This is a genomic window from Enterococcus sp. 1001283B150225_161107_E12 (genome assembly GCF_015556925.1).
GTDB classification, from domain to species: domain Bacteria; phylum Bacillota; class Bacilli; order Lactobacillales; family Enterococcaceae; genus Enterococcus_B; species Enterococcus_B mundtii.
In genome coordinates, this window is record NZ_JADNNI010000001.1 from 29,066 (window position 1) to 86,736 (window position 57,671).

Below are 57,671 nucleotides of genomic sequence, written 5' to 3' on the forward strand. Positions count from 1 at the left end.
GAATTCATTGGCGATTCTTCTATGAATACGAACGAAGTGATTACAGATGTCGGGAATGTCGGTGATCGTTTTGAATTGACGCCACGAACAGAAGCGGGTTGGCAAGTAAAGGGTGAGTTGCCAGAAGTGATAGTGACAGAACAAGCACAAACGGTGACGATTCAATACGAGCGAAAACCTGGAGGTGCCATCACCGTCAATCATGAATTCATTGGCGATTCTTCTATGAATACGAACGAAGTGATTACAGATGTCGGGAATGTCGGTGATCGTTTTGAATTGATGCCACGAACAGAAGCGGGTTGGCAAGTAAAAGGTGAGTTGCCAGAAGTGATAGTGACAGAACAAGCACAAACGTTAACGATCCAATACGAGCGTAAAGTTGGCGGTCAAGTAGTCGTCAACCACATTTTTGAGGAAGCACCTGAAAAAAATCGAATGGACATTCTACTTGGACGTTGGGGAGAAGCTTTTAAGGCGGAGCCAATGCAAATAGCTGGTTGGGAAGTAAAAGAAACCATCGGCCAACCTACAGGTGTATTTACAGATGAGGAGCAAGAGATAAATTTCATCTATGTTAGGAATGAGGAGCAGCCGATACCAGAGGAAGACAAACCTAATGATAATAAGGATAAGCACCCTGAGACCAAACCGGTGGACCAAACAACTGACAAAAAAACTTCAACTAAAAAGAATGATGGGGTCGCAATCAGAAGAAAAGAAGAGAAGCGTTCGCTACCAAGATTGAATAGTCAAGCAGGTATTTCCTTAACTGTAGTAGGGACGTCAATGGTTGCATTTGTCTTTTGGAAACAACTAAAAAAGCGAACTAAATGTAAAAATAAATGATACCAAACGTTTGATTTAAAGGAGGAGTTCGATGATCACCAATGAACAGCCAGATCCAGAGGTAAAAATGCTACAAAAAACATCGTTGAAAACACCTAAATTTGGTTTTATGGGACTGAAATATTTAGGAAGATTTGTCGTCAAAGTGACGAAGATGATCAAAAATAGAATCACAAAAAAGAAAGAAAAAGAGCAATCACCTTTAGAAGCATCTGCTAATACGACGAAGGCAACTAAAAAACAACCTGTCAAGTTGGAAGCTGCGAAAGAAAAAGCGCCTGTTGTAAAAAATATCGCAACAAAAACCAATCGGAACCTTTTTCAGTTTTTATACAAATTAGGAGCGAACTTCATGAAGTTTGATCTATTAAAGAGTATAAAGACCCTCGGTATTGGTGCTACCTCTTCACAACGAAGAATTAAATCAGCCGAAGTCAAAACAGTGAAAGCGGCAAAACAACAATCCGTTGCTAAAATCAAAAAATTGAGCTTTTCCACAGTAAAAAAAGAGGCAATCAGTAAAAGTAATAAAATCAATCAATTATCAAAAAATAATCAGTTAACTAGAAGACCGTCATTGCAAAGATCATAAAGAATTCTCATGATCAATTGGAGGCATCCTGATTGGAGGAGAAAGAATGGAATATGAGCGTATGAGTGATGAACAACGAAGAAACGGTCGCGAAACTAAGCGAATCCAAACAACGAAAAGGATAGAAGAAAACAAGAGAGAGCAAGAACGCGTTTATTTGGAGAGTGTTCGATCGTCAGAGGGATTCAAACGTTCGTTACAAAAGAAAAATAAAAATAAGAAATAAGTCATTTTGTTCATAAATAATATCGCGAAGACAGATAAAGGATTTCTTTAAGAAAGTGGGAATGATAATGGATGAACAACTCATAAAATTAAACCAAAGAATTGCACGCATAAAAGATATCAATGATCCTGAATACGATCGCTTAGTAGCAGAGAGAAATAAGGTGCGACAACAAATCGCTGCGCGGAATGAAAGACAGCCGACTGCTTCATCCAGTACCTCGAGAGTAACTGAAGTAAAAACTGATTCTAAAAAGATTCACCAATTAACGGAAAAAATTTCAGAGAAACAAGCGCAAATAAACCGTATCAAAGATATGAGTGATCCCCGCTATGAAAAATTAGAAGCGGAGAAAACACAGTTGATCAGAGAAAGAGAAAGTGAACGTCTCAAATCAGCTAAGAGTCATGAACTTACAGATAAAACAGGCATAGCTGGGCAAGCAAATGGGGTCTCAACGATCGACAAAGAAGATTTAAAAAATGCTCAAAAAATGATCCACCACGATCTGGACCAACAATTTAAAAAACTATCTAATTTTTTTGAGGAGTATAAATTTAAGTATGATTCATCAAAGGATGAAAAAAACATCAAGGAATTAGGTGAGAATATCGACATGCATAAAAAAAGATATGACCTGAAGATGAAAAATAGTTTTAATGACGGGGGGTTCTATGGCAGGTTTAAGAAAAATGAAAAACAAAGTGAACTAGCACTCGGAATTTTTATCGAAAAATGGAAAGAAGACCAAGGCTACCATCGAGATACTCATTCCGCTATTGAAAAAATCCATGAATTAAAAGATACAATTGTAAAAAATCATAATTTAGAGAAATACAGTATGAAAGTCAACACGAAACAAAATGAATTAGCCGAATTACAAAGTAAAAAACAGCGAATCAATTTTTTTAGTAAGTATATTTTTAATCGCGAAAAATATCGTCAATTAAAAAATCAGATCCATGAATTAAAAAACGAATTGAATATTATAAGAGAAGCTCGATCACTAGCTATGAAAGGCGATTTCACAAAAGCAGAGGCTTTATTCAATGTGAGTGAACGCACAGGGACTTCTCATGAAGTGAAGCAGCGAAGACTTACTCAAAAAACGTTATCGCCTTCCTTGGCTACAAGTATTCCTGGTCCTAGTAAACTGCAAAACAAAATGGAAGCAAGCATAAGCAAATCAGCAGAAATCATGCAACAAAAGAATACGGACAAATTACGTAGTTCTTCACATAAGGAATTACGAGCATAAAAACGGGTCTCCTATTGATATCAATTTTATCAATAGGAGATATCACTGATCAGTGTGTAAAATAATGACAGATGTTTTTTATTCGGAACCATTCATTAAAAGAAAAAGATCGATATGTTTATTTATTCCAACAGTTAATCATTAAGGAGCACCAATGAAAAGTAGAATTAATCATAATAAAACTATCATTTTATTGACCGTATTCGTTGTTCTATTGTCTCATCTACCTTTTCATTTTGTTTATGGATCAGAAACCAGTGAACCCGCTAATGAAATCCAGAATGAGGCAAGGGTAGACTTAGCTAGAGATGTAACGATTACATTTGAAACAAGTCCGTCAGAAGGTGGAAATCCTTACCGTACAAGTAGTAATCAGATGCCACCACTTGGAACGGTGTATACCATACATGCGAATCCGAATCCAGGATTTCGTTTTGTTCAATGGGAATTAGTATCCAGTGATGGCGTTTCTATACAAAACCCAAATGCAGAGGTAACAAATCTCAATACAGGTGGCGGACCTACAGGACCGATAAGTGCGACAGCAAGGATTCGAGCGGTTTATGAGCGAGTGTACAACTTAACCTTTCAATCTTCTCCAAATGCTGGAGGAAATCCAAGAGCGGATCAAACAATACTGGCACAAGGTGAAACGACCACGATCCATGCCAACGTTTCGAATGGATATCGCTTTGTTCAATGGGAGCCTGTTTCTGGAAACGCGACTATTGCAAACCGAACGAGTCAAAGTACATCCATTACGATGGGGGCAGGAGATTCGTCCATTCGAGCAGTCTACGAACAAATCACCCATAGTGTGAGTGTGCAGGCAAATCCAACGATTGGTGGCAATCCTACGGTTTCAGCTTCATCCGCTGCCCAAGGAGCAACCATCAATTTGAATGCAAATCCAGCTACCGGTTATCGTTTTGTCAATTGGCAGTTTCGAACCCAAAATGGTGCAACCATAACGAATAGTAATCTGGCGAATACCAGTTTACGAATGGGTACGGGACCTGTGAGCGTTCAAGCTAATTTTGAACGCTTGGAACAAGGCAGTGTCGTCGTAAGGTATGTGGACGAAGAGGGTAATGAGTTAGCGCAAAGTGATATTTTAACGGGATTTAGCGGAGAAGCATATCGTACAGAAGCAAAAGAAATCGAAGGGTGGGAATTGCTTGTTACACCGGAAAATGCAACAGGGGTTTTCACGAATATTGAGCAGATAGTCACCTATATCTATCGGAAGAATCAGGAGTTATGGGGAACTGTCCCTTGGGAATACGACGAGGCAACGAAAACGATCCATTTGTATGGTGGAATCGCTGGATCGGTCCCAGAAGCGCCATGGAAAGTTCACTCAGAAGTTGAAACTATTCGTGTCATCAATGAAGTATTTTTACCAGAAAATAGCGCATCTTTATTTTACGAGTTAAATCAGTTGAAAAGTATTGAAGATGCAGGAAAGTTCAATACATCCGGAGTTACGAATATGAGCAGAATGTTTGCAAGTACAACAGCACTAAAAGAGCTCAATATTAGTCAATGGGATGTGTCTAATGTAACTAGCATGAGTCACACATTTGCATGGATGAGCAATTTAAGAAAGTTAGATGTCAGTCAATGGAATGTGTCTAATGTGACGAATATGAGCCACGCATTTGCTTGGACATATAGCTTGTCGGACCTTGATGTCAGTCAATGGAATGTTGAGAATGTGACCAGTATGACGAATTTATTTATGTCTTCCTCTTCACTAACTGAATTAGATTTGAGTAATTGGGACACAAGAAATAAAGATATTAGGGGCATGTTCCATCTTGCATCAAGACTTTCATCCCTTAAATTAGGAGAAGAATCAGTTATCGGAAATACCAGCTTACGAACTATCGTTCCGACAGCGGAATATACAGGGCGATGGGTGCTTGAAGAAAGTTTGGATAGTTCAGTTCGAACAATCGCGTTTGAGAATTCAAACGAATTTATGGCAAATTATGACGGAAATCATCCAGGAACTTATGTATGGGAACGTTCTCGTCCGGAAGAATTAGTGGCAGCATTAGAGCCATTAAGTGACCAATCAACAGCAATCACTGGCTGGATGACAGAAGTAACGGATAGTCGAACAATCACTTACCAAAATACAGCGGGACAAACAGTCAGTGTAACTAAAGAATCACCGAGGATCAAGTGGGGAGATTACCAAGATGCAGATCAACGGATTCGACAGTTTGAGATACCCTTAGCAGAAAATGAGCGTTTAGCAACAGACACACAGGTAAAGCTCGCTATTGCTAAACCATCCGTCGAAACAACTGGTGATTTGACGATTGACGAAAAGGTAATCAAAGGGATCGACTACACTGCAAATCACTTCACATTAAAACGTAAGAAGTTAGAGGGCTTAACCAGTGAAGCAGAACTCCATGAATTGATTCTGAAGGAAAGTCAGGCAACAGCACACGATGTTTTGACACAGGACGATCGCAGTCAGGAAATTAAAATCGTAGCTACGGATTTAACCAAGGATGAAGTGGACGATGGCACGTATTTTGCTACATTTCAAGTAGGGAACAAAGCCTATCAGTTTACAATAGGCATTGATGTTAGCTCGAAGATCCATCATCTAAAAGTTTCCATACCGACGAAAATGGTGTTCGAATCCCTCTACCAAGGCGAGGAAACTAATCGTGAATTTGTTAGTCCAGATTACGAGATCCGTAATCATTCAGATCTTTCTGTTGATACGTATGTGAATCAGTTCATTGTTGAAGATGATGCAGGGGTCACCTTGTTAAGAGAGGATGAAAATCCTTTAGATCACGCGCCATTGCAAGAAGGACAACCGAAAAACTTCTCTGATATCAAACAACCATTATTGGAATTACAGTTGATGTCTAATGAAACCAAAATTTCTTTATATGAACGAAGAAGTGAACAACGCCTGGCACAAGTTGCACCATATTCAAGTGTCCCTTTCCATTTGACCGGTCGATTTTATGGGCCATATCCTAAGTGGATCTCGGAAAGTGACAATGAACAAGGGGGCTATTATCAAGATTCATTCGTTCCCACCTATCGTATGATTTTACGATTTGTTCCCAGATAGCGGGCATAGATGTACGAGATAAAAGAATGATAATGACTAGGAGACGTTCAACCAATGAGTAAAACAAAACGAAGGAATCAACAAAAGAAACGACGGAAGAACGGTGTCTTATTATTGTTTGTTTCTTTAATGGTGATGGCTGTTGCTAGTTGGTATTGGTTTGGTCACAAAGAACCCACTCCAGTTATCAGCGCGGATTTGTTACCTGAAATCAGTGATGCGAGTGATCAACGGATTTCTGAGCGTGCGCAAGAACTAGCAGATGCAAATTATTTCACCTTGCAGATCAACCCAGAAGCAGTTTTCGAAAATGGCAGAAGTCGTGGATCGATCGAAATCGTCAATCCTGGCACGAATGTTTATCCGATTGCGGTCGATATTACGATCAATGATACGAAAGAAGTGATTTATTCTTCTGGCGCGATTTATCCCAATCAATTGATTGAAGCGGTGTATTTGAAGCGACCTTTAGAAAAAGGAGAATATCCAGCAACAGCGACAGTCAATATCTATGATCCAGAAACCAAAGAAAAACAAGGCGTAACCGAAGCAGAAATCAGCATATTGATAAAAAATTAATCCAATTTAAGTGAGGCTACCTAAATGAAAAAAGCAACAAAATTAGTGTTAAGTATTCTAACAATTACAGGAGTATGTATTAGTGGAATTACCGCTTTTGCTAGTCCAGTCCAAACCATCGATGGGCGAGAAGGTGCAACTTCTGGAGATATCACTATAAAGGGGATCATCGGTGAATTTGATAATACAAAGCCTGGTCCAAATCCAGAAAATCTCGATCAATGGATCAATGTGACCCTACCGACGACAGCTATTTTCCGGACAACAGAAGAATCTGAGCATAAAAAGATTACTTCTCCGGCTTATCACGTGACGAACCATTCTGCGCTAAGTGTGCGGGCTTCCGTCTCAAATGTGACAGAAGTCAAAGAAATGAGCGAAGTGGATCGACTAACGATCAACACGATCGAATTATTCAACAAAGGAGTTTCGACAGTTACAGCTACGCCTTTATTCACCTTATCTGGTAATGAGGGGAATCATACAGTCGGTAACTTCCAATTTAGTGGGGATGCGACACCGAGAAATGCTTCCGTAGAAAGTAATCCGAGCTTTAAACTAGTATTGAATTTTGCAGTAGAGGAATAAAGCGAATGGAAAATCTACTATCAGATAGTACGATGAGGAAGTCTAGAAGTAAAAAATGGCAAGTTTTATCGGTACTACAAATACTTTTTATTATCAGCTTATCCTGTTCAACCATAGTCAAGGCAGAAGAGGTGCACTCCACTCACAATATCAGAGTATCTGGTACGATTGGATCAACTGTTGAAGAAACAAAAGAAGCAAATAAGCACCAGACACTAGTCGCTGATCTTTCTGCGATCACAAAACAAAATCTACCCGAAACAGGAACAGTAGTAAATCAACGAATTGTTTTCTTAGGTTATCTGTTGATTGGTATTTCTGGGGGAGTAGTTTTGTTTTCTAGAAAACGAAACTATCCTATTGAATACTTAAAATGATCGATCTAGTAGGGAAATGAGCGTTGAAAAATGACAGAAAACGAGTAAACAAAAAAGCCATCCGCAGAGGATGGCTTTTTTCTATGGTCAATCACTACTGTTTCTAGACGAAGATCGAGTAGAAGGTGCAGTTCGTGTCCCGCTGTCACCACCAGCAGCATTTGTATCTTCGGAACTTGGCGGCGTAGCAGAGGATTCAGGTGGTGCTTCCTCGCTAGAAGATGCTGGTGGTTCTGTAGAAGGCTCACTACTTGGTTCAGTTGGTTCACTACTTGGTGGCGTTGACTGTTCAGAGCTACTAGGTTCAGTCGTTGAGCTTGTAGAAGTCTCAGGAACAGTTTCGCTCGTTGAAGAATCTGGAACAGGAGTTACAGGGACGACCGCAGATGAAGAAGGAATCGTCGTTGACGGCACCGTAGCGTTTGAATTGCCAGATGATGATGCATTTCTAAAGAATAATTCACCACCAGAACGGTACAGTCCGTTAGGCATCGTCCAATCCGTATTTGTCACATTTGCGGAGACAAATTTCATCAATTCGCGATAAACATCTGAAGCTACATCTGTTCCAGTGGAAGTGATCGGAGTCATTTTATCATTGTATCCCGTCCACACAGAAATTGCATAATTCGGTGTGTAACCAGCAAATAAAATATCTGGATAAACGCCCGTTGAGGTACCTAACTTAGCATATTCCTCGTCCGTATAATTAGATGTTCCTGTTTTACCTGCTTGGATCAACCCTGGGATTGCGGCATTCGTACCGGTTCCGCGAGTAATCGTATCTTTCAAGATGTCAGTAACCATATACGCTGTCTCTTCAGACATCGCTCTTGTTCCTTCTGGTTCAAATGTTTCTTCAGTGCCATCTTGGAAAACGATCCGATTAACGTATTGTGGTTTATAGTAAGTACCACCGTTTGCTAAGGCAGCGTATGCTGCGGCCATTTTTTCAGAAGAAGCACCGTATTTTGTACCATCTTGTTGTTCAGTATTACTTGAAATCGCATTTGACTGATGGATCGTGCTATATTCGATCCCTAAGCTACTCAAGAATTCTGCAACTTTATCTGCGCCAACTTCATTGAAGAGCTTGACTGCAGGGACGTTTCTTGAAAGGTATAACGCTTGGCGCAAGGTGACCATTCCCATGTAACGGTTGTCCCAGTTCGAAACAGGAATAGAAGTTCCTTCATAATTGTAAGGTGCATCGGCGATCAATTTGCCAGTAGAATAGTTCAATTCTTCAAATGCTGGCGCGTAGTCAGTGATCGGTTTCATGGTTGAACCAAAGTCACGAGAGGTATTAACAGCTAAGTTATTACCTAAAGCGACATCATCCGGAATGTTTCTTCCACCGATCTGCGCGGTGACTTGTCCAGTATTGACATCGATCAACGTAGTGGCTACTTGCATTTGATCATCTGGATATGCAACGTATTGATCTGTATTCACCACATCATATAAGTGTTTTTGGGCATTCAAGTCTAAGTTCGTATAAATATCCAAGCCATCGGTATAGACATTCTTGTCTGTTTTAGCATGGACTTCATTGATGACCTCTTTGACATAATTGTCGACGATCCGTGTATTAGTGTCTTCTTGGGTTAATTCTTGCAACCCATCCGTAATCGGTGTATTGATCGCTGTATCGTACTCTGTTTGAGAGATTTTTTCGTTTTGGAGCATCGTGTACAAGACAGTATCACGACGTTTTTTTGCTTGCTCTGGAAACTGGTAAGGATCATAAGCTGACGGTGCTTGAGGCATTCCTGCTAAAAGCGCGGTTTGCGGTAAATTCAATTCGCTTAATGTTTTTCCAAAGTAAGATTGAGCCGCTGTTTCCATGCCATAAAGACCGTTAGACATATAGACTTTGTTGACATAGTAGGTCAATATCTCTTGTTTTGATTTCGTTTGTTCCAGTCTGACAGCCATCCAGGCTTCTTGGGCTTTACGTCTGATTGTTTGGTCTTCGGTACTAGTTGAGAAGAAAGAGAGCTTGATCAGCTGCTGAGTCAACGTACTACCACCTTGTAAGCCGCCAGATGTAAAGTTGGATAATGCGGCACCGATGATCCGAACAGGGTCGACACCGATATGTTTGTAAAATCTTCGGTCTTCGACTGAAACGATGGCATCTTCAAGTGTCTTTGGCAGTTCATTGGCAGAAATTTTTTCTCTTTTTTCTGCTCCTAGATCCTCAAATAACTCGCCATCTTTCGTATAAAGTTTTGACGAAACTGTTGCATCCAGTTTTTCGTCTGTCAAAGCAGGAGCATCTTTGGCATAAAACCAAAAAAGTCCGACCCCTGCGAGAAAAGCGACACAGATCAAGGAAAGACCAATTAAAAGAATACGTGTGATCAATCCTTTTCGATCTTTTCCAGTGCCTTTTTTCGTTGATTGTTTTCCTCTTTTCTTTGGAGAAGAAGAGGAGGTGCTTCTTTTAGAAGATCTCGTTTGATTAGTTGGCATTCTTTGGTTCTCCTTCATTAGATTCTAAGTACTGGTCGATTGCTTGCAAGTATGGAACACGAGGGGCAAAGCCACTTGGAATCTCGATTCCTAATTCTTCAATCAATGAAAGCGGCAAGGATTTCCTTCCTTGTGTCTGTTGTTCGTGCCAATAGTGGACTAAATGTGTACTATCCAAATAAAAACAACGCTGTAAGGCAGAAAACCATAAAAGGACAAAACAGATTCCTCCTTGTTTTTGACAAGCTTCCATATGTGAGATTTGATGGGGATGAAAATTTTTAAATGGAAATGAAGTTTTGTTTTTTGTCTCTTTTGCTTCAAAATCCAAATAGAAACCTCGATAGACACCGTTATAATCAGTTGTGGAAGCCTGTGTAAAATAAGCTTCTTTAATGACAGCGGCACTACGTCGAGGGTAGTCAACTTTTACGATTTGAACCGGTGTTGGCTTTTTATGGATAACGGCCATTTGATGTGCCAGATAATACTCGTTGCTTTCATTGATGGCTTCTTCAAATCGCATCCCGCGATTGCCAAACTCCGTATTTGGGTTCCTTTTTACTTGTTTTTTTTCTTTGGACGAGGCATCCTTGATATAAGGACGGCCATTTGGATAGCGTAAAACCATGATCGAATCACTCTCCTAGGCCACATTATAGCAAAAAAGCACAGAGAAAGAAAAGGAAACTGGAATGGATACAATAAAAGTAATGTATATCTCTGGTTATCGCAGTTTTGAATTAGGTATATTCAAAGATAATGACCCTAAAATGACAGTTATTAAAAAAGTTTTAAAAAATGAATTGACCCAATTGGTGGAAGAAGGATTGGAATGGGTGATCATCAGCGGTAACTTAGGCGTCGAATTATGGGCAGGTGAAGTCGTCGCTGAAATGAAGACGGATTATCCAGAATTGAAGCTTGGGATCATTTATCCGTTTGCAGAGTTTGGCAATGGTTGGAATGAGAACAATCAGGAAAAGAAAAGGCTGGTAGAACAGCTTTCTGACTATCGTGAGTCGGTGAGTCACCAACCCTATCAATCACCAAGTCAACTAAGAAATCATACCCAATTTATTCTACAACATACAGACGGAACACTATTGATTTATGATCCAGAATATCCTGGAAAAACAGACTATTTTTTTAAGGATGCACAAAAATATCAAGGGAGTCATCCTTATGAGATTCGAACCGTCAGCATGGATGATTTGCAAAATTTTAGTGAATAAAATAATATAGTGTTTGATTTATCAAGTCTTTTCCGATACAATAAAAAAGTAGAAACGTTAATACGTAAATGAGAACTAGAGGTGTAAATATGGCGAATTTGATTTATAGTCCTAAAGACATTTTACAACAAGAATTCAAAACAAAAATGCGCGGATATGATCCGATCGAAGTGGACGAATTCTTAGACAATATTATCAAAGATTATGAGAATTACAGCAAACAACTCCTTGCTTTACAAGAAGAAAACGATAAATTAAGTGCAAAAGTCGCTCAATTGTCGAAAAACCAAGGAGCAGCTCCAAGTCGTGCACAACAAACAGAAACTCCGAAAAGTGCGGCAGTAACGAATTTTGATATTTTAAAACGTCTATCAAATCTTGAACGTGAAGTATTTGGTAAAAAATTAGATGCACAAGCAGGAAATGTACCACCAGTAACACCTAATCCAAACAACTATACATCAACAAATGAACATGACAACGAAGCAACACGTCAGTTTTAAGCAATGAATCGATTTGTGGTTTTCGGGTAATCGCGGTCTGGCTTTGACCAGACTGAGGAAAGTCCATGCTCGCACAGGCTGTGATGCCTGTAGTGTTCGTGCTTAGCGAAAAAATAAGCTAAGGTACTCTTTTAGAGTAACGGCAGGAAAACAAGCTAAGGTTTCGGCTATGCTTCAGTATCCTTGAAAGTGCCACAGTGACGAAGCGAATGAGGAAACTTGTTCGGTGGAACGCGGTAAACCCCTCGAGCGAGCAACCCAAACAACGGTAGGGGCGCTTTTTGTCGGGGAATCAGAACGAGACAAAAGGGCAGTTGATCTGCAGATAGATGGTTACCGCTTTGTTTTTTCTCCCTGGAAAAACAAAGTACAGAACATGGCTTATAGAAAACCACATCTTCAGGGAATAAATCGATAGGCGAATAACAGCCTAAAAAATCAGTACTAAGAATAGCTTTTTTTCTACGTCAGGCCTTTTCACATTGAAAAGATCGGATGTAGGGAATTTAGAAGAGGGTGTGACGGAAGCGCACAGCTCCAAGAATTAAGCAGCAACATACGAAAATAACTTATCGTATTTTTGGGTGTTATTGCTTATTTTCTAAGGGCTGCTTCTGCCACACCATTTGTTTGATTATAGAGGACGAAGGTCATCATGCCTCTTTTTTGATTGATAAGGAGAATACAATGGATAAAAATAGAGAATTCAATTTAATAGCGACAGCGGCAAGCGGGCTAGAAGCATTAGTAGGAAAAGAACTTAGAGATCTTGGCATCGAGTGCCAAGTCGAAAATGGTCGTGCGCGTTTCAAAGGAACGATGGAAACGATTGCTACAACAAATCTATGGTTACGTACAGCAGATCGTATCAAGATCGTCGTGGGTGAATTTGATGCCCGTACGTTTGATGAATTATTCGAGCAAGTCAAAGCGTTACCATGGGAAGATTACCTTCCATTAGACGCCTCTTTCCCTGTTGCAGGAAAATCGATCAAATCGACGCTTTATAGTACACCAGACTGTCAAGCCATCACTAAGAAAGCAATTGTTGAAAGACTACGTACGTATTATCATCGTCCGTCTACTGTGCCATTGACAGAAACCGGCGCACATTTCCAACTAGAAGTTGCTTTACTGAAAGATCATGTGTTAGTGACCCTTGATACGACTGGTCCAAGTTTATTCAAACGCGGTTATCGTTTAGAAAAAGGTGGTGCCCCATTAAAAGAAAATATGGCAGCAGCTTTAGTGATGTTGACGAACTGGCGAAAAGATCGTCCGTTTTATGATCCAGTTTGTGGTTCAGGAACACTGTGTATCGAAGCTGCACTGATCGGTCATAATATCGCCCCTGGTTTCAATCGTGAATTTGTGTGTGAGACGTGGGATTGGTTCGATCCGGCTATCATGGAAAAAGTTCGTGCAGCAGCAGAAGAACAGGCAGATTATGATATCGAATTAGATATCACTGGGTCTGATATCAATGGTCAATTGATCGGTATCGCCAGAGCCAATGCGGAAGAGATCGGTTTAGGCGATTCCATCACCTTCCAACAACGGGCAGTGAAGGACTTCAAAACGGAAAAAGAATACGGCGTGATCGTTGCTAATCCCCCTTATGGTGAACGCTTAGGCGAAGAAGAATCCGTTCGTCGTCTCTACAAAGAAATGGGTGAGGTTTTCCGACCATTGAAAACGTGGAGTAAGTACATCTTGACAAGTGATTTGGCATTTGAAGAATTTTACGGACAAAAAGCAACAAAAAAACGTAAATTATACAATGGTGCATTGCGCACAGATCTGTTCCAATATTGGGGAACTCGTCCACCAAGAAAAGAACGGACTGAAAACGAATAACTAGGATATAAGTATGGACACCTAAAAAACATGGTTGGGACTTTAAGACCTTTGACCCTATGATTTTTGGAGGAATTGAAAATGAATGAACAAGCAAAAAAGTATTGGAAAGAATTTTGGCAAGGTGAACTCCCTCCAACAAATGTTACTGCAGAGCAGTGGGGTTGGGAAGGAACACCGATGGCAGATGAGTTGGCAGACTTGATTTTAAAGGGGATCAAAACGGCGTCATGTTCATCATACGATGAATGCCTGTATTACGATGAAGACCCTTTGTCTAAAATTGGAAGTTATACCATTGTTTTAAATAGTAAAGACGAACCTGTAGGCATCATAAAATATACAGATATGACGATAATGCCGATGAATGAAGTAACAGAAGAAATTGCCCGTGCTGAGGGTGAGGGTGATTTGAGCTATGATTACTGGTATAAAGTTCATAAAAAATTTTTTAGGGAATTAATGCCCCAAATTGGAAAAGAATTTTATGAAGAGATGCCCCTTGCTGTTGAACGGTTTGAATTAATCAACGCAAAGGAAATGTAGTAAATGTAAGTGAGCGATAACTATTGGATAAATGATAACTAGGATAAGTTGGAGGATTTTTGGATGAATGAAAAGGAATTTTTGAAAGAAGTCAAAGAAATCGATTTAATGAGTCAAGCGTTAACAGTATTGGACTGGGATATCCAAACAGGTATGCCAGAAAAATCAAGTGAAGAACGCAGTGAAGTCAACAGTTATTTATATGGGCTATACTTCTCAAAAAAAGTCGGACCGAAAATCGCAGAAGCAATCGAATACTTCTCTGCGCACCCTGACGAGTTGTCTGAAGTCGGAAAAACGGTTTTTGAGAAAGTCAAAGAAGACTATGAATTAGAGCATAAAGTACCGGAAGAATTGATGATTGCATTAACTTCTGCGACTTCTAAAGCCCACACAAAATGGCAAGAATCGCGTGAATCAAACCAATTTGCTGATTTTGAATCCGCGTTATCTGAGAACATCAAGATCACAAAACAGTTGATCCCATATTGGCGTAAAGAGGAGAAAACAGACTATGATGTGCTGTTGAATCAATATGAGCCAGGAATGACTGTAGAGATCCTAGACCAAGTATTTGACCAAGTCAAAGAAGGCATTATGTCCATCCGTCAAGCCTTAGTCGAAAAAGGAACAGCCCCCGAAACGGATTTTCTTTCACGTAAAATGACGAAGGAACAACAAAAACGCTTTGTAGTCGGTGTGATCAAACAGTTAGGCTATGATTTTTCTAGAGGTCGCTTAGATGACACGATCCATCCATTTATGATCGGGATCAACCGTAATGATGTCCGCATCACGACACGTTGGAATGAAGAGGACTTCAAAATGGCAACATTTGGAGTGATCCATGAAGCCGGACACGGGATGTATGAACAAAATATTGATGAAAAATATACGTATACACCAGTAGGCGAAGGCACATCAATGGGCATCCATGAGTCGCAATCACTTTTCAATGAAATCATTGTCGGCAGCAACCGCAGTTTCTGGGAAAAGCAGTACCCATTCTTCCAAGAGTGTGCTGAAGGAACCTTTGATGATATTTCTTTTGATGATTTCTATCGTTCATTACAGTATACAAAAGCAAGCTTGATTCGGATCGAAGCAGACAGTTTGACGTATCCATTACACATCATTATACGTTATGAGATCGAAAAAATGATGTTCAATGAAGGATTAGAAGTTGAGAAATTACCAGAAGTATGGAACCAAAAATATGAAGAGTATTTAGGTATCCGTCCAACAAACGATTTAGAAGGGATCTTGCAAGATGTCCATTGGTCAGGTGCAAGTTTTGGTTACTTCCCATCTTATGCGTTAGGATTCATGTATGCTGCACAATTATTACATGCAATGAAAAAAGATATCGCTGTTGATGAGATTTTAGCTTCTGATGATTACTCACCGATCAAAGAGTGGATGACAGAAAAAATCCATCAGTACGGCGCATCAAGAAAACCAAATCAATTGATCCAAGATGCGACAGGAGAAGCATTGAATCCGCAGTACTTGATCGATTTTATGCGAAAACTTTACTTTAGCGTTTATGGTGTTGAAGAAGTCTAAAAAATTCTCTAATAGAAGGTGAAAGCGGCAGTGGATAAATTAAGTGAAATTGCTAACTACAGCATGGCACAATTGTCTTTGGATCGTTCAGGACATGGTGTGGACCATACGAATCGAGTAGTCGAACTTTCTCGACAAGTCCTTGAGACACTACCGCAAGCCGATTCTTTTATCACGCTGGCAGCGGCATATCTACACGATACGATCGATGATAAAGTGGTCGAAGATGAAGAGCAAGCGAAAGAAGGACTCAGAGTCTTTTTGGCAAACATCGGAGTGGCAGAATCAGAGATTCATCAAATCTTTCATATCATCGAAAATATGTCTTTTTCAAAAAGTTTGTCTGATAACGTCGAATTGTCCTTAGAAGGCAAGATCGTACAGGATGCAGATCGTTTAGAGGCGTTAGGTGCGATGGGTATCTTACGTACAGCATATTATGGAGGACATAAGGGGCATCCGATTTTTGACCCAGTTATCCAGCCAATCAATTATACGAACAAACAAGAGTATCGTAAAGGTTCGACAGTCATCAATCATTTTTATGAAAAATTGTTGTTACTGCCAGATCAAATGAATACGGAATTTGCGAAGCAAGAAGCAAAACGACGTGAAGCGTTCATGCGTGAATTTCTAGAGGAGTTCTACAAAGAATGGTTTGTGGGCGAGGATTCACTTGATGCACAAACCTGGCGTAACCGATAATTAAATCAAAAGACATGTCTTGACCATTCGTCCTCTTGCGTCATCTAAAATCAAATAGACGGCGGGAACAGAAGGAAGTTCTTCGTAAAATAAGGCGTCATCCACAAAAAGTTGAAAAACAATTTTCGTGGATAACGCCTTATTTTTTGAGGCTAAACACGTCTGTCTCGACCTCATCTTTCTATTTGTTTTTTTTTCGAATTTGCTTGATCCTTAACAAAGCTCGGAAGATATTCAACAAAAATAATAAAGTAGCAATTCCAATCGGCACCCAGATCAAATAGACAGAATAGCCAAGTTCTGCAGAAAGTTCTGCACTTGAAGTATGTGAAAGCTCAGAGACTGCTTGTTGCCATGTCTGTAAGTTGAAAACAAGCATAAAGCCTGCGATGATCAATAGAATAAAGCCTAAGTAATGGATCGATGTCCGCTTACGAATCAATGCAAAGACTAAATACAGAATAAGTAAAAATGCTGGAACACCAAATACAAAATAAATATTAAGCAAAATGAATCGCCTCCTCATAATAATCATACTTCAATTGATAGGAATTTAAAAATAATTTAGTCATTACTTGCATTCTTTTCACCAATATTGCTAAGATAACTGTATTCAAAGGAGGTCTTTTTGTTTTATGGCAAGTTATATCGAGCCGATTCGTTTTGCGTTGATTGTCTTTCCTTTTCTCGCATTGGCGATTTCTGCTATCTTTTTTATTTATGAATACCGAAAGTATGGAACGTTTCTCCTAACTAGAGCGGTCATTTTATATTCATTTGTCTTTTATCTATTATGTGCTTACTTTTTAGTGATTTTACCTTTACCTACTAAGGAAGCTGTTGCGCAAATGACAGGTCCAAAAATGGAATTACACCTATTTGCGTCTTGGGAGAACTTCAGAGCGAATACAGTCCTCGTCTTGTCCGATCCGAGTACCTATTTACCTGCGATGCGACAAAGTGTTTTTTTAGAGCCATTATTCAATGTCTTTTTACTCTTACCGTTTGGCATCTATTTAAGGTATTATTTCCGACTGTCCTTTGTCAAAACGGTCTTTGCAAGTTTCTGCCTCTCTCTATTTTTTGAGTTGACACAATTAACAGGTCTTTACTTTATCTATCCACGTCCGTATCGATTATTCGATGTCAATGATTTACTAACGAATACATTTGGCGGAATGCTTGGCTATCTTGTGACGCCAATCTTTACGTTTATGTTGCCAACAAGAGCGAGAATGGATGAAGTATCGTATGAAAAAGGCAAGACAGTCTCTTTGACACGCCGTCTGGTTGCCTATTTGATCGATTGGTTTTTCTTATCTATTTGTTCGTCGATCATCGGATTGGTAGCCGGATTATCGTTTGGAAGTAGCGAGTTCACTTCCTACAGTTGGTGGTTGTTCGTGCAAGTCTTTCTCTATTTCATGATCCTTCCTTTCTTAACGAATGGCAGAACACTTGGAAAAAAAATCGTCCGGATCAAGCTAGTTGAAGATGGCAGAGAACGAATCAGATTTCGTGCGTTGTTCATTCGCTATGCGTATCTCTATTTCTTGTTTTATGGGCTAGGCTGGTTGAGTCAATTAGTTGGTCCAGTCATCAATCAAGCAACTGGTGTCACACAGATGAGTGCAGTGTTCATTTTCTTATGTACCTTGGTCGCACAGTTCATTTTCGGTCTGAATCTATTCTTATCTTTTATCCGCAAAAAGAGAGTTTTATTCTATGAGAAAGCGAGTCATACTTACACGATCAGTACGATCAAAGATAGAAAAGCCTGACCTTTTCAAGCAAAATAAGCAAATTTATGGTATAATTCCAAAGTCGTGAAAAATACAAAGAGAAGAGGTGTCGAAATGAGTCATTTTAAACAATTCAATTTTCATCCGTTTATCAACGAAGCGTTAGCAGAAAAAGGGTTCCAACAACCAACAGAAGTGCAAGAACGATTGATTCCTTTGATTTTAAAAGGGAAAAATATCATCGGACAATCACAAACTGGTTCAGGAAAAACGCATACGTTTCTTTTGCCTCTATTTCAAAAAATCAATGCCAATAAAGAAGAAGTCCAAGTGGTGATCACAGCACCAAGTCGTGAACTGGCGACACAGATCTATGAAGCTGCTGTTCAAATCGCTAAGTTTTCCGATCCAGAGATTCGCGTATCGAATTTTGTCGGCGGAACAGACAAACAACGTCAATTAAATCGCTTGAATCACCAACAACCGCAAATCGTTGTCGGTACACCAGGGCGTATCCTTGACATGATGAATGAGCAAGCTTTAAAGATCCATACAGCCTTTGCTTTCATCGTGGATGAAGCAGATATGACCTTAGATATGGGATTCCTGAATGAAGTTGATCAAATCGCTAGCCGCTTGCCAGAAAAATTACAATTTTTAGTTTTCTCAGCAACGATTCCAGAAAAATTACGCCCATTCTTGCGTAAATATATGGAAAATCCAATCATCGAAGAAATCAAGCCAAAAGCAGTGATCTCAGAAGATATCGAGAATTGGTTAGTTTCAACAAAAGGAAAAGATAAGAATCAAACGATCTATCAATTACTGACGATCGGGCATCCTTATTTAGCAATCGTCTTTGCAAACACGAAACAACATGTAGATGAAATCGCTGATTACTTGAAAAACCAAGGACTGAAAATAGCGAAGATCCATGGAGATATCACTCCTCGTGAACGTAAGCGTGTGATGCGCCAAGTGCAAAACTTAGAGTATCAATATGTAGTTGCGACAGACTTAGCTGCTCGTGGTATTGATATCGAAGGTGTTTCTCATGTCATCAATGCGGAGGTTCCAGAAGATCTAGATTTCTTTATCCACCGTGTCGGTCGTACTGGTAGAAATGGCTTAAAAGGAACAGCGATCACTTTATATGCACCAAGTGATGAGCCATTGATCGAAGGCATCGAAAAAATCGGGGTTGTCTTTGAGCCAATGGAAATCAAAAATGGTGAAATCGTTAAAACCTATGACCGTAACCGTCGGACGAAACGAGAAAAATCAAAAGATAGTCTTGACCCAACACTGATTGGTTTAGTCAAAAAGAAAAAGAAAAAGATCAAACCTGGTTACAAGAAAAAAATCGACTGGGCAATTGCGGAGAAAAATAAAAAAGACCGTAAGATCGAAAAACGTCAACAAACGCGTACAGCCAGAAAAAATAAAAAGAATTCCAACAAATAAAAGCAGTCATGAGCGAATCACGCTGCCCTTGACTATCAGCCCCAAAAACCTAAATAGTAAATCTATTTTTGGTTTTGGGGCTGATTTTTTTATGAATAAACAGTTCATATTAGGAGAACTGTTTTCGCATCTGTTGACAAAGGATACCGTCTTCGATTAGTGGGTCTGAGAAACTCTGATAGCCTTGCTTTTCGTAGAAAGGAACGGCGGGGATCTCTGCAATCAAATAGATTTCTTTGAATGCTTCATTTATTGCTCGTTTTTCTGCCAATTGAAGCATTTCTCTGCCAATCCCACGTTTGCGCCAGTCTTTTGCGACACAAAAACGATCAAATTGGATTTGCTCATCGCTTTGTTTTTGGTAACGCAAGGTAGCAATTGGCTGTTCGTTATGGATCATGACAAGGTTCGGGTAATAGGCATCCTTACCGTCAAATTCTAAATGAGCAGGTATTTCTTGCTCTAACACGAATACGTCATAACGTAAAACGTAACTGCTGGCTTTTATCCATTCTTCGGTTCCAAAATACGTTTCCATTATTTTGCCTCCTTTTGGATTCTTTCTTGATTATAGCAAGGAAAACGTAGACCGCAAACAATGAAAAATCAAAAAGTAGGATTGACAGCATCGCTAAGAATACGTATACTGATAAAGTACAAAAAGGACATATAAAGTACAAAAAGGACATAGTTTGTTTTAGACTGACTCACAGAAAATTCTTTCTCGGCTGAAAAAAGAATAGTCACTGTTCAAACTGCTCCCTTTTTCAATTTGATAGAAATATCAACGCGACTCAGCGTTAACGAGTTTAAGAGGTAATGAGTAAACATCATTGCAATCAAGGTGGTACCGCGAGTTTTCGTCCTTGGCTGTAATGGTGTTTTTTGTCGTTTATTATGTAGAAAGAAGGTAAAACAATGAAAAAATTAAGCAGTGCAGAAGTACGTCAAATGTTTTTAGACTTTTTCCAAGAAAAAGGACATACGATCGAACCTAGTGCTTCACTAGTACCGGTCAATGATCCAACCTTATTATGGATCAACTCAGGAGTGGCGACACTAAAGAAATATTTTGATGGATCTGTTGTACCAGACAATCCAAGAATCACGAATGCGCAAAAATCGATTCGGACGAATGATATCGAAAATGTTGGGAAAACAGCTCGTCATCATACGATGTTTGAAATGTTAGGGAACTTCTCGATCGGCGATTATTTCAAAGAAGAGGCAATCCACTGGGCATGGGAATTTTTAACAAGTCCAAAATGGATGGCGTTTGATCCTGAGAAATTATATGTCACTGTTTATCCAAAAGATACAGAAGCAAAACGTATCTGGCACGAAGAAGTTGGGTTATCTCTTGACCATATCGTGGATGTAGAAGATAACTTTTGGGATATCGGTGCTGGACCATGTGGTCCAGATACAGAGATTTTTTATGATCGTGGCGAAGCCTATAATGACTTGGAAGAAGATGATCCTGAAAACTATCCTGGTGGCGAAAATGAACGTTATCTTGAAATCTGGAACTTAGTATTCTCAGAGTTCAACCACAAACCAGATAATACGTTTGAACCTCTTCCACATAAAAACATTGATACGGGCATGGGCTTAGAACGAATGGTTTCCATCGTTCAAGATGCACCAACCAACTTTGAAACAGATTTATTTATGCCGATCATCCATGCAGTTGAGCAATTGAGCAACAAAGTAAAATACGGTGAGGATGCCTTAACTGATATTTCATATAAAGTAATCGCAGACCATATCCGCGCATTATCTTTTGCAATCGGTGACGGGGCATTGCCTTCAAATGAAGGACGCGGCTATGTGTTGCGCCGTTTGTTGCGTCGAGCAGTCATGCACGGAAAAAAATTAGGGATCGAGCAAGCTTTCTTATACCGTTTAGTGCCTGTTGTTGGCGAAATCATGGAGAGCTACTACCCTGAAGTGTTGGAGCAAAAAGAATTTATCGAAAAAGTCGTTCGTACGGAAGAAGAACGTTTCAATGAAACGATCAACGAAGGTCTTGAGATCTTGAATCAAGTGATCAAAGAGGTAAAACAAGCAAACGGAACAACGCTTGCTGGAAAAGATATCTTTAAACTTTACGATACGTATGGATTCCCAGTCGAATTGACAGAAGAAGTGGCGGAAGATGAAGGATTGAATGTCGATCACGCAGGCTTTGAAACAGAAATGCAGGCGCAACGTGAGCGCGCGCGTGCGGCTCGTAATACAGAAACATCGATGGGTGTTCAATCTGCTTTATTGACAGATATCAAAGTAGACAGCAAATTCATCGGTTATGACCATATTGAATCTGACAGTGAATTACTAGTGATCGTCCAAGACGAAACAATCGTCAGTGAACTATCGGATGGGGAAGCTCAATTGATCTTTGATCAAACACCATTTTATGCTGAAATGGGTGGACAAGTAGCCGATCAAGGTTGGATCATTGATGCAGCTGGTGAAACAGTAGCTAATGTGACCGATGTTCGTAAAGCACCAAATGGACAATTCTTGCATAAAGTAGAAGTCCTTTCTGAAATCAAAGAAGGAAACACCTATCATTTATTGATCGATGAACCAAGACGTAACCGAATCGTCAAAAACCATACGGCTACTCACTTATTGCACAAAGCATTAAAAGAAGTATTAGGCGATCATGCCAACCAAGCAGGTTCATTGGTTGCACCAGGCCATTTACGTTTTGACTTCACACATTTTGGGCAGATCACAAGTGAAGAATTGGCGAAAATGGAACAAATCGTGAACGAAAAAATCTGGGAAGCGATTCCTGTCGAAACCATCGAAACAGATATCGACACAGCGAAAAACATGGGCGCAATGGCATTGTTTGGCGAAAAATATGGCAATGAAGTCCGCGTGGTCAATATCGGCGGTTGGTCGATCGAATTATGTGGTGGTACGCATGTCGGTAATACCGAAAACATCGGAATCTTTAAAATCGTTTCTGAATCAGGGATCGGTGCAGGGGTTCGTCGGATCGAAGCGGTGACAAGTAAAGAAGCTTATGAATTGTTGGAAAGCGAAGAACAACAACTAAAAGAAGTTGCGGCAATCGTGAAATCACCACAATTGAAAGAAGTCGTAGCTAAAGCAGAACAATTGCAACAACAAGTAAGAGAACTACAAAAAGAAAATGAACAATTGGCAAGTAAGTTAGCCAACCAACAAGCAGGGGATATTTTCAAAAATCCAGAGACGATCAATGGCAAAACGATCATCACTGCGCAAGTTAAAGTAAAAGATATGAATCAATTGCGTCAATTAGCTGATCAATGGAAACAAAAAGCAGTTTCAGATATTCTTGTCTTGGCAAACGAACAAGAAGGTAAAGTCAGCTTGTTAGCAGCAATGACACCTGAAGCAAATGAAGCAGGCTTAAAAGCCGGCGATTTGATCAAAGCAATCGCACCGAAAGTCGGCGGTGGTGGCGGTGGTCGTCCAGATATGGCGCAAGCAGGTGGAAAAAACCCAGCGGGTATCTCAGACGCATTGACAGAAGCAAAAACATGGTTAGAAAATAAATAGAAGCAAGCGTAGGTTTTTACTACAAATAAATGGCAAGCGAGTTTGGGCTGATTTCCCAAACTCGTTGCTTTATTTTCATTGGCTCAACGGTTATTGCTATGTACACATTTATTGACAAATCAACAAAACGCTATAGGATTAGAGTAAAGCAAACAGGGGGAGATTCAATGAATAGCAAAAACAAAACATTTCGGTTAGTACTTCGTGCCATTTTGTTAGCCATCATTATCGTTCAATCAATGATTCCATGGTTAGGCTTTATTCCATTAGGTTTTATTAGCTTGACGATCATCCATATCACAGTGATCGTAGCGGCCGTAGTATTAGGACCGAAAGATGGCATGTTGATCGGCTTGTTCTGGGGAATTGCGACGATCATCCGTGCCTACGCGATGCCAACTACACCCTTCGATACATTGGTTTTCACCAATCCAATCATCTCAGTTGTACCCAGAGTTTTAGTGGGACTCGTTGCTGGCTTTGTATTCCATTGGTTGTATAAGCGTTCATCGACGATCGTCGTACCGGCTGTTGTAGCTGGAATACTAGGCTCTTTAGTCAATACGGTCCTTGTTTTAGGATTGATGGGCTTATTTTATACGAATGCCACAGCTCAAGCTTATGGTGTCGATGCTTCGGTCTTGTTCAAGACACTTGCTGGAATTGCAGCAATCAATGGGATTCCAGAAGCTATCGGCGCAGGGATCATCACACCATTACTCGCCAAAGCATTATTTGCAGCAACACCTTTAAAACCTGAATGATATAAGATCAGCAATCACAGATAAAAGGAGTCACAAATTTGGCAAAGAAACAAGAAACACTGACAGCAAAAGAACGAACAAAAAAAGCATTGATGGCAGGAGTATGGGGTCTGTTAACTAATGTGATCCTATTCGTTGCGAAATTGATGATCGGACTACTCTCTGGAAGTGTGTCAATCATGGCGGATGCCATCAACAGTTTGTCGGATACCGCTTCTTCTGTTTTGACTTTGATTGGCTTCAAAATCGCGGCAAAACCAGCAGATCCGGAGCATCCTTATGGACACGAACGTTTTGAATATATTAGTGGATTATTCGTGTCTCTCATCATCACGTACGTCGGATTCCAGTTCTTACACTCCTCAATTGAAAAAATCATCGATCCGGAAAATATTGCGCTATCACCGATCATCTTTTTAGTTTTAGTCTTTTCGATTGCTTTAAAAGTTATTCAGGGGCGTATGTACAAGAGAACTGCAAAAATGATCGATTCGGAAACCTTACATGCAACTGCCAAAGACAGTTATAATGATGTATATACGACATTTGCTGTTTTACTCTCAGCTTCTGTCGAATGGTTAACAGGTTGGCGCGTGGATGGCTATATTGGCTTCTTGTTAGCACTTTACATCTTGTACAGCGGCGTAATGATGTTAAGAGAATTCGTGTATGAATTATTAGGTAGCCGTCCCACTGTCGAACAGATCCAGGCGATGGAGGAGCAGCTGAATGGCTATACGAAAATCCTCGGTTATCATGACTTGTTAGTTCATAATTACGGACCAAATCAGCGCTTTGCTTCTGTTCATGTGGAAGTGGATGATCGGCTAGATTTAAATGAAGCGCACAAGATCATGGACATCATCGAAAAAGACTTCAAAAAATCTTTGGGTGTAGAATTAGTCTGTCATCTAGATCCGGTACCAGTTGATAATGAGAATTATCAAGAGATTCTCAATGAGTTGAAAAAAATCATCAATGAGACAGCAGAAGGCTTGAAAATCCATGATTTTCGCATGATCCATAAAGGCCAGATCCTACAATTTGATGTCGTTGTTCCTGAAGGTACACGTTTGTCAGATGAGGAATTAGAGCGCATGATGCGTATCCAAATAGAAAAGAGAGTTGGTGAGTATCATTTGGATATCACCTTTGACCATAACTATTTGCTTTTTTAACACTTTGCTTAAAAAAAGATATGGGCTGTTCTGTCATTCATGTGGACATCTGGCGCCATAAGATTTTAATAAAAGAGTTTGACTTAAATAAAATAAGCAAAAAGCCTGAAAATATTTTTGTATTTTTGGGTTTTTTGCTTATTTTTGCAAGAAGGAATCTGGAATATCGTCACTTTATAGTTGGGAAAGGATAAAGGAGGATTAGACTAGATTTTCAGGTTATTTTTTTCTTGAACGAGGGGTTCCTTTTTGATTACATAAAATGAACATAGCTGGTGGCATCGTAGACGTGCAATAGAAAGTATCTTTTAACAGATGTGTATTTTTAAAATTTATATTTCTTTACCAAATAATTTTGAATTCTATGAATAAAAACCAGATTTTTTTTTCTGGATCAAGAAATAATAGTAGTTGTTGTATAAATACTATCAAGTAATATAAAAATAAATATTTTGTTCCATCAATGATTTTTGAATTTTCAGTATTGACAATAGGAATAATAATGGATGTAGGTTGTGTATTTTAAGAAATAATGAGTTTCAATGATTCTTATCATTCACAAGGTAAAAATTCTTGTTGCAACGTTCAGCTGTTGCTGAAGTCTTGGAAGTCTGTCAATCGAATGAATTGAGGAGTGAATAAGATGCCAATAGAAGATCATCGTAAACCAATAGGAACATTCAATAATAAAAGATATAAAAATTTCAACACAAAAGCCGAACAACGAATGGTCAACTATATTTCTAATCATTCTGGGAAACAACCAACAAGAGAGGGTCTTAAGACGGCGGTTGGAATGCTCTACGCATTCAGTCTGTTTCAAAATTTCAAATTAGAAGAAGAGATGCCGAACAAGCAAAGGGCTGTTCAAGAAGAGCGTGCTATGTTTGAGATGGATACTTTTGTCGTAACAGATGATTGGATCAATCATAAAGACGAAGTAGTCCACTCGTTAACCTCAAGTTCAACGTTCGATGGCGGAAAGACTTCCGATGTATTGAATAAAAACAGTACATATGATGGATTTGAACCCAAGATAAATACGTCAACTCCTTTGGCCGAAGCAGCACAGTTATGGAGTTTAGAGGTTCATAAATTCGTACATGGTCTAGTTGAACTAGAAAATTGCACGACGACAAAAAAAGAAATAATCGGTCGGAAATGGGGATTATGGGAACAACCTCGAAAAGTACAAACTCACTTTAAAACCATATGTAAAGTAGCAACTGCTAAATCTCAAAAGATAAATGAAAAGGACAAAGAGCATTCACCCCTCCTTCAACAATTCTATTTCAAAAAAATCCCCCCAACAAATGCCAGAGACTACTTTGAATTAAAAGATATCGCGGATAAACTTAAAAATGTGTTTGAAGGATTCGCTGATGAATCTCACAACGATAATATTACTAAAAAAAATGGGACAGACAACACAAACGATAACTATTTTCACGGTGTGACTGAAGATTATTGGTTCTATGTAGCTGATAGTTTTCGCTCATTTGTTCGCAACACTCTATCGAATCCTAGTGCTGAGGAATCAGAAGGGGAACCTTCTCGTCCATTTGATGAATGGATAAAAGGCAAATCTGAGGGGATACCAAGAGGACACGAAGAGATTGGTAAAGAGCGAAGAAATAATCATCTGATCGAACATTCTTTTTTTACGCATCCCTTACCTGTCAAGCTGCCATTATCAAATGAAGAAGCCGAACAATTAACAACGACTATCTGGCAATTAACGAGTAGATTTGCCGAAAGCGTTAGCACATTTTTTGATCAGAAAACAAACTTATTTGGTGTCGGTGCCACGTCACTTCCTTCTAATCGCATGACACCTGAACCTCTTTCGGAACAGATTCCCAAAATAGGCTTTACTTCTTATGAAGATATCCCTGAGAAAACGGTGGATAAAATCAATCGTATTATCGATACATACTTGAAGAGACAACCTTTTCCAGATGTTGACTTGGAGCCTATGATGCCTTTTTGGTACGATCACGATGTGTATCAACAGCGTGCTAAAACAGATGAGGTCAATGAAGCGGTCAAAGATTTTATGGGGGATCTTTCTATTCAAGACTTGTTTATTCTAATCGATAACTGGGAACAAGATAGATTTGCCTTTCACCTTGTCTTAGAGAAAAGAATCTCTCTTGCGCGTCTTATTCTAAAAAAATATGGGGTACCAGATCGTGCATTAACTTATAGAGAAGCCATAGAAATTGTACTTCAGTGGCGAACAAACAATATTTTTAAAGGATTTACATTTATTGAAGTGAGTAGTGTGATGGTTCATTTGACGGCTCCTAAAGTAAAGATGAGCAATCTCACGACAACGGCACCACCAGTCTCTGATTTAGATCAAGTAAACAATATCAAAGAAATCCTGAAAAATAATCTGATGCCTGAAGGAGTAGTATTTCAAAATTTACCGATCTTTTATTATGAATATGATCTTTTTTTAAATCGAAACAAAACGATTGAGGTAAAAGAACTTCTTCATGAGTTCTTCGAAAAAAATAAAATTGCGATCAAGGAAGAAGCTACAGCTAAAGAAATAATAGATGGTCTCAACGATTTTGTGGAGTCGGGTGGAACTTCTGATTTTTTGGAACAAGAATCAAGAGAACAATTCATCACTTATTATATTATGAAAGCCTATGGGGTAAAAAATATTCGGTTAGGTGATCCCTATTTGCTAACTAAAAAAACAGCTGTGCAACAACAATTGCAAACGAATTTACTATTAGAAGGGTGTACCTACAAAGAAAATACAGAACAAACAGTTCATTATCAATTGTCTGCACCAGAACTCCCCTATACTGAACAGCTTCAAGAACAAAAAAACATTAGTGGGATCATTTATAATGACTTCATAAATGATCAGGCAGCGACTATATTGAATGTTGAACCCATCAAGCCATATTGTTATGATTATCAGATTTTCAATCAACGTGAAAAAACACTAATGGTAAACAGAGAAGTCAGGATTTTTCTTATTGCAAAACAGTTATCCCTTGGGTATGTGTCAAACAGTGAATTAGTGAGGAAAATGCAAAGTTGGGTGCTTAGCGCAGGAAACTACGAGGAAACTGTCCAAAGACAAAAAGAGGTAGCAGAACTAATCCTAAAGCATTACGGGATTGAATGGCGATTATTGACTGTCCAGGATGCACGGGTTTGTATTCTTCAATGGGAAGACAATAATGCTCAGTTAAATTACCTTATCAATGAGAGTCAAGAGAGTGAGCTTAGTAATAAAAAAGAGAAGATCAATACATTTCTTAAAGAAAATCACCTACAAAAAAAAGCAGATGATTCCCAAAGTGTTCAGGCAACAAAGCATGTTGAAGATATACATAACCAAAAAGAGGAGACCAAGCGAAGAGTTGCTGATTTTCTCAAAGGACAAGGTAGGAGTTGGAACATGTCTGATTCCAGTGCGTTTGCACAAACAATTACTCATTGGGTGTTGTTAGAGGGGGCGACGATCGAGGTGATTGATCCAGTCAAAATCAAACAATTGGCACAAGTGATTTTGAACGAAAAAAATGATGGAGTCATCTCAGGCGCACATGCCGAGTTAACCTATACAAAATGGTTATTTGAAACATTTGACTTCGACGATCCGTCACTTGAATTGTCAACGCCAACTGATGAAGATGTAATACCTGTCCACATTGATTTAACTGAAAATGAACAAATCGCGGGGGAACCACTAAATCTCAGTGTAGGCAAGGAACAATGGCAGAATAAAAATATACGTGTCCAGTTGAATCAGTTTTTTATTCAACAAGGGGTTGTTCCTTATGATCAATCATCGGAACGAATACTTATATCTATGGGAAAGTGGTTGACACAAGATGGTGTTGGCATGGTATTTATGCCAGATAAATTTCAGGCCATCGCCAAAATCATTCTAAAAGAACTGAAGATGTATGGCGGATCATCAGAAGATAAAATTTCTGCAAAAATTGCTGAAGCTACTGTCATGAGATGGGCGATTGAAAATATATTAAGTGGCTCGGTCGAAGAATACATGATAAGAAAAATTCTCGACTCACCCGATCCATCAAGCTTTACGATTGGACAAGTCAGAAAATTTTTAGAGGTCGATTCGTTAAGAAAAGAGGGTGTTATCAATATCCATAGCCTTGTCGGAAGAGATAGCAGAGAAGAACAAATGTTAAGAAAAGATCAGGTGGTTTTTGAAAAACTATGGATAAAATTTATCGAAAAAATATTACCTAATTATTTTCTTGAGTCTAGCAAATTAGCCGATGATCTATCGATATCTGATTTTGGCTCATTGATGCAACTAGCAGGAGCAAAACTGTTGGCAGATGCTGGTTATTTGTCAGAATTCAGCAATAAAGATGCGATTACACTTGGTAAATTTTTTTGCGATTCTCTTAAAATACAATCCATAAAGCAAATTGAAGGGTTACAATACCTCCTAACCCCAGCTTTACTAGCTACTGCTCAATTAGATCCTGAAGGATTAAGAGAGGCTTTAGAGAATGGTAATCATAAAGTTTATGCCTTACAAAAGTTTATCACTTTCTGGCAAGAAATGACGGAGACAATCGTTGAGAATGAAAAAATACTCTATCATGAGGTGGGGGAATATGAGGACGCAGTTACCAACTGGCGCCGAAAAAAAGCACTGGCAGAAAGTGTGAATAAAGAATGCAACAAACGTTCAGGAAAAAACAGATTATTATTAGACCAAGCATATTTATTAGGCTTACCACCTTGTCCCGATATTTACCAACCACCAGATCTAGAGGAATGGTACACACAGCTAACGAAAGACGTAGCCGCCGCTTTTTTCAAAGTAAATCAGCGATTTATCGGCACCGCTTTAAATGGTTTAGATCAGTCAGAGAAGAATTTTCTATTTTCAAACGAAACACAGATTTATAGTGCAACGGCTGAACTTAGGCATCAGCAACATTACTATGCACCACCAGCTATTGGAGGAATTCCAATAGTCAATTTCGGTGAGCGTGAGAAATGGTTGGATACTAACTTGAATCTAGAAAAAACAGATCTTTTTGCAGCGATCCGTGGAGGGGAAGAACGTTTGTATGCTGTGAAGAGATTGGAACAATATGGGGGATATATTTTTTATCGAGTAGATAAAGATCCGCTATTATATCTTAAATATGGATTGTTTGATCAAAAAGACCTTTGGCGCAATGGTTATAAGCAAAACAGAGAAAAAATCCGAATTGGTAAGAAAGACTTCACATTTTCTACAAAAATCATTCGGGAGCATGAACTAGGACAAGGCTTGGATCAAGCAAGACTGAGTATCGCCATCAGTCAAATACAGCGAGATCATTTCTATCGCCAGCTATATGAGTTTGGAAATGACAAGTCCGTACCTGAACAAATTGGGGATGTGGTCAAACATATTATCCCTTTTTATGATTGTATCGTCGGAATCATTGATGAAAATGTCTCTGATGCGGTCATTTCGTGTACAATTGATGTGGTTTTCTTGATCCCTGTCGTTGGTCAAGTGATGGGACTAAGTACAAATTTTGCCCTGGGGATGGCAAAAGCCGCTGCAGAAAGTGGAGTCAGACACGCTATCCGTAATGGAATGAGATTCACACCAACTCGTTTAGAACTAAAAGCGATTCTTAAAAGTACAGCACACTATGCAGATCCTGGATTTGAGTTAGTCACTGATGGAGCAAAGTTGATACTTAAAGGATTTTCTGAATTGAGAAGTCAATGGTTCATTCCTGCTCATTTGAAACCTTTATTAACGAAGCTAGAAACTTTAACAAAAAAAATACCTCCGTTGCCTGATGATCATGTACGGGCACAGCTGCCTGGAAAAGGCCTACAGCATCGTGAGACGTGTGAAAGACTCGTTGTACATGCAGGTGATGAATCTAAAAGATGGTGATATTTTTGGGGGATATTTCACATTACATGGCAGTCAGCTCAGATCTTTTGAAGGGGACTTGTTTTATAATGAGGAGGAGATTCAGCGGATAAACAGGCTCGCACATCAAGTGGATACTTCACAAATATTTGTAGTAGAAAAAAATTTGAACCCCAAAGGATATGGTGAAGGGAAGGTATACACTGTAGAGAAAAATGGAGAAGTCATTGGTTCATTCGTTCAAATGAATCAACAAAAGGTCCCAGTTCAAATCCATGCGATTGAAGGTCATGGCTTACGTTATGACGTATATGAAGGAGAAAAATTGTTTCCTATACGATTTAACGGCGTAGGCTGGTATTTTGAACCGGATACTTCGCCAAGATTAGCGAAAGAAGTCAGCGACTATGTGATCAGTCAACCAGAACAGTTTGAAAGTATAAGTAGCCCCACTACTCTTTCTCCACCCGATGAATATGGCTTGATGCATGCCTCCTCAGGTAGATCTTATATCAAGGTGAACAATCGCTATATTCCATTAATTTTAATCGACCGAGAAAATCAACGATATCATCTTGTTAAGAAAAAGGTAACTAGACCGTTGATCATCTTGAGATTTGATGAGATACACAATCATTTCCGTGTGGAGACCCCATTAGAAAGATTGATCGCTGATCCACACCATGCTATCTTAGCAGGTGGGAAGAAAAGTGTTCCCAAGAAACCAAAGAACAAGGCAGATAAGGGGAAAAAAGAAAAACAACCAATTCCGCAAGTTGGAGAAGCGGGAACATCACATGAGGCAGACCGTTTAGCAGAGATAGCTAAAATTTTGGAATACCCACCATATTACAAATTACCTGAGTCACTTGGTGTAGCGGTAACATTTGATGAGTTCAGAAAAGCCACGATACTTTCTGATCATCCAAAGAAGTTCAGGTATGAGGATGACCGAGTGAAGCTTCCAACATTGACTTCTTTTGTGTCAGAGTATACGAATCCAACTGCCAGTACTGATGGGATGGCAAAATCAGGGATGAAGCATGAAATCGCAAGAATACTAGCGAACAAGCCCGAGATCCCTTACCGAATATTTCCTGGCTTTACCTCTGATAAAGTACCAGAGTATATTGATGCATTTCAACAAGAAGTCGCTTCGGGAGTTGATGAGGCAGTGACCTATCTCAAAACATTCAAGAAAAAAGCAGAGGAGTGGTTAACACTTGAAACACTTGCAGAAAGAAAGCCAGGTCAATATTTGAATCACATGTTCAAGCTAGAAACCAGCGGAAATAAAGAACAAATAATGAAAGAAGTCATCAAAAGATTATTGATTATAGCGGATAAATGCGAACAATTCCTCAACTTATCAAAAGATCTAGGCTATAAAAATATCTGGATCGTCTCTTCCGATTTAGTCTACGATAAAAAGACGAAAAACTATTATACATCCAAAGTGAAACCTCCGACTACTGTGGCGTTTGTTGTAAATGCTGACCCAGAATGCCGAATACTGATCATGGCGGATAAATTTCATGTCAAGCCGTCAGCTAAGCCAACGATTCAAACTACACCTACTTTATCCGGAACGGTTATCCACGAAACCACGCATATTGTATCAAGCACAGTTGATTATGCTAAATTTGAAGATCCTCCGATAGGATTTCAAAGTAGTGGTGAAGATATCAGAAAACGCTATGACCTTGAATATGCGAAAATAACGTATTCTGAGGATTTTGATTTGTTTGTTAGACATTTGGCGCAAGAATTCGATTTGCCTAAATTAGCTCGTAGTGAGGTGGCAAAGCAACTTTTAAATGATCCAATGTTAGCAGCAAATTTTTTGATTTTAGATGCGGAAGTGGTGATGACGATTATAAGAGATCTTGCATTAGACAATGATTTCTTCAATCGTCTGCGTGTGGAAAGAGGGTTGAGGGATGGACCTTTAATCGATCCTAAAATATTCATGTTTTTTGCGCTGATGCATACGGGGAATTTTTTTCTCATAGTAAAAGAATATGAAACTGAAAAGAACCAAACCATAGTAGGAAATATCAGAGAGGATCAACCCACGACCCTTCCAAGTACTCCGAATATTCGTGACAAAAGAAGTTTTGCTACTATCGTCGAACAAGCAGCAACAAATAGCAAAGAAACGAATAAAACAGTGAATAGTTCATTTTCCAATTTGAATAAAAAGGAATTGAGTGTGAGAGGGGGGAACTAAATATACAGATAGCTTATAAGTTTTTTTGTAAAGCTTGTCTAGCTAGATTATCTGCGCCTTTATTTTTACTTTCAGGTATCCACTGAAGAATCAACATTGAAAAATCTTTTAATAGACTTTGTATTTTTTCTAAATAGGGTAAAAAATCTTTGTTGTTCGTATGATTTTTATCGATGGTTGATACAAGCACTTTACTATCGGAATAGCAGAGAATGATTTCTTCGGTCATCTGTCTATTCTTTAGAATTTCTAAAGTTTTTAAAAAGACTTCAAACTCGGCTTGATGGTTTGAACCAAAGGATAAAGGGATAGACAACTGTTCTTGCTGATGATCAGCGACTAGTAATATTCCTCCACCGCTAGGTCCAGGGTTGCCTTTTGTTGATGCATCAATGTATACTTTTAACATAAGGAAAAACACGCCCTTCAAAAATTGTCGGTTCGACTTATTATACCATTACAGATAAAGACACGAGGTTGAAGAATGAAAAAAAATATTCGCTGGCAGCCCGAAACGGCACAGTCGATCATTTATTGGTCATCAACATTTATTATTTTATTTTTGAGTTTGATCTTATCGTTAGAAAATACAAGACCTTATTGGAAAAGTAATATTTTAATGGGGGTATTCTTTATTTTCCTTTTGCTAGGGTTACGACGCTCACTAGTTTTAAAAAAAGAGGCAATAAAAATAAAATATGCTGCTTTTTGGAGAGATCGTGAAATACCAATTGATCAAATCAAGGACGTCCATGTACAAAAACGCAAATTATCTTTAACAATTGAAAAAAATAAAGAGCCATTTGTGATTTTTGTAAAAAGAAAGGCGCAAGTAGAATTACTGGACCACTTGAAATATCCTATGAAAAAAACGGTAACGATGCCATCAATACTTAAGAATACGAAAGATCTAGTTGAATAAGATAAAGATTCTGTACGAGTTTAGAGGCACCAGTAAGAATCGAAACAAGAATACTAGGTAGTAGCAGAGAATAGTAACAGAGAGTAGTAACCTGACTAATCTAGTAGTCAGGCAGAAATAATGAAAAGGAATAAAAAATAAAAAAGCTATTCCAATCAATTGGAATAGCTTTTTTTATTTGCTTTGGCTGTGTTTATTCATTGATCTTTTTGACATGGGCCGCCTGAACGCCTCGATTCCCTTCAATAACGGTAAATTCTACCACTTGGTTTTCTTCAAGTATTTTGAATCCTTCTTCTTCGATTGCAGTAAAATGTACGAAGATCTCTTCTGTTTCATCATAACTAATAAAGCCATATCCTTTTTTGTTATCGAACCATTTCACCATTCCTGTGGTCAAAACACTCACGACCTTTCTATGTCTGATCATAGCCTATATTATAAAGAGAATTAATAGGTACGTCAAATAAATCAAAAATCAGTTTTTTTTGTTTTTTTTTACAATGAAAACAGGTATAATAAGTATAACTTAACAAAAAATAAATATTCGTATAGATAGTTCGTGAAAAGGGGCGTTTTGATGAAAAGTGATTTAGAGATTTCACAAGAAACACAGCTAAAACCGATAATTAGAGTTGCGGATAGCATCGGAATCAATGAAGATGATCTAGAATTATATGGGAAATACAAAGCAAAAATAAATTTTACCACAATGAAGAATTTTTCGAAAAAAGAGGATGGTCGCCTCGTTCTGGTAACTTCTATCAATCCAACACCAGCTGGTGAAGGAAAATCAACAGTTACAGTCGGATTAGGTGATGCCTTTAATCAATTAGACAAAAAAGCTGTGATTGCATTACGTGAGCCATCCTTAGGTCCAGTTATGGGAATCAAGGGTGGTGCTACTGGAGGAGGCTACGCGCAAGTATTACCAATGGAAGATATCAATTTGCATTTTACTGGAGATATGCATGCAATCACCTCTGCAAATAATGCACTGTCTGCCTTATTAGATAACCACATCCACCAAGGAAATGAGCTAGGGATCGATCCGCGACGTGTCATTTGGAAGCGTGTCGTGGATTTGAATGATCGCGCATTGCGAAATGTGATCGTTGGATTGGGTGGACCGATTCAGGGGGTTCCAAGAGAAGACGGATTTGATATCACTGTAGCGAGTGAAATCATGGCGATATTGTGTTTAGCTGCTGATTTAGATGATTTAAAAGCTCGATTAGCACGAATCGTTATTGGATATACTTACGATCGTCGTCCTGTAACAGCTGGTGATTTAAAAGCAGAGGGTTCCCTTGCTTTGTTGTTAAAAGATGCGATTAAACCGAATCTCGTGCAAACGATCTATGGTACACCCGCATTTATCCATGGTGGACCGTTTGCAAACATTGCTCATGGTTGTAATAGTGTATTGGCAACTAAAACTGCATTGAAAATTGCTGATTATGTTGTTACTGAAGCTGGTTTTGGTGCAGATTTAGGCGGAGAAAAATTCCTAGATATCAAAGTTCCTAATTTGCAGAAAGCGCCAGATACGATTGTGATCGTAGCGACTGTTCGTGCGTTGAAAATGCACGGGGGACTGGATAAGGCAGAACTACAAACTGAAAATCTTGAGGCTTTACACAAAGGATTTGCTAACTTGAAGCGGCATATTCGTAATATGAGAAGTTACAAGATCCCAGTGATCGTTGCAATCAATGAATTTGTGACTGATACAGAGGCTGAATTAGAGTTACTGAAGGAATTGTGCGAAAAAGAAGGAGTTATAGCAAAACGGGCAAGTGTTTGGGAAAATGGTGCCGAAGGGGGAGTTGAATTAGCAAAAGCAGTTGTAGAATTGATCGATACAAAAGACGCGAATTACGTTCCATTGTATCAATCTAGTGATTCAATCAAATCAAAAGTAAATGCAGTCGTTCAAAAAATCTACGGTGGTAAAGAAGTTTCTTTTAGCAAAAAAGCAGAGAATCAAATCCTTGAGTTTGAGAAAAATGGTTGGTCTGACCTACCGATTTGCATGGCGAAAACCCAGTACTCTTTTTCTGACGATCCAACATTACTAGGTGCACCGGAAGATTTTACGATCACGATCCGTGAATTTGTACCCAAATTGGGTGCAGGATTTTTAGTAGCTTTGACAGGTGATGTGATGACAATGCCAGGATTGCCAAAGAAACCAGCCGCATTGAATATGAATGTGACGAATCTGGGAGAGGTAGTCGGTTTATTCTAATCGAAAAATTTTGAAGTAGTCCTAACTAAACTTTTCAATACGAAGGTGTAAAAGCTAAAAAATAGCTGATCTATTTTTAGCTTTTACGCTTTTTTATACTTATTGATGTATATTTAAATGACAAAAAAGTTCAAGTTTTTATTATTAAAAAAAAACTAGTCACGAGGCTGAACAGACTACCATGTATAATTGTGGCATAAAATCTACCTTTAGGTTTGTATCTCATCAACAAAATAAGGAGAGAGAGTTATGCCAATCGATAATCAAAGTAATCGAAAACGAAATGGTCAATTCAACAATGAAAAGAATAATAAAGAAGATAAGCAGGCTTTTGAAGATGCAGTAAAAGCAATTTCTTCTGGTGTCGGTCATGCCCCTACACCAGAGATTCTTCATTCACCATTGTTATTGTCATTATACGCCTCGAGCATTTTAGGAAATGTGGTCGTGCGAGGTGAGGGACCTAATCAACGACAACCAATACATAATAGTGGCGCTGTTTTTGAAGCAGATACTATTGTCGAAGTGAAGCAACATGCGAATCAAACAGAAGTGCTACATGCGCTTACTTCGCATTCGACAGTGAACAGTACGTTGATCACCCCAGCTTTGACAGAGAATACAACTGCAATTGCTTCTTTGCCTTCACGAGCTTTTCATGATAATACTGCTTATAATTTAACAGATTTTGCTCATCACTGGAGTTTGAACGTACATAAAATAGCACATGGCATTGCAGAAACATATGGTTGCACAACAAATAAGACTATCACAGACCTCACAAAATCATGGGAAGAGGCAACTAATTCTAATCACACACAACTCAAGCATACAAAAGTCCACTTTAAAACCGTTTGTCAGAGTGCGATTGCTGAATCTCATAAGATGAATCAACAACAAATAGATAAACCCACCAATCTACATCATTTTTCCTTCAAGAAAGGTGTAAGTGATCGTTCAGAACAACAATTTTTATTTGAAGATGCGGCGGAAAAATTGAAAAAAATTTTTCAACAATCATTTAACAAAACAACCAATCAGACAAAGCAACAGACAACAGAAAATGTGAAAAATGATGTTCCTGAGTCAGCTAGTTTCTTTGAGGGTTTAACAGAGGCATTCATTACATTTTTTCATGATTTTGATCAACCAATCTATACAGAAAAACTTGAAAGTTTAAAAGGAGATTCGCTGATCACTCGCTTTTTATCCATGATGGCTCAAAGTATTTCCTATCAAGAAAAAATTCCTGATACAGCTAAACCTTCAAATGGTATGAATGTTCCTCATTCTTTTCGAGCGTATGCCTTTTCAAGTGAAGTTCCAACTTTGAATAAGGAAGAGGAAGGATTTGCGACACAATTTTGGATGTTGTTTAGCAAAATGGATGAAACACTAACCAATTTTATAAAAAAGTGGGATCTATTCGTTGTTCGAGGAGCTGAGGGAAGGCCGATCAATGATCCGCGCTTCAATACTAGAGAGGAAAGTGAAGTCGAGACAGTTAAAGATAATCAGCGGGGACAGGGAACAATGAAGAATCCTGGATCTACTAAGATTGAAATCGTGAAAGGAATCATAGAGGATATTGAGCATGATCGAGTCCCAACTAGTCGATACAAAGAGCCTTTACCCAACTTTTTTTACGATAAATATTTATTTCGGAGTAAGAGCGAGACAAAGAATGTAGTAAGAAAGTTGAAAGTCTTTTTGATCAAACAAAAAGCTGTGACTAAAAATGCTAATGATGTGGAAGTGATCAAAGCGCTTGAGAATTGGGTTAGAATCCGTCGTATTAATGATATTTCACAAGACGCTTCCAAAGTCCAATTTGCCGCCTCTCTCATTCGTAAAAACTATGGTTTGAAGAATATCAGAATAGGTGATGCTTTGACGACGACACAACTACAAGCAATCTTTATGCAATTGAAAGTCAATGTGTACTTGGCAAACTATACCTACCAAGAAAAATCGAAACCAATCCAACTGTCACCAGCGGAAAAAACGATTGAGGCTTATTATCGAACAGAAATAAATGTGTGCAATCAAATTTTTTCGGACTTCATCAATGATGCTCCTGCTACTGTACCAAAAAAACAGGCGATTACTGCAGTTATTTACAATCGCGATCTCTTTAACAATCGAGAGAAAACAGAATCAGTGAATAAAGAATTGATTGATTTTGCACAAAAGCAAGGCTTCATTTTAAAGAATCCAACTGCAAGTGAATTGGTCCGATGGACGCGGATGTGGCTATTGAGATTAGGAAAATATGAAGAGATCGTGAGTCGAGAAGAACTAGTAGCGAAAGAGTTATTGAGAGCATATGGATCAAATATGACACTTGCGGGAACAAACGAGTCACGAGCGGTCATACTCCAATGGGAAAATAATAATGCGCAAGCGGGTTATCGGTATAAAAAAAATCGTATAAATGCGATTGCGCCGGATGCTCGCAAGGATAAATCAGATCAGACCGAGGAACAACAAGTTCAATCTTTCCTTAAAGAAAATCATATCATACCTATGAATGCAACCACTCATGTCAACGAAGAAAATAAACAACAAAAATTCCCTGATGAACCATCAGAAGTCATCGACAAACGAATCTGTCATTTTTTAAAAACAAAGGGTATTGTCTGTGATATATCAAATCCTCAGTTGTTAGCTGACAAGGTATCAAATTGGCTAATGCTTGAGGGTGCTGTTCAAAAAGTGATCGATCCTGTTAAACTAAAAGAACTCGCTCAAACGATACTTAATCAAGAAGACAATGGTCTTATTTCAAATAAGGAAGCAGAATTGACATTTTCAAATTGGTTAGAGAAAAAAATGGCAAAGAAAGAATCTCCTAGTTTGCCTGAAAATCAACCGAAAACTGTTAAACCGGTGTCAATAAATGAAGATAACAAATGGAGAAGTCAGCAAGTGATTGATAAAGTGGGACAATACTTACGTCAAAATAATTTGATCACAGGGTTGGCAACAAAAGAGGAAGTTCTGAGTGGAATTGGGAAATTGTTTGCACAAAATAATAATAATGGGGAGATAAACCCTGAAAAGGTACAAGCTATAGCAACAGTCATATTGAAAGAGTTGAACTTATATGGTGGAGCAGAGGATGAGTTGATTTCTGACAATGATGCACAAAAAACAGTCATGAAATGGGTCATGGAAAATGTGCTAGGTAGCTCAGTTGAAGAATATGCGACAAAAAAAATCCTTGATCATCCTAATCCTGCTACCTTTACGATTGGTGAGCTTAGAGATTCATTTAAACTGAATGAATTGATTAAGGACAAACGGATCATGCTTAATAAAAAAAGCGATCCTAAAAAGTATAAAGAATTAGAAGCTAATATAAGATCTTTGTGGATTGGTTGTCTGAACTATCTACTCCCTAATTACTTTCTCACATCAAGTGCGTTGTCAGATAATCTGCTGATTTCCGACTATGGTTCATTGTTACAGATTGCAGGCTCAAGAATACTAGTAGCTTCAGGTATTCTTAATAAATTTGAAAAAGAGGAAATTCGTACGTTGGGTGCACTTTTTTTTGAGTCAGTCAGTGAAAAAGGAGTACAGGATATCGAAGAATTAGATCATCTGTTGATACCGGCATTATTCACGACGGCTCAGTTAGATGCGCCGCGATTAAGAATAGCAATGGAGGCGGGTGACTATCGGGAAGTCGCTATTAGTACATTCATAAGCTACTATCAAAGAGGCTACTTTACGGTTATGGTTCACGAAGAAGAATTTAACCGCTTTTACCGAAACTATAAAACAGCTGTCATCAACTTTAGGCGAAAACAAGCATTAGTGGATGAAGTCCTCAAAGAGTGTGAAAGACTTGGGATAAGAGTGCCTCCCTCTGCAGGAGAAGTATATTTAGCTGGAGGTAATCCTTGTCCAGGACCATGGATTCCGCGTAGTATCGAACCTTGGTATAGAGAGTTAACAAGTGATGTGGCAGAGTCGTATCATCTATTGAACCGAAAATTGATTGGGCTATCTGTCGATTCATTCAATCAGACAGAGTTAGATTTTATGTTTTCTCCTGAAACTCGTGTCTATGAAGGGACGGCTGAGTTTAGAGATGAGGCTGCTCTTGCTTCGAACCCGATTGGATCGATTCCGTCTTTGATGATTGCTAGCAGAAAAGAAAATAGGGATGATTTGATCCTCCCCCTTAAACAGACTGATCTGTTAGTGGCTATTCGGGACAATGAAGTACGCACATATGCATTGAAGCGGTTAGAAAAAGAGGGGGGGTATCGTGTTTATCGTGTTGACCAAGATCCTCTTTTATTTTTAGAGCATGATTTAATGGACCTAAAATCACTTTGGTGGAAGAAATATAAAAAAGAAGGGGATAAGATTCGGATCGGCGAGTATTCTTATTCTTTTATGACACAGATCCACATGGATAAACAATTATCTCATGGTGATGATAGAGAATCGTTATTCAATAATATCAGTACGAAACATAAAGATTTACTGTATCAACAACTATATGACTCAGGAAATGACCAAACGTTAGCTAGTAAAGTGTGGGATACTGTTAGTCATTTCATTCCTTTTTACGATTGCGTAATTGGCATTGTCAATAAGGATGCTGCAAGTGCAGTGCCAAATTGTATCATTGATGCGCTTCTTGTCATTCCTGTATTAGGACAAGTCACTACTATCAATATCCGTTTTGCATTGGGAGCAGCAAGAGTTATTGCAAACAATGGGGTAACGGGATTAATAAAATATAGCGCAAAAGTGCTACCAAAACTTTCCGATCTGAGAAGTCTTTTGGCAAGTGTCGTGCGGTATATCGACCCAGGTATAGAAGCAGCAATTAATGGCGGACGATTTGTGATCAAGAACTTATTGAAACTTAAAGACCAACCAATTCTTGCAAGAAATATTCATTTTGGAACTGTATTGATAAAACTAGAAAAATTTGAAAAAGAGATACCAGAACCAGTTATATCAAAAATGGGTATCAACGCCCGTTTACCTAGAAATGGTCCGCAAGTTCTTGTAAAAAAAATGAAGAACAGTTTATATGTCAAAGTTTCAGATTTTAAAAAGGGTGAAGTTTATGGGAAATATTTTACTTTAAGAGGAGAACAATTGAGAGAATTTGAAGGTCCAGCAATTTTTTCTCAAAAACAAAAGGAAATCATCAACTCTTTAAAAATAAATATCCAGCCTGATGAGATGTTTATCGAAAAGCAAAATTTTTATCCTAAGGGTTATGGTGAAGGAACGGTCATGGACATATTGAAAAACGGCGAAAGAAAAATGACTGTGATTGAAATGGACGATCAACTTGTTCCTGTTAGAATCCAAACAATCAAAAAATACGGTGTGCGTTATGACGTGTTAGATGGCGATAAGGTATTGCCAGTGAACTTTAATGGTATTGAATGGTATTTCGAACCAGATACATCCCCAATAATTTCGAGACCAGTAAAAATCGAAGTGACGAATCGTATCAATCAGTTTGAGGCCATATGGGATCCAAGCACCCTTTCGGCACCAGATGAAAATGGGCTGATGTGGAGTGCAGAAGGTCGATCCTATATTAAAATCCAGGAACGCTATATTCCTTTAGCGTTATTAGATAAGGAAAACAACCGATATCATTTAGTGAAAAAAGATATACTTGAGCCAATGACTGTCTTGCGTTTGGATCCTGGAATCGATCAGTTCCGTTTTGAAACTCAATTGGAGAAAAGGGTAGTTGAACATCTGGACGATCTATTACTGGCTGGTGGCTTTGATCAAGGCGCAAGCACTTCCAAAGGTGGAAATGTCCCTGTCAGAGGCCAGCTATCCACTTTAACGCTTAACAATCCTAAATATCCACCATATATGGGGCTGCCTAAAATACCTGAAAAGTGGCCGGAATGGAAGACGCATATGAACGCAATTGAGATAGCTGGTCCCAGTACTGTATCTATAGTGGAAGATAGCCGAGTGGTACTTCCACCACTAACTAAGTTCATACCAGAACCACAAAAACAGATAAGGACAAATGAAGCGCTGACCCTAAAAAAAATCGCGATGGGAATCCAAAGTTGTTTACCCGATGAGTTGAAAAAAAATTTTCGCGTGTATGCTGGTTTAGATGCCGCTAAGATGCCTGAACATCTAAAAGCATTTCGGGACGTAGTTGCAAAAGAATATAATGAAGCACTGACTATCTTAGATCAAGTTATCGAAGAATGTACATATATGCTTAAACTAGAAAAAATAAGTTCCACAAAGAGAGGAATCTATTTATCTAATATGTTTAATGTATATGGCAAACCCGAAGAACAGGCGGTATTAAAAGAAGGAGTCAAAAGGCTTAAGTCAATCGCAGAAAAAAGCAAAGCGTTTCTTAAACAGTCAGCAGATTGGGGATTTAAGAATATTTGGATTGCTTCGACCGATTTACAAAAAGATGCGACTACCAAGGCATTCTATTCATTAAGCAAACAACGTATTTCGCCGTATGGATTTGTGATTAGAAATGATGCTGAAAATCGAATCGTGCTTATCGCTGATTCTTTCAATAAGGACCCTAAGATTTGGCCAGAAGCTGAAATAGCACCACCTGTTTCAGAAACGTTGCTCCATGAAACGACTCATCTTGTTTCAATGACTAATGATATCGTCACGTACGGACCGTCTTACCGTGGATTATTAAAACGTGGGAAAGATGCACAAATAGACTTCATTTCAAAGTATCATACTAATTTCGGAACGGCTAGTTTTATCCAGTTTGTTCAACTGATCGCTGATTATTTAGGATTAGATGGTTTATCAAGGATGGCCGTTTTTCAAAATTTTGGCAAAGATTCTATGTTGTTTGCTAATTATATGCTGACTGATGCGGAAATGGTGGGGACTCTACTAAGAGATGTTGCCTATGGATATAAGTATGATCAACCGCTCTTGCGACCGAAACGCTCTGTGGATGAACCAAGTCAAGAACCCATTCAGGAGCTTGGAAGTGGCAATATACTTATAAGTCTGTCCTTGATGTCAATCGGTGAATTTGGAACTGCAGAAAAAAATATTGGATTGGAAGTGACGAAAGAACCTTCTTTAGGAAGTACCCTTAGTGGAGTAGCTACCACAACAGAATTTTCTGCCGTAGTAGGTTCGAAACAGGCAAGTCCTGCTTCAGTGATAGACGCAAAAATGCCCAATAGTCAATCGCAAAATAAAGAGAGTCCTGCACAACGATCAAGAGTGAAACGAAGTGATTTGAATTTATCGGAAGGGGAGATCAATCAGGGAACATTTCAACCGATACCTGCCCAACAAACAAACTCAGCTCACTCCGTGAGTACCAATCCTGCGGTTTATGATAATTTCTTCGCAAGGATAAATAGAGGAATCAGAAGAAGCCAGACGCTAAATAGAACTTCAACAATTAGACAGAATAAAAGGAAACAGTTTGGAATAAATTTACAAAATTGAGATACTACAATCACGATGTATGAATGCTATTGAAGAGTAAAACGTGCGTTGATAATTTCGATGTGGACGATGGTTATTTAATGATTATTGGCATATATTTAGGTAGAAGTAGTATATTTTTATTCCTAAAATCTGTTCAAATAAATTTAGTTTTACTCAGTCAAGTATTGATTTAATGATGCAAATTTTTGGTTCAGTTGTGCATACAATCTATCTCTTATTGAAATGTGTGCAAAGACCTAATAAATAAAGGAGTTAGAGGATGCCTATCGAACAACATCGAGAAAGAATCGGTCAATTCACCAACAAGTTTCAGAGATATATAACTGACAATGAGCAACGAAGAAACTTGAATTTACTTGCTCAAAGTTTTGGGCATTATCCTGTCGGCAGAGGCGTTTGGTCGTCGACAGGGATACTTTACTTATTAAGTATTGGTCAAAATCTTCGAATATCGGACACAAATTTACCTAATCGACAGCGTGCAGTGCAAGAAACTACTGCAGCGTTTGAAGTGGATACTTTTGTAGGAGCACGACAACAAGGCGCGGAGATCACTTTAGATTCTTTATTGTCAAGTTCTACCGCGAATCCCCAGCGATTTATTCCAATTATGGTGAATAATGCGTCTATCCCTACGAGCTCGTTCATTGAGGCGGCCGTGCCTTCGAATCCGCTCATCTATTTAGTCGAAAAGGCCCATCAATGGAGCATTGGGATGCACAAAATGGCGCATCGAATGGCGCAAGTAGAAAATTGTACGACTACGAGTGAGATTTTTCATCAAAACCCTCTTGGCTTGTGGAATAGTGCCAATCATACACAAGCTCATTTTAAAACGATTTGTCAGACAGCCATTACAAAATCACAAACAACAAATGAAGAACGGAAAGATATGCCTGCGAACATTCAAAAGTTTTCTTTTAAGAAGCAAGCAATAGAGAAGGAGACACGCACGTTCACTGCCGAAGAAGCAGCTGAAAAAATGAAAACGGTATTTGAATCAACTGTGGAAGAATTCTATCAAACAAATAATGGAAGAACGACAGAAAAGATGAAAAAGCAGAGTATTCCTATTCAGGAGACGCTAGTCATTGATGCTTTTTGGGGAGAACTAACCGAGCTCTTTACGACCTTTTTCGGCAAAGCAGAGAATGCTACTTATACAGAGAAACCACTAGATGATGCTAATGGCTACTCGGCGATGGCTTATTTTATTGAATGGATGAGCCAAACATTCTCTGTCAATTATTCGACCTATGATACAGTTGATAGCCAAATAAATCAGAATGCGCATATTCCTCTAGCGTCAGTTTTATCTGATCAAACGCAAACTCAAGCTTCAATGAAAGAACCGGCCGTAAAGGAAGTTGAGGCGGGAATCATGGCTCCTTTAAGGGAACTCACCAACAAATTGACAGAAAAACTTGATTACTTTGTAAAAAAATATGATTTTTTAGTCACAAGAGGCGCTGAAGCAGCGCCTACCATTGGTCGAGCAACGTCCGACCAATCTACAACTCTTCATTCTGTGGGAATAAGTCTAGAGGATCAACCATTGTTTCCTTCTAAGGACTCTGAATATGAACAAGTCATTCAAATCACTGAAGCTATTTCTAAAAATAAAAAACCTCCAGGCGCTTTGTCCCCATTACCGAATTTTCATTATGACGTGTTGCTTTCTCAAAGAAGGAATCAAACAGCCCAAGTAAATACTCATTTAAAAAAATTTTTTGTTGATCAGAGTTTACTTGGATCACAGGCAACTGATCTAGAGTTGATTGAAGTTGTTCAAAGATGGGCAGGAATGAATTGGAAAAATGAAGATTCGCTGTACTCCGCTAGAGCACAGTATCTTGCTTATCGAATACTTGAAGGATATGGGATAGAAGATGTACGATTAGGTGACTTCTTATCGGACATAAGATTACAGTCGATCTATAAGCAATGGAAAACGAATACTTTGTTGATTGATTATCTTTTTTTAGAAATCAATCAACAAACGAAGCAGTATCACTTATCACCTGTAGAGACAGCTACAGTGAATCAATTCCAAAATCAAAAAAAAATAAACAATCAAATCTATGCGGATTTTATACATCAGCGGCCACGAAGTGTTTCTAAGGATACAAAAATTCCAGCAATCTATTATCATAAAAATACTTTCAACCTGCGAACAAAAACAGTCGAAGTAAACGATATCGTTCAAAAATTTCTTTATAAGCAACGAATTTATTTGAACAAGCCAACGCCTGCAGGATTAGTTTCTGGGATGCAAAAATGGATTTTAAATGGGAAACTGTACGATGAAATCCTGCAAAGAGAACGAACAGCAGCCACCTTACTTTTGCAAGCCTATGGCATGACAGAGAAAAATTTAATGGTCAATCAGGCAAGAGCGATTTTGCTGCAATGGGAAGACAACAATGCGCAGACCGGTTATACATATAAGAAAATTAAGAAAAAAATTCTGGGCATTGATATCAATAACATCAAAAAGGATCAGGAAAAAGAACGTAAAGAACAAGTGAAACAAAAAACCGAATTGTTTCTTCGTGAAAATAATATAGATACATCCATAAATAATCTGCAACAACCAGAAAAATCACCGGATATGCATTCAACAAATGAGGACGATATGGTACGTCAAAGAGTTGCGATATTTTTATCTGAACAGGGTGTTGTGTGTCATGCATCAAATCAAAATGTACTTGCTGAGACAGTATCACATTGGATTTTACTTGAGGGAGCTACTCAAGACATTATCGATATGGTAAAAGTCAAGCAAATCGCCCAAGTGATCCTCAATGAAAAGGTAGATGGGGTTATTTCAAATGAACATGCTGAAATCACTTTTACGAAATGGTTGTGGGATCTGATTAAAGCGAATGACTCATTATTGACTGTAGTGCCACGATCAGTGAGCAATGAATCGGTAGTTGAAAATAGTACAGTCTCATCTTCTACAGACTTGAACGGGATTGCTCTGACAGAATCAACGAATAAAGAAGACAAGGAATCGAAAGAAACAGTAAATAAAGAACAGTGGCGTAGTCCAAAAGTAATGAAACAAGTCGAAGATTTTTTTCGTAACAAAGGACTACTCATTGGTATGGCAACAAAAGAGGATGTATTGAGCGCGATGGGAAGATGGTTCATCGAAGCTGAGAAGGAAACGATTATCATGCCTGAGAAAGTTCAGGCAGTTGCTTCAGTTATCTTAAAAGAACTGAAATTGTATGGTGGTAGTCCAGATGAAATGATCTCTGATTCCAGTGCCGAAAGAACGGTGATGAAGTGGACGTTTGAGAATGTCTTAGGTAGTTCGATTGAAGCCTACATCGCAAAGCAAATCGTTGAAGCCACTGACCCATCAGCCTTTACGATTGGTCAACTAAGAAGCTTGTTTATGTTTGAAGAATTAAAAAAAGCAGGATTGATCAACCTCTCTCAGACACAAGTAGCTTTACAACATGGCATTCGAGCTGAGGATGCAGAGATGTATCTAAAGAAACTTTGGATTTCTTTATCCAATCAAGCATTGCCCCATTACTTACTGAAATCAAGCAATCTTCCAGACAAGTTATTGATTTCTGATTATCATTCGTTGACTCAACTAACAGGTGCGAGCTTAATGGCCGATTTAGGTTTTTCGAAACAGTTCAATCAGACTGAAACACGATTGCTAGGTGAATTTTTCTTAGAAACACTTAGTTTTGAGGGGATCCATCACTTCGAAGAGTTGTCCTTCCTTTTGACACCAGCCTTGCTTACTGTGGCGCAACTAGAACCTGATAAAATGCAAGAAGCGCTAGTGAAGGGAGACTATATCGAAGTAGCACTTACTACATTTATTGGTTATTCGCACAAAGGGTATCTCCAGATGATGAAAACGCAAGCGATTGCTGATGATCTTGTCTTGACGTACCGACAAGCTGTGGTCAACTGGCGACGAAAAGTAGTGTTAGTAGATGAAGTATTAGCAGAGTGCAATCGACTTGGAATAAAGCTTGATTTGGCAGCGAGTCAAGTGTATCTAGCTGGCGGAAACCCGTGTCCCGGTCCATGGATACCACCAGATCTTGAAAGATGGTATACTCGACTGACCAAAGATGTCTCAGACTCTTTTCACTTGCTCAATGAGTTCCTTATCCAACTGTCCATTCAATCGATCGGGGAACAGGAGTTGGATTTTTTATTTTCTCCAGATAGCCGAATTTATCCAGCTTCGGCTCAATTTAAAAGTGAAGTCCGGCAATATCAGTTTCCAATAAATCTACGTTCAGTTCCTCCGCTTTTATTTTATAAACAGGAGGAATTATTGAACTCGACGCTTCATTTGAATCAAACGGATCTGATTGTCGTCATCAAGGGAAATGAAGAGCGCTGGTATGCATTGAAACAAGTAGAAAAAGGGGGATACAATTTTTATCGTGTTGACAAAGATCCATTTTTATTCCTTACCTATGGTCTGATGGATCAAAATGATCTCTGGGATGGGCAATTTCGAAAAAATGGAGATAAGATCCGGATTGGAAAGGAAGATTATTCATTTACCACGAAAGTGTATACTGATAAGGAATTTTCTCTTGGGAATGCGAAACAAACATTAGCCAATCAAATCAGTTTGAAACATAGAGATGCGCTTTATCAACAATTATATGATTCAGGAAATGAACAAACGACCGCTACAAAAGTCTGGAACGTCTTAAAACACGTGATTCCTTTTTATGATTGTGTTGTCGGCATTTCCGAGCAAAATGTCGAAGAAGCGGTACCTAATTGTCTGATTGATGCTGTCTCATTGATTCCTATTCTAGGTCAAGTAACTACTTTCAACATGAGGTTTGCCCTAGGAGTTGCAAAATCCGTCGTTAAAAGTGGGCTGAGTGTTACGCTAAAAACGAGCACGCGCTTTCTTCCGACTCTAACCGAGCTTAGAGGGCTGTTAGTAAATGCTATACGCTATTTAGATCCAGGAGTAGAGTTGCTCTCAGGTGGTGGACGTTTCATTTTGAAACGTTTAGTGGATTTTAGCAATGAACAATTTATAGGGAAAGAATTGAAAGCAGCATTGACAAAATTAGATGATTTAGGAAGTAAACAGACCGATTGGACAAAAAGTTATGTGACTGCACGCTTTGCCAAGGATGGCCCAGAAGTTCGAGTGAAGCGCATGCCAAATAACTTATATTTAAGGGTAAGTGATCTTAGAAATGGGGATGTTTCTGGGAAGTACTTTACTTTAAGAGGTGATCAGTTGAGAGAATTCGAAGGACCTGCTACCTTTACACCAAGACAAAAGGTAGTGATCCAACGACTTTCAAGAACATTGGATGTTGATCAAGTATTCGTAGAAGAACCTAATTTAAATCCTAAAGCTTATGGAGAAGGGAACGTCTTTACATTCAAAAAAAGAGATGGTCAACGAGTTTCTGTGCTTCAAATGGATGGGCATATGATTCCTGTCGAAATAACTGTGCTCAAAAAGCATGGCGTACGCTACGATGTTTCTGATGGAGAACAGCTGTTACCCGTCAATTTCAATGGGATTGAATGGTATTTTGAACCTCCTACATCGCCTATTGTTGTGAAATCTGTAGAAATAGACGTAACGAACCGAATCAATCAATTTGAAGCATTATGGGATCCAAGTATTCTTTCGCCCCCAGATGAACGAGGTTTGATGTGGAACATGGATGGCAGGTCCTACATCAAGATCAATGACCGGTATCTCCCGTTGATCTTATTGGATAAGGAAGTAGATCGGTATCATTTAGTAAAAAAAGATTTCCTTGAAACGATGACTGTTTTAAGGTTTGATCCAATCAATCACTCTTTTAGATTTGAATCTGAGCTAGAAAAACAAACGATTGATATTCAAAATCAAATAAGAAGGACCGGAACAGCTGATAAGTCGCTACCTGGTACTTCAAGCGATGCTGCTGGTTCGTCACAAGAGGGAACCGCTCCCTCCCAGCTGTTACCAAACACGCCAGGAAGATGGAAAGAATGGAATGAAATTAGACAAGCAGTGGTAGTGGGCACTGATCCGCTGCCAAGGGTGACTGATAAAAATGTAGAATGTAAAAAATTAACTGCTTTTATCCCAGAACCACAGATCGAGGTTATTTTGGATGAAAAAAGTACGCAAATAGCAATTTCTAAAGGAATTGAAATGATGTATCATTCGCAACCTGTAGATTACCAAGTTTTTTCTGGTTTGGATATTAGCAAGGTACCAGATTATCTTAAACCCTACTTTAAAGAAATGTCAGATGGATTTTTTGAAGCAATCAATTATTTCAAAACTACAAAAGAAAGATGTATCGAGTTGTTGAAGCTACATAACATTGCGGAAACACCGGAAGGTAAGTATGCAGTAGAGATGTTTGACATGTATCTGATTGAAAACCGTGAACCTTATTTAAAAGAAATTTTTAAAAGATTGTTAACTGTAGCGGAAAAAGGCGAGCGCTTTCTACGGCAATCAGCAGATTGGGGATTTAAAAATATTTGGATCGTTTCTACTGAATTAGCAAAAAGTGAAACAACGCAGGCATTCTATTCAAAGGTCGAGGCAATTCCGAAAGCATATGCGTTCATATTGAGTCATGATCCGGAATGTCGAATCATATTTATTGCTGATACCAATCATATTGATCCAGATTATATGCCAAAAATGCAGATATCTGTAGATCCAAAGGAAACCCTTATCCATGAAACAACTCATATCGTGGCTATGGCATATGATGTTATTCCAAGTTATCCGTATATGGTGTCGGGGTATTCAAAATCTGGAGTAGATGTTCGCAACCAATATTTTAAAAAATATACAGGTTTTTTCAAAACAAACCAGTTCACTCGCTATGTTGATCAGTTAGCAGATTATCAGCAGTCCCCGACATTATCAGAGGAGGCGGTTATTCTTGCAGAAAAATCTGATGCGATGATGAGTATGAATATTCAAATCCTTGATGCAGAAACTCTAATGATAATGATCAGAGATGTTGCATTAGGAAATCCTTTCAATAAGCGTCCAGTCAATCAACGACCAAAACTTTTGAAACGAGACCTCAGTAATAATCAAAACAAACCAAAAATCAATGGGGAAATGCTTGTCACTCTTGCATTGATGAATTCTGGACAGTTTCATACAGCAGAAAGAAATTCAGAGTTGACAGTTACGCAAAAACAGTCGGTGAAGACAACTACAAGTCCCTTACCAATTAGCAAGACGAATCAGAACAAGCCCCTACAGAAAAAAACGCGAATAAATAAACTGGTTGGATTTAGCACAAAAATCAGTGGATTTGTGAATGGTGGGCAAGTAAACACCCCTGCAAAAAAAAAGAGCGACTTAAATCTTCAAAAGTAATGGAAACTAGTCAAAGTTAAACACTTTTTGTTGAGCCTCAAAAAACAAGGCGCCATCCACGAAAATTGTTCCTCAAATTTTTATGGATGGCGCCTTGTTTTCCTAAGCGGTGACTTCTGTTCCTGTCGTTTATTCGGAGTTCGGGCGAGAAGGCTAACGTACCAGTCTTTTTGCTATTCCTATTTTACGCTTATTTTAGCAATATATATTTTACATTTAGTAATGTATAGTTTACAATATGAGTAAGAGATAAGAATGGAGGTTAGTCATCAAGTTGAAGAACATCCGAATGAAACTCGCACGTTTAGCAAATGATTTAAGCCAAGAAGAATTAGCACAACGTGTTGGGGTGACAAGGCAAACGATTGGATTGATTGAAGCAGGGAAATATAATCCGACACTTAAATTGTGTCAAGCCATCTGCCATGAATTAAATCAAACACTAGATGATCTATTTTGGGAGGATAAAGATGAAAAAGAATAAGCCTAAAGATGAACGTATTGTACAGATCAATAATCAAATACAAAGTGAAGCTTTTTTATTATTATTCGTATTATTAACCACTTCTATCTTTGTAAAGAGCTATCTTTTGGAGCAACCTGTTTCTGAATTGTTGACTGAGTTATTATTGTTAGGAATAGGGTTCATCTATCTATTGATTCGTGGTTCGCTGATTGGTCATGAGCTCATTGATCCATCCAAACATGCAAAGAAATTGCGTGTGTCAGCAGTGATTGTTGCGAGTTTATTTGTTTCCATAGTGACGGGAGTCAGAAATTATACCTTATACCATGATTTATATACTGGTTATTTTGATCCTCATTTTTTAGCAGTTTTAGGGATTACGTTTATATCCTCGGTTTTATTTATGTCTGGCCTAGTATTCTTGGTTTCTTCTGTCAACCGATTTGGACAGAAAAGACTGGAGAGTAAAATAGAGGATGAGAATGAGGAAAAATGACTTCTGAAAAAGATGGCATAAGGATCGATCCATAGGAGATAACAGAGATTCCGCTTGTGTTTTGATAGAGACTAACGCATAATAGGAGGAGCGAAAATGGAAGTGAATGTTACTAGAGATACGGGATTTTACGGAATGGGTAGTCCAATCACATTGCGGGTGGATGATCGGAAAATCAGTTTGGGGCAAAACCAATCTGTTACTCTAGATGTCGAGCCCCCGTTTCAGATGCAAGTCACCTTTTTTTGGTTAAAAAGTCCAGTCTATACGATAGCAGAACCAACTAAAAACTATCGGATCACGATGAATCTATTACTATTACAGTTGTATCCCTTGCTTTTCTTGTTTACAGGGATCAGTGCTATTGTTATTCAAAGTATCCTTTATAGTTTACTGATCGTCATCGTAATGATTGGTTTCTTTCTATTTATAAAAAATAAAGCATATGTCATCAAGGAGGCTAGTGATGAAGAATTCTGATCTTTTTTTGAGTAGCTTTAATCGGATCGAAAAATGGATGCAAGAAGAGATGGGAAATCCACGAAATATGGGGTTTACTGAACTCGTTCGTCGTTTAGCACAAAAGCAACACCAAAGTATCAAAAAATATGAGGATGACTTACTACAGTTGGCTCAATTACGTAATGCGATCGTGCATGATCGGATCGCCGTCGATTTTATCATCGCTGAGCCTAATGAATGGGCGACGAAGCGTATCCAAAGAATCGAGCAAGAACTGATTCGCCCAGAAACAGTGTTACCGCGTTTCGCAAAGCATGTGACGGGGTTTGAATGGGACATCCCATTACCTAGTTTATTGGAGACTGTTGCTAAAAAGCGGTATTCTCAGTTCCCGCTTTATCATAAAGGAACATTCAAAGGATTAGTGACGTTGCGTATGTTAGGTTTTTGGTTGGCCAAAGAAAGTCACCATGGTGTGATCGATCTTCAAGGAAAAATAGCTGCCGATCTGATCACACAAGATGGCAAGTACACCAATTATCATTTTGTTTCAGCTCAGACAACGATTGCTGAAGTAGAAAAAATGTTTGGTGAGCAGGGTACGCTTGAAGCTGTGTTGATCACCAAAAACGGCGATCCTAACGGAAATTTATTAGGGATCATCAGACCAAGAGATATTTATCATGAAGTAGAAAAGGAATGATTGTTTGTTAGCGATATATTGGATTATAAGTGCGTTGATCATCGGATTAGATCAATGGGTAAAATGGTTGATCGTCGATAACTTTGCTTTAGGAGAAACGAAATCAGTGATTCCAGGGATCTTGTCCTTGAATCATATCCGTAATTTCGGAGCAGCTTGGAGTTTACTAGAAGGAAAAATGTGGTTTTTTACTGTCGTGACGATCATCGCAGTTGTAGTGATCTTGACGTTGATGATCAAAAATCGCAGCAACGGAAATCGTTGGTTCATGATCGGTCTGACATTGATTCTAGCAGGAGCAATCGGTAACTTTATCGATCGTGTTCGTTTAGGTTATGTGATCGATATGTTCCAAACTGATTTCATGAATTTCCCGATTTTTAATGTGGCAGACATTTCTCTAGTAATCGGTGTGATCTGCGTATTGATTTATATTATTTTAGATGAAAAGGACCAACGAAAAAAATGACACAATTAAAAGCAACTATCAAAGAAGAAAAAGGCCGGATCGATAAAGTTCTGACAGCATTATTTGCGGATCATAGTCGTTCACAAGTCCAACAATGGTTAAAAGACGGTGCCGTTTCCGTAAATGGTGAACCAGTAAAAGCGAATTACAAAGTAAAATCGGCGGATGCGATCATCGTTGAAGTACCAGAGCCTGAAGAACTTGAGATCGTAGCAGAAGACTTACCAATAGAAATCGTCTATGAAGATGACGACGTAGCTGTGGTCAATAAACCACAAGGCATGGTCGTTCATCCTTCTGTTGGTCATGCCCAAGGAACACTAGTCAATGCGTTGATGTACCATATGAAAAATCTTTCATCGATTAATGGCGTGATCCGTCCAGGGATCGTCCATCGAATCGATAAAGACACGTCTGGATTATTGATGATCGCCAAAAATGATCAAGCCCATGAAGCGTTGGCACAGCAATTGAAAGATAAAACTTCCCTAAGAAAATACATTGCTTTAGTCCATGGCGTCATTCCACATGAAAAAGGGACGATCAATGCACCTATCGGCCGCTCAAAAGTCGATCGAAAAATACAAGCCATCCGTGAAGATGGAAAAGCAGCTGTGACGCATTTTACTGTACTAGAACGTTTTGAGAATTTTACTTTAGTAGAATTACAATTAGAGACAGGGCGCACGCACCAGATCCGTGTGCATATGAAGTATATCGGTTATCCTTTAGCAGGTGATCCCGTATATGGACCAAAGAAAACTCTCAAAGGCAATGGCCAATTTTTACATGCGAAATTATTAGGTTTCACTCATCCTCAAACAAATGAACGAATGACCTTTGAGGCACCATTGCCAGAAGTTTTTGAAAAAACTTTAGAGAAGTTGAGAAAAGATATTGCTTTTTAAAGTACTTAACGGTATAGTATTAAACAATAAAAGAAAAACTTAATAGAAGTCCTTTAAGTTTAGTCCCGTGAGGCTAAGAAGGGTGTGAGTAAGAATTCCTGTGGTGCGCCATAGCGAGACTTGCTCAATGACGTCGCATACACAAAGCGACCAGTGTAGTAGTATACACTCAGTCTAAACATTCCTCCTGTCCTCTTAGGGCAGGAGTTTTTTTGTGTGAAAAATAGAGGGGGAAAAATGATGCAAGCCAAAGAAGTAGTGGATCAAGTAACGATGAAACGAGCGCTAACACGTATCACTTACGAAATCATCGAAAGAAATCAAAGTATCGAAGAGATCGTTTTAGTCGGAATCAAAACGAGAGGGATCTATATCGCTGCTCGAATTGCCGAACGTCTGAAACAACTCGAAAATATTGAAGTACCTGTGGGAGAACTTGATATCACATTGTATCGTGACGATAAAAAAGAGATCGCTCAAGAACCAGAATTGCATTCTTCAGATCTTCCAGTCAGTTTAGAAGGAAAAGAAGTTATCTTGATCGATGATGTGTTATACACAGGACGGACGATCCGCGCTGCAATGGATGCGGTCATGGACTTTGGTCGTCCAAGAAAAATCTCACTAGCGGTTCTAGTTGATCGCGGACACCGAGAATTACCGATCCGTGCAGATTACGTAGGAAAAAATATCCCTACAGCAAAAAAAGAAGAAATCTTAGTAGAGATGCAAGAATTAGATGGACAAGATCGCATCATGATCTTAAACGAGGAAAAGTAGAGGAGTAAGGAAAGATGGCAGAAGAAAAAAAGTTCCACAACGATAGTGTGGTATTAGACATCCATGATCGACCAACCATTGGACACTGGGTGGGATTAAGTTTACAGCATTTATTCACGATGTTCGGTGCAACTGTCTTAGTACCGATCTTAGTTGGAATCGACCCAGGGATTGCCTTGGTCAGTTCAGGATTAGGAACAATCGTTTACTTGATTACAACGAAAGGGAAGATCCCAGCTTATCTAGGCAGTAGTTTCGCGTTCATCGCAGCCATGCAGATGTTGATGAAAACCGACGGCTTCCCGGCGATCGCCCAAGGTGCGATGACGACAGCACTTGTCTATCTGATCGTTGCGTTGATCATCAAGAAAATCGGTTCCGCCTGGTTAGACAAAATCTTGCCACCGATCGTGGTTGGCCCAGTCATCATGGTCATCGGTTTAGGTTTAGCTGCCAATGCAGCAAACAACGCGATGTTCAATCAAGACCATTATGATTTCAAATATCTATCAGTTGCGTTGATCACTTTAGGATTGACGATTTTCTTCAATATGTTTCTACGCGGATTCCTAGGATTGTTACCGATCTTGCTTGGCATCATCTCTGGCTACATCGTCGCTTTACTTTTCGGGATCGTTGACACACAACCAATCATTGACGCACCATGGTTCGCACTACCTAACTTCGAGATTCCATTTGTCCAATATCAACCGAAGTTATATATAGGAGCAATCACCACAATGGCACCGATCGCCTTTGTCACAATGACCGAACACATCGGCCATTTGATGGTCTTAAACAAATTGACGAAACGTAATTTCTTTGAAGATCCAGGCTTACACCGTACATTGACAGGAGATGGATTGGCTCAGTTAGTGGCAGCTTTCGTTGGCGGACCTCCAGTGACAAGTTATGGTGAAAATATCGGAGTCTTGGCAATCACTCGTGTACACAGCGTGTTCGTGATCGGAGGTGCAGCGGTCTTCGCAGTGATCCTTGGCTTTATTGGCAAACTAAGTGCTTTGATATTAAGTATTCCTGGCCCAGTCATTTCAGGTATCAGTTTCATCCTATTCGGAGTGATTGCGGCAAGCGGGATGAAAATCTTAGTCGAAAACAAAATCGATTTTGATAAAAAGAAAAATCTATTGATTGCTTCAGTCATCTTAGTCGTAGGTATCGGGGGATTAGTCCTAGAAGTCGGGACATTCACTTTATCTGCCATGGCATTAGCAACAGTTTTAGGAATCATTTTGAATCTTATCTTACCAGAAACTTCACGCAGCGAAGAAAATTAAGGAGGACATCGCATGATCATCAAATCAGAACGCATCAGTTTAAAACACTTATTAACGGTAGAGGCATTGACAGACCAAGAAGTAATGGGGTTGATCCGACGAGGACAAGAGTTCAAGCAAGGCGCAACTTGGTCACCACAAAAATCCCAATATTTTGCAACGAACTTGTTCTTTGAAAACAGTACACGAACCCATAAAAGTTTTGATGTAGCAGAAAAGAAACTTGGTCTTGAAGTGATCGAATTTGAAGCAAGTACAAGTTCAGTTACAAAAGGTGAAACATTATACGATACCGTTCTAACGATGTCTGCACTTGGGGTGGATGTAGCTGTTATCCGTCATGGAGATGAAAACTACTATGACGAATTGATCCAAAGTAAAACGATCCAATGCTCGATCATCAATGGCGGTGACGGTAGTGGGCAACATCCAACGCAGTGTTTACTTGATTTGATGACGATCTATGAAGAATTTGGCTATTTCGAAGGCTTGAAAGTGGCGATCGTCGGCGATATCACACATTCTCGTGTCGCAAAATCGAATATGCAGATGTTGAAACGTCTTGGCGCGCAGGTTTTCTTCTCAGGTCCAAGAGAATGGTATGACGATGAATTTGAAGTTTACGGTCATTACTTACCACTAGATGACTTGCTGGATCAAGTCGATGTCATGATGATGTTGCGGGTGCAACATGAACGCCATGATGGAAAAGAAAGCTTTTCAAAAGAAGGCTATCACCAAGAGTACGGCTTGACGGTC

General features: G+C 38.9%; 41 protein-coding genes and 1 other RNA gene (2 of these 42 running past the window's edge). 35 read left to right on the forward strand and 7 right to left on the reverse strand.

What is annotated here, in order from left to right:
• From I2F89_RS00105 to I2F89_RS00140, 8 genes are all read left to right on the forward strand, one after another.
• A protein-coding gene (locus tag I2F89_RS00105) for a MucBP domain-containing protein (RefSeq protein ID WP_195513189.1) crosses the window boundary here: on the forward strand, positions 1-849 show its final stretch. The gene continues 1,407 nt to the left of window position 1, outside the view; 849 of the gene's 2,256 nt are visible here — the last part of the coding sequence; its start codon lies beyond the left edge, outside the window; its stop codon occupies positions 847-849.
• A 31-nt stretch (positions 850-880) separates the two neighbouring features.
• Positions 881-1,441 carry a hypothetical protein gene (locus I2F89_RS00110; RefSeq protein WP_071867232.1) on the forward strand — a complete coding sequence of 187 codons (561 nt, stop codon included), beginning with the start codon at positions 881-883 and terminating at the stop codon, positions 1,439-1,441.
• Between the two features lie 46 nt (positions 1,442-1,487).
• Positions 1,488-1,667 carry a hypothetical protein gene (locus I2F89_RS00115; protein WP_071867233.1) on the forward strand — a complete coding sequence of 60 codons (180 nt, stop codon included), beginning with the start codon at positions 1,488-1,490 and terminating at the stop codon, positions 1,665-1,667.
• A gap of 67 nt (positions 1,668-1,734) precedes the next feature.
• Entirely contained in the window at positions 1,735-2,925 is a 1,191-nt protein-coding gene (locus I2F89_RS00120) for a hypothetical protein (RefSeq protein ID WP_195513190.1), read from the forward strand.
• A 154-nt stretch (positions 2,926-3,079) separates the two neighbouring features.
• Entirely contained in the window at positions 3,080-6,034 is a 2,955-nt protein-coding gene (locus I2F89_RS00125; RefSeq protein WP_195513191.1) for an InlB B-repeat-containing protein, read from the forward strand.
• Positions 6,035-6,088: 54 nt separating this feature from the next.
• Positions 6,089-6,613, forward strand: coding sequence for a hypothetical protein (locus tag I2F89_RS00130; protein WP_086334630.1), 525 nt, complete (start codon positions 6,089-6,091; stop codon positions 6,611-6,613).
• A 24-nt stretch (positions 6,614-6,637) separates the two neighbouring features.
• Positions 6,638-7,201, forward strand: coding sequence for a hypothetical protein (locus I2F89_RS00135; protein WP_071867237.1), 564 nt, complete (start codon positions 6,638-6,640; stop codon positions 7,199-7,201).
• Between the two features lie 5 nt (positions 7,202-7,206).
• On the forward strand, positions 7,207-7,578 hold the full coding sequence (locus tag I2F89_RS00140) for an LPXTG cell wall anchor domain-containing protein (protein ID WP_086334632.1): 372 nt from the start codon (positions 7,207-7,209) through the stop codon (positions 7,576-7,578).
• An 87-nt stretch (positions 7,579-7,665) separates the two neighbouring features.
• On the opposite strand, the gene I2F89_RS00145 is transcribed toward I2F89_RS00140, so the two are convergent.
• Positions 7,666-10,056, reverse strand: coding sequence for a PBP1A family penicillin-binding protein (locus I2F89_RS00145; protein ID WP_071867239.1), 2,391 nt, complete (start codon positions 10,054-10,056; stop codon positions 7,666-7,668).
• Positions 10,046-10,687: a Holliday junction resolvase RecU gene (gene recU / locus I2F89_RS00150; RefSeq protein ID WP_071867240.1), complete on the reverse strand. Its 642-nt coding sequence runs from the start codon at positions 10,685-10,687 to the stop codon at positions 10,046-10,048. The genes I2F89_RS00145 and recU overlap by 11 nt, the downstream gene beginning before the upstream one ends.
• 64 nt (positions 10,688-10,751) lie before the next feature.
• Here recU and I2F89_RS00155 point away from each other — a divergent pair, with 64 nt between their 5' ends.
• The 7 genes from I2F89_RS00155 to I2F89_RS00185 all read left to right on the forward strand — a co-directional run bounded on the left by I2F89_RS00155 (position 10,752) and on the right by I2F89_RS00185 (position 16,468).
• Positions 10,752-11,291, forward strand: coding sequence for a DUF1273 domain-containing protein (locus tag I2F89_RS00155; protein ID WP_010735546.1), 540 nt, complete (start codon positions 10,752-10,754; stop codon positions 11,289-11,291).
• A gap of 89 nt (positions 11,292-11,380) precedes the next feature.
• Complete coding sequence (gpsB, locus tag I2F89_RS00160; protein WP_071867241.1) at positions 11,381-11,794, forward strand: cell division regulator GpsB; 414 nt, start codon at positions 11,381-11,383, stop codon at positions 11,792-11,794.
• 18 nt (positions 11,795-11,812) lie between these two features.
• An RNA gene (gene rnpB, locus I2F89_RS00165) (RNase P RNA component class B) lies at positions 11,813-12,183 on the forward strand.
• 298 nt (positions 12,184-12,481) lie between these two features.
• On the forward strand, positions 12,482-13,651 hold the full coding sequence (locus tag I2F89_RS00170) for a THUMP domain-containing class I SAM-dependent RNA methyltransferase (protein WP_010735544.1): 1,170 nt from the start codon (positions 12,482-12,484) through the stop codon (positions 13,649-13,651).
• 81 nt (positions 13,652-13,732) lie between these two features.
• Positions 13,733-14,197, forward strand: a complete 465-nt coding sequence (locus tag I2F89_RS00175; RefSeq protein WP_071867242.1) for an ASCH domain-containing protein — start codon at positions 13,733-13,735, stop codon at positions 14,195-14,197.
• 63 nt (positions 14,198-14,260) lie between these two features.
• The gene (locus I2F89_RS00180; RefSeq protein WP_115357593.1) at positions 14,261-15,763 is read left to right on the forward strand and encodes a carboxypeptidase M32; all 1,503 of its coding nucleotides are present in this window, start codon (positions 14,261-14,263) and stop codon (positions 15,761-15,763) included.
• A gap of 30 nt (positions 15,764-15,793) precedes the next feature.
• Entirely contained in the window at positions 15,794-16,468 is a 675-nt protein-coding gene (locus I2F89_RS00185; RefSeq protein WP_071867244.1) for an HD domain-containing protein, read from the forward strand.
• 181 nt (positions 16,469-16,649) lie between these two features.
• On the opposite strand, the gene I2F89_RS00190 is transcribed toward I2F89_RS00185, so the two are convergent.
• Complete coding sequence (locus I2F89_RS00190) at positions 16,650-16,976, reverse strand: hypothetical protein (RefSeq protein WP_019723502.1); 327 nt, start codon at positions 16,974-16,976, stop codon at positions 16,650-16,652.
• Between the two features lie 127 nt (positions 16,977-17,103).
• Here I2F89_RS00190 and I2F89_RS00195 point away from each other — a divergent pair, with 127 nt between their 5' ends.
• On the forward strand, positions 17,104-18,249 hold the full coding sequence (locus I2F89_RS00195) for a VanZ family protein (protein ID WP_074798930.1): 1,146 nt from the start codon (positions 17,104-17,106) through the stop codon (positions 18,247-18,249).
• A gap of 75 nt (positions 18,250-18,324) precedes the next feature.
• A complete protein-coding gene (locus I2F89_RS00200; protein ID WP_071867247.1) occupies positions 18,325-19,674 on the forward strand; it encodes a DEAD/DEAH box helicase in 1,350 nt (449 codons plus the stop codon).
• 109 nt (positions 19,675-19,783) lie between these two features.
• Here the strand turns inward: I2F89_RS00200 and I2F89_RS00205 are convergent, their stop codons facing one another.
• The gene (locus I2F89_RS00205) at positions 19,784-20,212 is read right to left on the reverse strand and encodes a GNAT family N-acetyltransferase (RefSeq protein WP_074798931.1); all 429 of its coding nucleotides are present in this window, start codon (positions 20,210-20,212) and stop codon (positions 19,784-19,786) included.
• 380 nt (positions 20,213-20,592) lie between these two features.
• On the opposite strand from I2F89_RS00205, the gene alaS reads away from it, so the two are divergent.
• From alaS to I2F89_RS00230, 5 genes are all read left to right on the forward strand, one after another.
• On the forward strand, positions 20,593-23,235 hold the full coding sequence (gene alaS, locus I2F89_RS00210; protein WP_071867249.1) for an alanine--tRNA ligase: 2,643 nt from the start codon (positions 20,593-20,595) through the stop codon (positions 23,233-23,235).
• Positions 23,236-23,402: 167 nt separating this feature from the next.
• Entirely contained in the window at positions 23,403-23,999 is a 597-nt protein-coding gene (locus I2F89_RS00215; RefSeq protein WP_071867250.1) for an ECF transporter S component, read from the forward strand.
• Between the two features lie 38 nt (positions 24,000-24,037).
• On the forward strand, positions 24,038-25,177 hold the full coding sequence (locus I2F89_RS00220; RefSeq protein ID WP_071867251.1) for a cation diffusion facilitator family transporter: 1,140 nt from the start codon (positions 24,038-24,040) through the stop codon (positions 25,175-25,177).
• A 643-nt stretch (positions 25,178-25,820) separates the two neighbouring features.
• A complete protein-coding gene (locus tag I2F89_RS00225) occupies positions 25,821-31,100 on the forward strand; it encodes a QWxxN domain (protein WP_195513192.1) in 5,280 nt (1,759 codons plus the stop codon).
• 145 nt (positions 31,101-31,245) lie between these two features.
• A complete protein-coding gene (locus I2F89_RS00230; protein WP_195513193.1) occupies positions 31,246-33,309 on the forward strand; it encodes a hypothetical protein in 2,064 nt (687 codons plus the stop codon).
• Positions 33,310-33,322: 13 nt separating this feature from the next.
• Here the strand turns inward: I2F89_RS00230 and I2F89_RS00235 are convergent, their stop codons facing one another.
• A complete protein-coding gene (locus I2F89_RS00235; protein WP_195513194.1) occupies positions 33,323-33,718 on the reverse strand; it encodes a ribonuclease HI family protein in 396 nt (131 codons plus the stop codon).
• A 75-nt stretch (positions 33,719-33,793) separates the two neighbouring features.
• Here I2F89_RS00235 and I2F89_RS00240 point away from each other — a divergent pair, with 75 nt between their 5' ends.
• On the forward strand, positions 33,794-34,231 hold the full coding sequence (locus I2F89_RS00240) for an EbsA family protein (protein ID WP_086334637.1): 438 nt from the start codon (positions 33,794-33,796) through the stop codon (positions 34,229-34,231).
• 193 nt (positions 34,232-34,424) lie between these two features.
• Here the strand turns inward: I2F89_RS00240 and I2F89_RS00245 are convergent, their stop codons facing one another.
• Positions 34,425-34,631 carry a cold-shock protein gene (locus tag I2F89_RS00245; RefSeq protein WP_195513195.1) on the reverse strand — a complete coding sequence of 69 codons (207 nt, stop codon included), beginning with the start codon at positions 34,629-34,631 and terminating at the stop codon, positions 34,425-34,427.
• A 180-nt stretch (positions 34,632-34,811) separates the two neighbouring features.
• Between I2F89_RS00245 and I2F89_RS00250 the strand changes: the two genes are divergently transcribed.
• The 9 genes from I2F89_RS00250 to I2F89_RS00290 all read left to right on the forward strand — a co-directional run bounded on the left by I2F89_RS00250 (position 34,812) and on the right by I2F89_RS00290 (position 54,834).
• Complete coding sequence (locus I2F89_RS00250) at positions 34,812-36,482, forward strand: formate--tetrahydrofolate ligase (RefSeq protein WP_195513196.1); 1,671 nt, start codon at positions 34,812-34,814, stop codon at positions 36,480-36,482.
• 249 nt (positions 36,483-36,731) lie between these two features.
• Complete coding sequence (locus I2F89_RS00255) at positions 36,732-43,952, forward strand: QWxxN domain (RefSeq protein WP_195513197.1); 7,221 nt, start codon at positions 36,732-36,734, stop codon at positions 43,950-43,952.
• A gap of 262 nt (positions 43,953-44,214) precedes the next feature.
• Positions 44,215-51,330 (forward strand): QWxxN domain, encoded by a 7,116-nt coding sequence (locus I2F89_RS00260; protein ID WP_195513198.1) that lies wholly within the window; start codon positions 44,215-44,217, stop codon positions 51,328-51,330.
• A gap of 289 nt (positions 51,331-51,619) precedes the next feature.
• A complete protein-coding gene (locus tag I2F89_RS00265; RefSeq protein WP_196768995.1) occupies positions 51,620-51,814 on the forward strand; it encodes a helix-turn-helix transcriptional regulator in 195 nt (64 codons plus the stop codon).
• A complete protein-coding gene (locus I2F89_RS00270) occupies positions 51,801-52,292 on the forward strand; it encodes a DUF6773 family protein (RefSeq protein WP_074798947.1) in 492 nt (163 codons plus the stop codon). Before I2F89_RS00265 ends, I2F89_RS00270 begins: the two co-directional genes overlap by 14 nt.
• 96 nt (positions 52,293-52,388) lie before the next feature.
• Complete coding sequence (locus tag I2F89_RS00275) at positions 52,389-52,772, forward strand: hypothetical protein (RefSeq protein ID WP_074798949.1); 384 nt, start codon at positions 52,389-52,391, stop codon at positions 52,770-52,772.
• A complete protein-coding gene (locus I2F89_RS00280) occupies positions 52,759-53,457 on the forward strand; it encodes a CBS domain-containing protein (protein ID WP_071867261.1) in 699 nt (232 codons plus the stop codon). Before I2F89_RS00275 ends, I2F89_RS00280 begins: the two co-directional genes overlap by 14 nt.
• A 4-nt stretch (positions 53,458-53,461) precedes the next feature.
• The gene (gene lspA / locus I2F89_RS00285; protein ID WP_071867262.1) at positions 53,462-53,926 is read left to right on the forward strand and encodes a signal peptidase II; all 465 of its coding nucleotides are present in this window, start codon (positions 53,462-53,464) and stop codon (positions 53,924-53,926) included.
• Positions 53,923-54,834 carry an RluA family pseudouridine synthase gene (locus I2F89_RS00290; protein ID WP_195513199.1) on the forward strand — a complete coding sequence of 304 codons (912 nt, stop codon included), beginning with the start codon at positions 53,923-53,925 and terminating at the stop codon, positions 54,832-54,834. Before lspA ends, I2F89_RS00290 begins: the two co-directional genes overlap by 4 nt.
• A 59-nt stretch (positions 54,835-54,893) precedes the next feature.
• On the opposite strand, the gene I2F89_RS15595 is transcribed toward I2F89_RS00290, so the two are convergent.
• Entirely contained in the window at positions 54,894-55,016 is a 123-nt protein-coding gene (locus tag I2F89_RS15595) for a hypothetical protein (RefSeq protein WP_256209227.1), read from the reverse strand.
• Between the two features lie 58 nt (positions 55,017-55,074).
• Between I2F89_RS15595 and pyrR the strand changes: the two genes are divergently transcribed.
• The 3 genes in view from pyrR to I2F89_RS00305 are tightly spaced (at most 14 nt apart) and all read left to right on the forward strand, a layout consistent with a single transcriptional unit that may run on beyond the window.
• Positions 55,075-55,614, forward strand: coding sequence for a bifunctional pyr operon transcriptional regulator/uracil phosphoribosyltransferase PyrR (gene pyrR, locus I2F89_RS00295; RefSeq protein ID WP_074798952.1), 540 nt, complete (start codon positions 55,075-55,077; stop codon positions 55,612-55,614).
• A 14-nt stretch (positions 55,615-55,628) separates the two neighbouring features.
• The gene (locus I2F89_RS00300) at positions 55,629-56,912 is read left to right on the forward strand and encodes a solute carrier family 23 protein (RefSeq protein WP_010735517.1); all 1,284 of its coding nucleotides are present in this window, start codon (positions 55,629-55,631) and stop codon (positions 56,910-56,912) included.
• Between the two features lie 12 nt (positions 56,913-56,924).
• Positions 56,925-57,671, forward strand: the 5' portion of a protein-coding gene (locus I2F89_RS00305) for an aspartate carbamoyltransferase catalytic subunit (protein WP_023519624.1). The gene runs 180 nt beyond the window's last position; only the first 747 of its 927 coding nucleotides appear in the window; the start codon lies at positions 56,925-56,927; its stop codon lies off the right edge, out of view.

What these genes read in the sequence shown, in the direction of transcription:
- I2F89_RS00145 (WP_071867239.1), bottom strand. Translation starts at nt 10,056, where the DNA reads ATGCCAACTAATCAAACGAGATCTTCTAAAAGAAGCACCTCCTCTTCT.
- alaS (WP_071867249.1), top strand. Translation starts at nt 20,593, where the DNA reads ATGAAAAAATTAAGCAGTGCAGAAGTACGTCAAATGTTTTTAGACTTT.
- I2F89_RS00290 (WP_195513199.1), top strand. Translation starts at nt 53,923, where the DNA reads ATGACACAATTAAAAGCAACTATCAAAGAAGAAAAAGGCCGGATCGAT.
- I2F89_RS00135 (WP_071867237.1), top strand. Translation starts at nt 6,638, where the DNA reads ATGAAAAAAGCAACAAAATTAGTGTTAAGTATTCTAACAATTACAGGA.
- I2F89_RS00120 (WP_195513190.1), top strand. Translation starts at nt 1,735, where the DNA reads ATGGATGAACAACTCATAAAATTAAACCAAAGAATTGCACGCATAAAA.
- I2F89_RS00130 (WP_086334630.1), top strand. Translation starts at nt 6,089, where the DNA reads ATGAGTAAAACAAAACGAAGGAATCAACAAAAGAAACGACGGAAGAAC.
- I2F89_RS15595 (WP_256209227.1), bottom strand. Translation starts at nt 55,016, where the DNA reads ATGTTTAGACTGAGTGTATACTACTACACTGGTCGCTTTGTGTATGCG.
- gpsB (WP_071867241.1), top strand. Translation starts at nt 11,381, where the DNA reads ATGGCGAATTTGATTTATAGTCCTAAAGACATTTTACAACAAGAATTC.
- I2F89_RS00115 (WP_071867233.1), top strand. Translation starts at nt 1,488, where the DNA reads ATGGAATATGAGCGTATGAGTGATGAACAACGAAGAAACGGTCGCGAA.
- pyrR (WP_074798952.1), top strand. Translation starts at nt 55,075, where the DNA reads ATGCAAGCCAAAGAAGTAGTGGATCAAGTAACGATGAAACGAGCGCTA.
- I2F89_RS00225 (WP_195513192.1), top strand. Translation starts at nt 25,821, where the DNA reads ATGCCAATAGAAGATCATCGTAAACCAATAGGAACATTCAATAATAAA.
- I2F89_RS00280 (WP_071867261.1), top strand. Translation starts at nt 52,759, where the DNA reads ATGAAGAATTCTGATCTTTTTTTGAGTAGCTTTAATCGGATCGAAAAA.
- I2F89_RS00200 (WP_071867247.1), top strand. Translation starts at nt 18,325, where the DNA reads ATGAGTCATTTTAAACAATTCAATTTTCATCCGTTTATCAACGAAGCG.
- I2F89_RS00205 (WP_074798931.1), bottom strand. Translation starts at nt 20,212, where the DNA reads ATGGAAACGTATTTTGGAACCGAAGAATGGATAAAAGCCAGCAGTTAC.
- I2F89_RS00170 (WP_010735544.1), top strand. Translation starts at nt 12,482, where the DNA reads ATGGATAAAAATAGAGAATTCAATTTAATAGCGACAGCGGCAAGCGGG.
- I2F89_RS00255 (WP_195513197.1), top strand. Translation starts at nt 36,732, where the DNA reads ATGCCAATCGATAATCAAAGTAATCGAAAACGAAATGGTCAATTCAAC.
- I2F89_RS00250 (WP_195513196.1), top strand. Translation starts at nt 34,812, where the DNA reads ATGAAAAGTGATTTAGAGATTTCACAAGAAACACAGCTAAAACCGATA.
- I2F89_RS00215 (WP_071867250.1), top strand. Translation starts at nt 23,403, where the DNA reads ATGAATAGCAAAAACAAAACATTTCGGTTAGTACTTCGTGCCATTTTG.
- I2F89_RS00300 (WP_010735517.1), top strand. Translation starts at nt 55,629, where the DNA reads ATGGCAGAAGAAAAAAAGTTCCACAACGATAGTGTGGTATTAGACATC.
- I2F89_RS00140 (WP_086334632.1), top strand. Translation starts at nt 7,207, where the DNA reads ATGGAAAATCTACTATCAGATAGTACGATGAGGAAGTCTAGAAGTAAA.
- I2F89_RS00260 (WP_195513198.1), top strand. Translation starts at nt 44,215, where the DNA reads ATGCCTATCGAACAACATCGAGAAAGAATCGGTCAATTCACCAACAAG.
- I2F89_RS00240 (WP_086334637.1), top strand. Translation starts at nt 33,794, where the DNA reads ATGAAAAAAAATATTCGCTGGCAGCCCGAAACGGCACAGTCGATCATT.
- I2F89_RS00195 (WP_074798930.1), top strand. Translation starts at nt 17,104, where the DNA reads ATGGCAAGTTATATCGAGCCGATTCGTTTTGCGTTGATTGTCTTTCCT.
- I2F89_RS00270 (WP_074798947.1), top strand. Translation starts at nt 51,801, where the DNA reads ATGAAAAAGAATAAGCCTAAAGATGAACGTATTGTACAGATCAATAAT.
- recU (WP_071867240.1), bottom strand. Translation starts at nt 10,687, where the DNA reads ATGGTTTTACGCTATCCAAATGGCCGTCCTTATATCAAGGATGCCTCG.
- I2F89_RS00275 (WP_074798949.1), top strand. Translation starts at nt 52,389, where the DNA reads ATGGAAGTGAATGTTACTAGAGATACGGGATTTTACGGAATGGGTAGT.
- I2F89_RS00155 (WP_010735546.1), top strand. Translation starts at nt 10,752, where the DNA reads ATGGATACAATAAAAGTAATGTATATCTCTGGTTATCGCAGTTTTGAA.
- I2F89_RS00265 (WP_196768995.1), top strand. Translation starts at nt 51,620, where the DNA reads ATGAAACTCGCACGTTTAGCAAATGATTTAAGCCAAGAAGAATTAGCA.
- I2F89_RS00235 (WP_195513194.1), bottom strand. Translation starts at nt 33,718, where the DNA reads ATGTTAAAAGTATACATTGATGCATCAACAAAAGGCAACCCTGGACCT.
- I2F89_RS00180 (WP_115357593.1), top strand. Translation starts at nt 14,261, where the DNA reads ATGAATGAAAAGGAATTTTTGAAAGAAGTCAAAGAAATCGATTTAATG.
- I2F89_RS00175 (WP_071867242.1), top strand. Translation starts at nt 13,733, where the DNA reads ATGAATGAACAAGCAAAAAAGTATTGGAAAGAATTTTGGCAAGGTGAA.
- I2F89_RS00125 (WP_195513191.1), top strand. Translation starts at nt 3,080, where the DNA reads ATGAAAAGTAGAATTAATCATAATAAAACTATCATTTTATTGACCGTA.
- I2F89_RS00110 (WP_071867232.1), top strand. Translation starts at nt 881, where the DNA reads ATGATCACCAATGAACAGCCAGATCCAGAGGTAAAAATGCTACAAAAA.